At 66.0% G+C, this 55,651-nt stretch carries 59 protein-coding genes and 1 pseudogene (1 of these 60 cut by a window edge); 35 read left to right on the plus strand and 25 right to left on the minus strand.

Annotated elements, in window-relative coordinates:
• The 8 genes from N825_RS05115 to N825_RS05150 all read left to right on the plus strand — a co-directional run.
• Positions 1-418 (plus strand): SDR family NAD(P)-dependent oxidoreductase (locus tag N825_RS05115; RefSeq protein ID WP_037447971.1); only part of this gene is annotated, 418 nt, incomplete at its 5' end.
• Positions 419-859: 441 nt separating this feature from the next.
• The gene (locus N825_RS05120) at positions 860-1,255 is read left to right on the plus strand and encodes a type II toxin-antitoxin system VapC family toxin (RefSeq protein WP_037447975.1); all 396 of its coding nucleotides are present in this window, start codon (positions 860-862) and stop codon (positions 1,253-1,255) included.
• 458 nt (positions 1,256-1,713) lie between these two features.
• A complete protein-coding gene (locus N825_RS05125) occupies positions 1,714-2,421 on the plus strand; it encodes an alpha/beta fold hydrolase (protein WP_037448543.1) in 708 nt (235 codons plus the stop codon).
• A gap of 188 nt (positions 2,422-2,609) precedes the next feature.
• The gene (locus N825_RS36215) at positions 2,610-3,587 is read left to right on the plus strand and encodes a DUF3298 domain-containing protein (protein WP_198038187.1); all 978 of its coding nucleotides are present in this window, start codon (positions 2,610-2,612) and stop codon (positions 3,585-3,587) included.
• Between the two features lie 158 nt (positions 3,588-3,745).
• Positions 3,746-4,828, plus strand: coding sequence for an ABC transporter substrate-binding protein (locus N825_RS05135; protein ID WP_198038188.1), 1,083 nt, complete (start codon positions 3,746-3,748; stop codon positions 4,826-4,828).
• Positions 4,829-4,902: 74 nt separating this feature from the next.
• Positions 4,903-5,772, plus strand: coding sequence for a branched-chain amino acid ABC transporter permease (locus N825_RS05140; RefSeq protein ID WP_245613014.1), 870 nt, complete (start codon positions 4,903-4,905; stop codon positions 5,770-5,772).
• Positions 5,769-7,559 (plus strand): branched-chain amino acid ABC transporter ATP-binding protein/permease, encoded by a 1,791-nt coding sequence (locus N825_RS05145; protein WP_037447982.1) that lies wholly within the window; start codon positions 5,769-5,771, stop codon positions 7,557-7,559. The genes N825_RS05140 and N825_RS05145 overlap by 4 nt, the downstream gene beginning before the upstream one ends.
• A complete protein-coding gene (locus N825_RS05150; protein WP_037447985.1) occupies positions 7,546-8,277 on the plus strand; it encodes an ABC transporter ATP-binding protein in 732 nt (243 codons plus the stop codon). Before N825_RS05145 ends, N825_RS05150 begins: the two co-directional genes overlap by 14 nt.
• An 18-nt stretch (positions 8,278-8,295) precedes the next feature.
• On the opposite strand, the gene N825_RS05155 is transcribed toward N825_RS05150, so the two are convergent.
• From N825_RS05155 to N825_RS05190, 8 genes are all read right to left on the minus strand, one after another.
• The gene (locus N825_RS05155) at positions 8,296-8,943 is read right to left on the minus strand and encodes a hypothetical protein (RefSeq protein WP_037447988.1); all 648 of its coding nucleotides are present in this window, start codon (positions 8,941-8,943) and stop codon (positions 8,296-8,298) included.
• An 86-nt stretch (positions 8,944-9,029) separates the two neighbouring features.
• On the minus strand, positions 9,030-11,354 hold the full coding sequence (locus N825_RS05160) for a xanthine dehydrogenase family protein molybdopterin-binding subunit (protein WP_037447991.1): 2,325 nt from the start codon (positions 11,352-11,354) through the stop codon (positions 9,030-9,032).
• A gap of 4 nt (positions 11,355-11,358) precedes the next feature.
• A complete protein-coding gene (locus N825_RS05165) occupies positions 11,359-11,811 on the minus strand; it encodes a (2Fe-2S)-binding protein (protein ID WP_037447993.1) in 453 nt (150 codons plus the stop codon).
• Between the two features lie 47 nt (positions 11,812-11,858).
• Entirely contained in the window at positions 11,859-12,251 is a 393-nt protein-coding gene (locus N825_RS05170; RefSeq protein WP_157618991.1) for a hypothetical protein, read from the minus strand.
• Positions 12,248-12,913, minus strand: a complete 666-nt coding sequence (locus N825_RS05175) for a hypothetical protein (protein WP_157618992.1) — start codon at positions 12,911-12,913, stop codon at positions 12,248-12,250. Before N825_RS05175 ends, N825_RS05170 begins: the two co-directional genes overlap by 4 nt.
• Positions 12,895-13,368, minus strand: coding sequence for a c-type cytochrome (locus N825_RS05180; RefSeq protein ID WP_037448549.1), 474 nt, complete (start codon positions 13,366-13,368; stop codon positions 12,895-12,897). The genes N825_RS05175 and N825_RS05180 overlap by 19 nt, the downstream gene beginning before the upstream one ends.
• A gap of 72 nt (positions 13,369-13,440) precedes the next feature.
• Complete coding sequence (locus N825_RS05185; protein WP_037447998.1) at positions 13,441-15,237, minus strand: PQQ-dependent dehydrogenase, methanol/ethanol family; 1,797 nt, start codon at positions 15,235-15,237, stop codon at positions 13,441-13,443.
• 662 nt (positions 15,238-15,899) lie between these two features.
• Positions 15,900-16,757 carry an AraC family transcriptional regulator gene (locus N825_RS05190; protein WP_051511573.1) on the minus strand — a complete coding sequence of 286 codons (858 nt, stop codon included), beginning with the start codon at positions 16,755-16,757 and terminating at the stop codon, positions 15,900-15,902.
• A 108-nt stretch (positions 16,758-16,865) separates the two neighbouring features.
• Here N825_RS05190 and N825_RS05195 point away from each other — a divergent pair, with 108 nt between their 5' ends.
• Positions 16,866-18,140: an MFS transporter gene (locus N825_RS05195; protein WP_051511574.1), complete on the plus strand. Its 1,275-nt coding sequence runs from the start codon at positions 16,866-16,868 to the stop codon at positions 18,138-18,140.
• Between the two features lie 41 nt (positions 18,141-18,181).
• Here N825_RS05195 and N825_RS05200 read toward each other — a convergent pair whose 3' ends face one another.
• From N825_RS05200 to N825_RS05205, 3 genes are all read right to left on the minus strand, one after another.
• Positions 18,182-19,258, minus strand: a complete 1,077-nt coding sequence (locus tag N825_RS05200; RefSeq protein WP_037448001.1) for an endonuclease/exonuclease/phosphatase family protein — start codon at positions 19,256-19,258, stop codon at positions 18,182-18,184.
• A gap of 41 nt (positions 19,259-19,299) precedes the next feature.
• Positions 19,300-19,386 (minus strand): small membrane protein YohP, encoded by an 87-nt coding sequence (locus N825_RS41165; RefSeq protein ID WP_157619015.1) that lies wholly within the window; start codon positions 19,384-19,386, stop codon positions 19,300-19,302.
• Positions 19,387-19,460: 74 nt separating this feature from the next.
• Positions 19,461-19,649: a CsbD family protein gene (locus tag N825_RS05205; RefSeq protein ID WP_037448004.1), complete on the minus strand. Its 189-nt coding sequence runs from the start codon at positions 19,647-19,649 to the stop codon at positions 19,461-19,463.
• 231 nt (positions 19,650-19,880) lie between these two features.
• Between N825_RS05205 and N825_RS05210 the strand changes: the two genes are divergently transcribed.
• From N825_RS05210 to N825_RS38695, 4 genes are all read left to right on the plus strand, one after another.
• A complete protein-coding gene (locus N825_RS05210; RefSeq protein WP_051511640.1) occupies positions 19,881-20,402 on the plus strand; it encodes an RNA polymerase sigma factor in 522 nt (173 codons plus the stop codon).
• Positions 20,402-21,250, plus strand: a complete 849-nt coding sequence (locus tag N825_RS05215) for an anti-sigma factor family protein (protein ID WP_037448007.1) — start codon at positions 20,402-20,404, stop codon at positions 21,248-21,250. The genes N825_RS05210 and N825_RS05215 overlap by 1 nt, the downstream gene beginning before the upstream one ends.
• A gap of 136 nt (positions 21,251-21,386) precedes the next feature.
• Positions 21,387-21,836 carry a PRC-barrel domain-containing protein gene (locus N825_RS05220; protein WP_051511575.1) on the plus strand — a complete coding sequence of 150 codons (450 nt, stop codon included), beginning with the start codon at positions 21,387-21,389 and terminating at the stop codon, positions 21,834-21,836.
• 58 nt (positions 21,837-21,894) lie between these two features.
• Positions 21,895-22,050 carry a hypothetical protein gene (locus tag N825_RS38695; RefSeq protein WP_157618993.1) on the plus strand — a complete coding sequence of 52 codons (156 nt, stop codon included), beginning with the start codon at positions 21,895-21,897 and terminating at the stop codon, positions 22,048-22,050.
• Between the two features lie 186 nt (positions 22,051-22,236).
• Here N825_RS38695 and N825_RS05225 read toward each other — a convergent pair whose 3' ends face one another.
• Both N825_RS05225 and N825_RS05230 read right to left on the minus strand, forming a co-directional pair.
• Positions 22,237-23,103 carry an SDR family oxidoreductase gene (locus N825_RS05225; protein ID WP_037448564.1) on the minus strand — a complete coding sequence of 289 codons (867 nt, stop codon included), beginning with the start codon at positions 23,101-23,103 and terminating at the stop codon, positions 22,237-22,239.
• 184 nt (positions 23,104-23,287) lie between these two features.
• Positions 23,288-24,331 carry a LacI family DNA-binding transcriptional regulator gene (locus N825_RS05230; protein WP_037448010.1) on the minus strand — a complete coding sequence of 348 codons (1,044 nt, stop codon included), beginning with the start codon at positions 24,329-24,331 and terminating at the stop codon, positions 23,288-23,290.
• 443 nt (positions 24,332-24,774) lie between these two features.
• On the opposite strand from N825_RS05230, the gene N825_RS05235 reads away from it, so the two are divergent.
• Genes N825_RS05235 through N825_RS05260 form a run of 6 tightly spaced genes read left to right on the plus strand, consistent with a single transcriptional unit; the run spans position 24,775 to position 31,751 of the window.
• Positions 24,775-26,523 (plus strand): acetolactate synthase catalytic subunit, encoded by a 1,749-nt coding sequence (locus tag N825_RS05235; RefSeq protein WP_037448012.1) that lies wholly within the window; start codon positions 24,775-24,777, stop codon positions 26,521-26,523.
• Positions 26,524-26,554: 31 nt separating this feature from the next.
• Positions 26,555-27,562 carry a dihydroxyacetone kinase subunit DhaK gene (locus N825_RS05240; RefSeq protein WP_037448014.1) on the plus strand — a complete coding sequence of 336 codons (1,008 nt, stop codon included), beginning with the start codon at positions 26,555-26,557 and terminating at the stop codon, positions 27,560-27,562.
• On the plus strand, positions 27,559-28,185 hold the full coding sequence (locus N825_RS05245) for a DAK2 domain-containing protein (protein WP_037448017.1): 627 nt from the start codon (positions 27,559-27,561) through the stop codon (positions 28,183-28,185). The genes N825_RS05240 and N825_RS05245 overlap by 4 nt, the downstream gene beginning before the upstream one ends.
• Before the next feature lie 24 nt (positions 28,186-28,209).
• A complete protein-coding gene (locus tag N825_RS05250) occupies positions 28,210-29,148 on the plus strand; it encodes a MaoC family dehydratase (protein ID WP_037448019.1) in 939 nt (312 codons plus the stop codon).
• Between the two features lie 42 nt (positions 29,149-29,190).
• Positions 29,191-30,507, plus strand: coding sequence for an MFS transporter (locus N825_RS05255; protein WP_037448021.1), 1,317 nt, complete (start codon positions 29,191-29,193; stop codon positions 30,505-30,507).
• Between the two features lie 53 nt (positions 30,508-30,560).
• The gene (locus N825_RS05260) at positions 30,561-31,751 is read left to right on the plus strand and encodes a CaiB/BaiF CoA transferase family protein (RefSeq protein WP_037448024.1); all 1,191 of its coding nucleotides are present in this window, start codon (positions 30,561-30,563) and stop codon (positions 31,749-31,751) included.
• 277 nt (positions 31,752-32,028) lie between these two features.
• Here N825_RS05260 and N825_RS37725 read toward each other — a convergent pair whose 3' ends face one another.
• Entirely contained in the window at positions 32,029-32,301 is a 273-nt protein-coding gene (locus tag N825_RS37725; protein ID WP_084164369.1) for a type II toxin-antitoxin system CcdA family antitoxin, read from the minus strand.
• A 180-nt stretch (positions 32,302-32,481) separates the two neighbouring features.
• Between N825_RS37725 and N825_RS05265 the strand changes: the two genes are divergently transcribed.
• A complete protein-coding gene (locus N825_RS05265) occupies positions 32,482-32,718 on the plus strand; it encodes an AbrB/MazE/SpoVT family DNA-binding domain-containing protein (protein WP_037448567.1) in 237 nt (78 codons plus the stop codon).
• Between the two features lie 6 nt (positions 32,719-32,724).
• The gene (locus N825_RS05270; RefSeq protein ID WP_037448026.1) at positions 32,725-33,141 is read left to right on the plus strand and encodes a type II toxin-antitoxin system VapC family toxin; all 417 of its coding nucleotides are present in this window, start codon (positions 32,725-32,727) and stop codon (positions 33,139-33,141) included.
• Between the two features lie 66 nt (positions 33,142-33,207).
• Here N825_RS05270 and N825_RS05275 read toward each other — a convergent pair whose 3' ends face one another.
• Together N825_RS05275 and N825_RS05280 are read right to left on the minus strand one after the other, a co-directional pair.
• Positions 33,208-33,939: a CPBP family intramembrane glutamic endopeptidase gene (locus N825_RS05275; protein ID WP_037448028.1), complete on the minus strand. Its 732-nt coding sequence runs from the start codon at positions 33,937-33,939 to the stop codon at positions 33,208-33,210.
• A 43-nt stretch (positions 33,940-33,982) separates the two neighbouring features.
• Entirely contained in the window at positions 33,983-34,381 is a 399-nt protein-coding gene (locus N825_RS05280) for a DNA breaking-rejoining protein (RefSeq protein ID WP_037448570.1), read from the minus strand.
• Between the two features lie 329 nt (positions 34,382-34,710).
• Between N825_RS05280 and paoA the strand changes: the two genes are divergently transcribed.
• The 4 genes from paoA to N825_RS05300 all read left to right on the plus strand — a co-directional run bounded on the left by paoA (position 34,711) and on the right by N825_RS05300 (position 39,439).
• The gene (paoA, locus tag N825_RS05285) at positions 34,711-35,427 is read left to right on the plus strand and encodes an aldehyde dehydrogenase iron-sulfur subunit PaoA (RefSeq protein WP_084164372.1); all 717 of its coding nucleotides are present in this window, start codon (positions 34,711-34,713) and stop codon (positions 35,425-35,427) included.
• Positions 35,424-36,374, plus strand: coding sequence for an FAD binding domain-containing protein (locus N825_RS05290; RefSeq protein WP_037448031.1), 951 nt, complete (start codon positions 35,424-35,426; stop codon positions 36,372-36,374). Before paoA ends, N825_RS05290 begins: the two co-directional genes overlap by 4 nt.
• Before the next feature lie 4 nt (positions 36,375-36,378).
• Entirely contained in the window at positions 36,379-38,574 is a 2,196-nt protein-coding gene (gene paoC / locus N825_RS05295) for an aldehyde oxidoreductase molybdenum-binding subunit PaoC (protein WP_037448035.1), read from the plus strand.
• A gap of 91 nt (positions 38,575-38,665) precedes the next feature.
• Positions 38,666-39,439, plus strand: a complete 774-nt coding sequence (locus N825_RS05300) for a carboxymuconolactone decarboxylase family protein (protein ID WP_051511577.1) — start codon at positions 38,666-38,668, stop codon at positions 39,437-39,439.
• A 23-nt stretch (positions 39,440-39,462) separates the two neighbouring features.
• Here the strand turns inward: N825_RS05300 and N825_RS36220 are convergent, their stop codons facing one another.
• Genes N825_RS36220 through N825_RS05325 form a run of 5 tightly spaced genes read right to left on the minus strand, consistent with a single transcriptional unit; the run spans position 39,463 to position 44,841 of the window.
• Entirely contained in the window at positions 39,463-40,299 is an 837-nt protein-coding gene (locus N825_RS36220) for a hypothetical protein (protein WP_051511578.1), read from the minus strand.
• The gene (locus N825_RS05310) at positions 40,296-41,195 is read right to left on the minus strand and encodes a CoA transferase subunit A (RefSeq protein ID WP_051511579.1); all 900 of its coding nucleotides are present in this window, start codon (positions 41,193-41,195) and stop codon (positions 40,296-40,298) included. The genes N825_RS36220 and N825_RS05310 overlap by 4 nt, the downstream gene beginning before the upstream one ends.
• Before the next feature lie 58 nt (positions 41,196-41,253).
• Complete coding sequence (locus tag N825_RS05315; RefSeq protein ID WP_051511580.1) at positions 41,254-42,267, minus strand: substrate-binding domain-containing protein; 1,014 nt, start codon at positions 42,265-42,267, stop codon at positions 41,254-41,256.
• Between the two features lie 46 nt (positions 42,268-42,313).
• On the minus strand, positions 42,314-43,330 hold the full coding sequence (locus tag N825_RS05320) for an ABC transporter permease (RefSeq protein ID WP_051511581.1): 1,017 nt from the start codon (positions 43,328-43,330) through the stop codon (positions 42,314-42,316).
• On the minus strand, positions 43,327-44,841 hold the full coding sequence (locus tag N825_RS05325) for a sugar ABC transporter ATP-binding protein (RefSeq protein ID WP_037448037.1): 1,515 nt from the start codon (positions 44,839-44,841) through the stop codon (positions 43,327-43,329). The genes N825_RS05320 and N825_RS05325 overlap by 4 nt, the downstream gene beginning before the upstream one ends.
• Before the next feature lie 149 nt (positions 44,842-44,990).
• On the opposite strand from N825_RS05325, the gene N825_RS05330 reads away from it, so the two are divergent.
• From N825_RS05330 to N825_RS05350, 5 genes are all read left to right on the plus strand, one after another.
• Positions 44,991-46,097, plus strand: coding sequence for a LacI family DNA-binding transcriptional regulator (locus N825_RS05330; RefSeq protein ID WP_198038189.1), 1,107 nt, complete (start codon positions 44,991-44,993; stop codon positions 46,095-46,097).
• Between the two features lie 12 nt (positions 46,098-46,109).
• On the plus strand, positions 46,110-46,997 hold the full coding sequence (locus N825_RS05335) for a CoA transferase subunit A (RefSeq protein ID WP_051511584.1): 888 nt from the start codon (positions 46,110-46,112) through the stop codon (positions 46,995-46,997).
• Between the two features lie 10 nt (positions 46,998-47,007).
• Positions 47,008-47,820, plus strand: a complete 813-nt coding sequence (locus tag N825_RS05340) for a CoA-transferase subunit beta (protein WP_037448038.1) — start codon at positions 47,008-47,010, stop codon at positions 47,818-47,820.
• A gap of 9 nt (positions 47,821-47,829) precedes the next feature.
• On the plus strand, positions 47,830-49,035 hold the full coding sequence (locus N825_RS05345; protein WP_037448041.1) for a CaiB/BaiF CoA transferase family protein: 1,206 nt from the start codon (positions 47,830-47,832) through the stop codon (positions 49,033-49,035).
• A 247-nt stretch (positions 49,036-49,282) separates the two neighbouring features.
• Entirely contained in the window at positions 49,283-49,759 is a 477-nt protein-coding gene (locus N825_RS05350) for a cupin domain-containing protein (protein WP_084164376.1), read from the plus strand.
• A gap of 36 nt (positions 49,760-49,795) precedes the next feature.
• Here N825_RS05350 and N825_RS05355 read toward each other — a convergent pair whose 3' ends face one another.
• Positions 49,796-50,764, minus strand: coding sequence for a 5'-methylthioadenosine/S-adenosylhomocysteine nucleosidase (locus N825_RS05355; RefSeq protein ID WP_084164378.1), 969 nt, complete (start codon positions 50,762-50,764; stop codon positions 49,796-49,798).
• A gap of 182 nt (positions 50,765-50,946) precedes the next feature.
• On the opposite strand from N825_RS05355, the gene N825_RS05360 reads away from it, so the two are divergent.
• Entirely contained in the window at positions 50,947-51,444 is a 498-nt protein-coding gene (locus N825_RS05360) for a DoxX family protein (protein WP_245613015.1), read from the plus strand.
• Between the two features lie 54 nt (positions 51,445-51,498).
• Here N825_RS05360 and N825_RS05365 read toward each other — a convergent pair whose 3' ends face one another.
• The 3 genes and pseudogenes from N825_RS05365 to N825_RS05375 form a co-directional block, all read right to left on the minus strand.
• On the minus strand, positions 51,499-52,284 hold the full coding sequence (locus tag N825_RS05365; RefSeq protein WP_037448044.1) for a terminase small subunit: 786 nt from the start codon (positions 52,282-52,284) through the stop codon (positions 51,499-51,501).
• Positions 52,281-52,685 (minus strand): hypothetical protein, encoded by a 405-nt coding sequence (locus tag N825_RS38700; RefSeq protein WP_157618995.1) that lies wholly within the window; start codon positions 52,683-52,685, stop codon positions 52,281-52,283. The genes N825_RS05365 and N825_RS38700 overlap by 4 nt, the downstream gene beginning before the upstream one ends.
• A 400-nt stretch (positions 52,686-53,085) precedes the next feature.
• A pseudogene (locus tag N825_RS05375) lies at positions 53,086-53,256 on the minus strand (transposase); the annotation flags it as partial.
• 78 nt (positions 53,257-53,334) lie between these two features.
• Here N825_RS05375 and N825_RS05380 point away from each other — a divergent pair.
• From N825_RS05380 to N825_RS05400, 4 genes are all read left to right on the plus strand, one after another.
• Positions 53,335-53,568, plus strand: a complete 234-nt coding sequence (locus N825_RS05380) for an antitoxin (RefSeq protein ID WP_037448621.1) — start codon at positions 53,335-53,337, stop codon at positions 53,566-53,568.
• Positions 53,565-53,975 carry a type II toxin-antitoxin system VapC family toxin gene (locus tag N825_RS05385; protein WP_245613016.1) on the plus strand — a complete coding sequence of 137 codons (411 nt, stop codon included), beginning with the start codon at positions 53,565-53,567 and terminating at the stop codon, positions 53,973-53,975. Before N825_RS05380 ends, N825_RS05385 begins: the two co-directional genes overlap by 4 nt.
• A gap of 138 nt (positions 53,976-54,113) precedes the next feature.
• The gene (locus N825_RS05390) at positions 54,114-54,728 is read left to right on the plus strand and encodes an alpha-ketoglutarate-dependent dioxygenase AlkB (protein ID WP_037448050.1); all 615 of its coding nucleotides are present in this window, start codon (positions 54,114-54,116) and stop codon (positions 54,726-54,728) included.
• 543 nt (positions 54,729-55,271) lie between these two features.
• On the plus strand, positions 55,272-55,651 hold the beginning of the coding sequence (locus N825_RS05400) for a 2-keto-3-deoxygluconate permease (RefSeq protein WP_037448626.1). The gene runs 649 nt beyond the window's last position; only the first 380 of its 1,029 coding nucleotides appear in the window; the start codon lies at positions 55,272-55,274; the stop codon falls past the right edge of the window.

Raw genomic sequence — 55,651 nt, forward strand, 5'->3', positions numbered from 1 at the left:
CATCACCATGCCGGGGATCAGCTTCTACTGCGGCAGCAAGTTCGCCCTGGAAGGAGTTTCCGAAGCGCTCGGCAAGGAGGTGGCAGGCTTTGGTATCCGTGTCACCGCGCTGGCGCCCGGCCAGTTCCGCACCGACTGGGCGGGCCGCTCGATGGAACGCACGCCCCGCAGCATCCCCGATTACGACGCGGTGATGGATCCCATACGCGCCGCACGGCAAGCCAAGAGCGGCAATCAACCGGGCGATCCGGCCAAAGCGGCGAAAGCGCTTTTGGAATTGGTCGAGGCGGACAACCCGCCGGTGCGGCTGTTCCTCGGCGAGGATGCGTTGGCATTGGTGGATGCCAAGTTGGAAGCTATGAGAGCGGAATTGACCGCCTGGGACACGCTCTCGCGCTCCACAAGCTTCGCGGTGTGAACTCGGCATTCAGATCCACCACCGGGAAGGTCGACTTGATCCGGCGGTGGCTTGGGGCGATTTTGGCGTGGGGCTTCCATTCACCACCGAGGCAGGAGGAGCGATTCCGCCTTTCCGGGAAAGCGGTGGCCGTGCGCCTGAAAACCGGGGACAGACCACCATTTTCGCGCGGACTCGCTCCCGCAGCTTCCGTGCTCAAGGCTCAAGCAGTCCGCGAACAAGCGGCCGCCCGATTATTGCCGGGTTGACTTCGACATGGCGGTAGCTGGCCGCCACGGAGGCATTCCGACCATCCGTCGGCAAACCAGCGGCCAAACTCGTTCCCCTGACCGCGCGGCCCACTGGCCCCCGCATCGGTATCGCGAAGAGCCGTTTCACGGTGCCCGATGACATCGACGCCGACAACGAAGCCATCGAGAAGCTCTCCGGCGGCACTGCCGGATGAGGTTGCCGTTGGATACCCATGTCGCACTCTGGGCCATCACCGACAGTCCAAGCTTATCGGCCGGAGCACGGGAGATGATCGTCGATCCCGCCAACACCATAGCCGTCAGCGCGACGAGTATTTGGGAAATCTCGATCAAACACGCGCTCGCTCGCGGCAAACCCAATGACATGCCCATTTCCGGCGCCGAAGCCGCGGAGTACTTCCGATCAGCGGGCGACATCCTCCCGAGCATTTCCCCTGAACACGCCACCGCCATGGAGGCCCTTCCCCCTCCGCACGCCGATCCCTTCGACCGCATCCTTGTAGCCCAAGCCTTCGCCCAATCGCCGCGCCCGATCACCCACGAGTCCATGGTCGCGGCATATGGTGCCTCCATCCTCCGCAGCTGACGTTGGATCCACTTCCAGGGGGGAGCCGTAATGGCTCATGCCAAGGAAGCGGGTGCTTCGGCTGTTGCCCCGCCGGGTAGGGCGCAACAGCGTGTTGTTGAGACGACGCTGGTCGCGCCGAGGCGTCGTGGGGGCTTAGATGACGGTGGTTGATCCACTGGCGGCGCCAAGATAATGGTGGTCTGTCCCCGGTTCTCTATCCCCCGTTCCCGAGGGACGGGCGGCGTCCGGCTCGACCCGCTGACGGGTGCTACGACTTGTGGCGCGGTTGTTTGGATACCCCAAACCGCGCCTCGATCCCCTTACCGCTGGCGTCGATAAATGCGCGAACCGCCTCGTCAACCAACGCCACATGAACCGACAAACCCTCCGGTTATTGGACAAGACGCTCCGGTCGCCATGCCCTATCGGACTTCGGGGTCGATCCGATTTCCCGATTGTCATTCAGGAGCATGAGCATGACGAATTCATCCCCGACTGGAGCCACCGTCGCCCTGGTGCATGGCGCGTGGGCCGACGCGTCGAGCTGGCGGAGGGTCATTCCCTATCTTCAGAAGCGGGGAGTGCCCGTCGTCGCGGTCCAAAACCCGACGACCTCGCTGGCCGCCGATGTCGACGCCACCCACCGCGCCCTCGGCACGATCGCCGGGCCGGTCGTGCTGGCCGGGCATAGCTGGGGCGGTACGGTGATCACGGAGGCGGGCAATGATCCGAAGGTGAAAGCGCTGGTCTACGTCGCCGCCTTCGCTCCGGATGTGGGCCAATCGACCGGCGATCAGGTCGCGGCCCATCTGGCGCCCCCCGGCCTGGGGGAGGTCAGGGACGATGGAACCGGCAACCTCATGATGGGCGTCGATGGCTGGGTCGACAGTGTCGCGCAGGACCTCCCGAGAGAGGAGGCGCTTGTCCTGGCGGCCACCCAAACGCCGCTGGGGGCCGGCACGTTCGGTGATAGGATCGCCAGGGCCGCCTGGGTGGATCGGCCGAATTGGTACATCGTCTCAACCGAGGATAGGGCGGTGAGCGTCGAACTTCAGCGGGATTTGGCGGGTAGGCTGAAGGCGCGGACGACCGAACTGAAGGCCAGTCACATGTCGCTGTTGTCCCAGCCAGAAGCCGTCGCGGCTGTCATCCTCGATGCCGTCGCGGAGGTTGCTGGAAGATAGGTTTCCGGAAGGTGCCCGGCTGGTGGATCAAAAAGACTTGGGGCGACGCTGAGAGTCGACGTGTATGATGTTGGAGTTCGACAGGGATTTCGTCAGTCCTGGCGGTTTTCCTGGTTGATTTTCAAGAGCGGCCGGGCCAATACATGAAGATTCTATTTACCATTTCTGCTGTACTCGGCTTTTTTTCAGTGGCGACTAGCGCCAACGCCGCCAGTTTCGATTGCGCCAAGGCTTCCCTGCCGGTGGAGCGATTGATCTGCGGCGATGGCGCGCTGTCGCGCTTGGACGAGGCCATGGCGGCGGAATACTCCCGTGCCCGTGCGGCGGTGTCGGAGGACGGGCGCAGGCAGCTTCGGGATAACCAGCGGAGCTGGTTGAAATACGTCTCCGCGACCTGCGTCGGGTCGAAGGAGGCGCTTCAATGCCTGCGCGACGCCTATCAGGATCGTCGGGACGGGCTGGGCAAGGTTCCAGTGAAAATGGGGCCTTTCACCTTCATCCCGGTCGAGAGCTTCGGCTTCGAGAAGGCTGCCGTCGATGACGACGGGGGGATGGTGACCGGCTGGACCATTGATCTTCGGCGCTATCCGCGCATCGATGCTCCCGCCACGCGCGAGGCGGCGGCCTGGAACGCCGCCGTCGCGGCCAGGAGCGACGCCACCGCGCAAGCGCCCCGCTTGAGCGATGATGACGCCGCGGATGAGAGCGGGATCGATGCGCAGGAGAGCTTCGATATCCACTCGGCCTCATCCGACCTGATCAGCATGTCGAGCGAGGGTTATGTCTATCCCCACGGCGCCGCCCATGGCACGGAAGGCGCCCAGACCTCCAACCATCTGCTGTCCATGGGACGCGAACTGGAGCCAGCCGACCTTTTCAATCCCAGGTCGGGATGGCGGGGCTTTTTGGCCGACCGCTGTTTCGCCGGGCTGTCCGCCCAAGCCGAGGCGGATGGCTGGACGTTGGACACTCCGGAGCCCGCGGCCCTGGTGGCCACCGCCAGCGATCCGAAGAACTGGGAGATCACCGGCGCGGCCCTGACGATCCGGTTCTCGGTCTATGAGGTGGGGCCGTACTCGGCCAGCATGCCCAAGGTCGCCATCCCGTGGGCGGACCTGAAGCCCTACCTCGCCGCGTCACCCGTGTTGCCGATTCCGCCCAGGTGACGTTATTCACGCCGCCGCAAGTCAGCCGCGTTAATCATGCTTGTCAGCCCGCCTAAGCTGTCTCAAACTCCAAGTTAACGAAGAAAAACTTACGCTTGGGGGAAACGATGGCGAAGCATGGATTGGCCGCACTGATGTTGTGCGGCGCACTAACACTTGTGGCGTCGCAAGGAATCGCCGCCGAAACCCTGAAGATCGGCATGGTGGCGCCGCTGACCGGCCCGGCGGCGGAATCGGGACGCTTCCAGGTCAATGGCGCCAAGCTGGCGGCGGACGAGGTCAACAAGGCGGGCGGCGTGCTCGGCAAGCAGCTCGAACTGGTGATCGAGGACGACCAGACTACCAACCCCGGCGCGGTCCTGGCCTTCAGCAAGCTGGCGGGCGACAGCGATATCCCGGCGTTCATCGGCTCGATCCGCTCGACCCAGGTCCACGCCATGGCGCCCGACGTGATCAAGACCGGCAAGCCGATGATGATCGGCGGCACCGATCCCAAGCTGACCCACATGGGCAATCCCTGGCTGTTCCGGTTCAGGCCCAACGACACCTATTCCGCCCGGGTCATCGCCGAATACGGCGTCAATGTCCTGAACCGCAAGAAATGGGCGATCGTCCATTCGACCGACGCCTTCGGCACCGCCGGGAAGAACGCGCTGGCCGAGCAGTTGAAGGCGCTGGGCGCCGAGGTCATGATCACACAGGGCTACACCAACAATTCGCAGGATTTCACGCCGGTGGCGCTGGCGGTCAAGCAGGCCGGGGCCGAGGTGCTGTCCAGCTACGTCACGTTCGAGACCGACCAGGGCATCCTGGCCAAACAGATGCGCCAGCTTGGCGTCGACCTCCCGTGGATCGGCTCCACCACCATCGCCACCACGTCGGCGTTGCGGCTGGCCGGCGCCGCGCTGAACGGCACCTATGGCGTCACCGACTACACCGAGAAGGCCAGCCCGGCGTCGGAGGCCTTCGCCCAGAAATATATGGCGGCCTATGGCACCAAGGCCGACGTGTTCGCCGCCTGGCCGTTCGACGCGGTGACCGTGCTGGCGAAGGCGATCAACAACGCCGGCGGCACCGATCCGGAGAAGATCCGCGCCGCGATCATGGATATCAGCGGCTTGGCCGGGGCGGAGGGCACCTACGACTTCGACCAGAACGGCGACGGGCTGCACGGCTACAACATCGTCCACAACGATAACGGCACCATCGTGTTCGAGCGGCGCATCGACTTCAAGGACTGAGCGTCGGCCCCATAAATCCAGATCAAATCAAGATTGGCGCCTGAGATACGGCCGCTGAAAGGACGCTCATGTCCATGATTCCGCAACTGCTCTTCACGGGGCTTGGTATCGGCAGCATCTACGCGCTGGTGGCGCTGGGCTTCGTGCTGATCTACCGCGCCACCAACGTCGTCAACTTCGCCCAAGGCGACTTCTCGATGATCGGGGCGTTCATCATGGTGGTGCTCGCGATCGACTTGGGCGTCCCCTACTGGATCGCCGTCATCGTGGCGGTGGTCACGATGGCGGCGTTCGGCATCCTGTTCAATTACGGGGTCTATTATCCGCTGCGGCACCGGACCTTCCTGCCGGTGGTGATCAGCACGATCGGCGCGTCGATCCTGCTGCAGAACGGAGTGCTGGCGGCCTACGGGCCGCATCCGCAGAGCCTGCCTCCCATGCTGCCGTTCCCCGGCTTCACGGTCGGCGGCGTCTTCCTGGATAGCCAGTACCTGTTGATCCTGGTGGTGACCTTCGCCCTGGTGGCCTTGCAGTACCTGTTCTTCGAGCGGACGATGCTGGGCAAGAAGCTCCAGGCGACCTCGCAGGACAAGGAGATGGCGTCGCTGCTCGGCATCCCGGTGGCGCTGATGATCGGGATCACCTTCGCCTATAGCGCGGTGCTGGGCGGGGTGGCCGGAATCCTGGTGGCGCCCCTGCTGTTCGTCTCGATCAACATGGGGTCGACCATCGCGCTGAAGGCGTTCGCGGCCAGCATCATCGGCGGCTTCGGCGACGTGACCGGGGCGATCGTCGGCGGGCTGGCGCTGGGCGTCGTCGAGACGTTCGGCGCCGCCTACATCTCGGTGCCGTACAAGGACGGGTTCGCCTTCCTGGTGCTGTTCCTGTTCCTGATGGTCCGGCCGCAGGGCGTGTTCGGCGAGAAGGTGGCGGAGAAGGCATGACCACCAACGCGACACTTTCCCATCCCGCCCCCGCGACCAGCCGCGGCGCCATCGCGGGCGGCATCGTGCTGGCCGTCATCGCCGTGGCGCTGGCCGCCCTGCCGCAGATCATGCCGCTGTCGGGCTATGTGCTGAACATGCTGATGCAGGCCGTGACCTACACGGTCGCGGTCCTGGGACTGACCGTGGTGCTGGGCTATACCGGCCAGCTCTCGCTGGCGCAGGCCGCCTTCTTCGGCATCGGCGCCTATGCCGTGGCGCTGGGCACGGTCGATTACGGGCTGGGGTTCTGGCTGTCCATGGCGCTGGGTCTGGTGGCCTCGGCCGCGGCGGGGGCCGTGCTGGGGCTGACCTCGCTGAGGATCGGCGGGCACTATCTGGCGATGGTCACGATCGCCTTCCAGCAGATCGTGACGCTGGTGCTGGTCAACTCGATCGAGTTCACCCACGGGCCGGACGGCGTGTCCGGCATCGCGCGGCCGAACCTGCCCGGCGTGTCGCTGACCAACGGGCGGGCGTACCTGACCTTCTGCATCGTCGTGCTCTACGCCGTGGCTCTGGGGGTCTGGTATCTGCGGCGGACCCGGCTGGGCCGCGCCATGCAGGCGGTGCGCGACAACGAGCTGGCGGCCGGCGTGGTCGGAGTCCACACCTATCGGACCAAGGTCGTCGCCTTCACCATAAGCGCCGTGCTGGGCGGTCTGGGTGGCGCGCTGTTCGCATCGGGGTTCTCGTATATCAGCCCGGACCAGTTCAGCTTCGCGGAATCCGTGGTGTTCCTGACCATGGCGCTGATCGGCGGCGTCCAGTCCGCCTTCGGCACCGCGCTGGGCACCGGGCTGCTGATCCTGCTGCCGGAATGGCTGCGCTTTCTGAAGGAAATCTATCTGGCGATCTACGGGCTCTCGGTGATCCTGATCATGGTGTTCATGCCGGAGGGGATCTGGGGCCTGCTGGAGCGGATCGCCCGAGGCGGCGGGGCGAAGCCGGCGGCGGCGCTGGTGACGCCGCGTCCGTTCCGGCTGGAGATCGCGTCGGATGGACCGGCCGAGTTCCTGGAGACGCGCGGGCTGGCGAAGCATTTCGGCGGGCTCCGCGCGGTCGACGGGGTCGACTTGACGGTCAGGCGGGGTACCGTCCACGCCCTGATCGGCCCCAACGGTTCGGGCAAGACGACGCTGCTGAACGTGCTGAGCGGGCTGTACAAGCCGACGGCGGGCAGCGTCACGCTGGCCGGGCGCGACATCACACGCCTGGCGCCGCACGAGCGGTGCGCCGCCGGGGTCGGCCGGACGTTCCAGAACATCCGGCTGTTCCGGTCGCTGTCGATCCTGGACAACGTGCTGGTCGGGGCGCAGCGGCCGGGAGCGCCGGCGCGCGGCGAAGCGCAGCTGCGGGAACGCGCCTACGAGGCGCTGGGGTTCGTCGGGCTGGCGGACAAGGCGTCGGAACTGGTCGGCAGCCTGCCCTATGGGCACCAGCGGCTGGTCGAGATCGCCCGCGCGCTGGCCGGGCAACCGGCGCTGCTGCTGCTGGACGAGCCAGCCGCCGGGCTGAACCCGACGGAGAAACAGGATCTGGTCGGGCTGCTGCGCCGGCTGAAGGGCCATGGGCTGACCATCTTCCTGATCGACCACGACATGGCGATGGTCGAGCGGATCGCCGACCACATCACCGTGCTCAACTTCGGCAAGCGCATCGCCGAGGGCTCGCCGCGCGACGTGCTGCGCCAACCGGCCGTGATCGCGGCCTATCTCGGAGAGGTCCCGACCCATGGCGCTGCTTGAACTCGACGGCGTCACCGCCGGCTACACGGCGGTCGACGCGCTGAACGGGATTTCCCTGCGGGTCGAGGACGGCGAGATCGTGACCCTGCTGGGCGCCAATGGCGCAGGCAAGACGACGACGCTGCGGACCATCTCCGGCCTGATGAAACCGCGATCGGGGTCGATCCGGTTCATGGGACAAGAGATCGCCGGCGCCTCGGCCAACGCCATCGTGCGGCTGGGGCTGTCCCACGTGCCGGAGGGGCGGCGGATCTTTCCCGGCCTGACCGTGCGGGAGAACATCCTGCTGGGCAGTTCCAACCGGGGACGGGTGCCGCGGGCGGAACTGGACCGCGACCTGGAGGCGGCGTTCGGGATCTTTCCCGATATCCTCAAGTTCGCGGACTCACCGGGCTGGACGCTGTCGGGCGGTCAGCAGCAGATGGTCGCGGTGGCGCGTGGGCTCATGGCGCGGCCGAAGCTGCTGATGCTGGACGAGCCGTCGCTGGGCTTGGCGCCGATCATCGTGCAGCAGGTCTTCCGCACCATCGCCGACATCCGGGCGCGGGGCACCACCGTGCTGCTGGTCGAGCAGAACGCCCACATGGCGCTGTCGATCGCGGATCGCGGCTATGTGCTGGAGACGGGGCGGCTGATCGTGGAGGGGCCACCGGCGACGCTGCTGGACAACGAGGAAGTCCGGGCGGCCTATCTTGGCGGGCGGGTCACGGCGGAGTAGCGCTCCGCCGCGTTTCCGTCATTGCAGTTGGGGGTCGAAGCCGTCGGCGCCGACCGCGACCATGTCGGTCGAGAGGGAACCGTCGTCGGCCTTGTCCGCCGAGGGCACGAAGATGTGGTCGCCCTTCTTCAGCGTCTTCCGATCAGCCGGGGCGGCGGCCATCACGGAGGCGCTGGACGGGATGATCACCGTGGCGCCGCCTTGAGGGTATTTCAGCCCGATGACGCGGCCGTCGGGTCCGTTCTCGATGCTCTGGACCGTGCCGTTCCGCATCTTGCTGTCGGAGGACATGTCCCAGGTCAGATAGTCGTCGCTGACGCCCGACGAGCCCTTGGGGTAGATCACGACCACCTTGGCCTTGATCATCTCCTCCTTCTCCGACGTCCCGGCGGCGCCGATGAAGCTGTCGGACGCCACCGCCTCGGCGTTGGACTTGGTCAGGCTGAGGATCCGGGCGTCGGAGGCCAGCGTCAGGCGCGTCTCGCCGTCGCGGGTCTTGACGGTCAGGTGGTTCGCCTCGATCCCGGAAATCTCGCCCTGGACGGTGACCGGCTGGTCCGCCTTGGTGGTCATGGTCGTGGTTTGCGCCGCCGCGGTTCCGGCGGCGACCGCGAGGGTGAGCCCGACGGCGATGCGGGAGGAGGCCAAGCCCAGACGTTTCGACATGATCTATCCTTTAGTGGTGTCCCATAGCCGGTGTCCCGCGGGAGGCCGTTACCGGCTCCCGCGGGGCTCCGGGGTCATGATCCGGGTCAAGCCGGGCGCAGGTCCTGGCGGCCGATCGGCAGGGTCCGGATGCGCTTGCCGGTCGCGGCGAAGATCGCGTTGCACAGCGCCGGCGCGAAGGGTGGCACCCCCGGTTCGCCCACGCCGCTGGCCGGCACGTCGTAGCCGTGCGGGATGATGTGGGTGCGGACGTTGAGGGGTGACGTGTCCATGTGCGCCACCTCGAAGGTGTCGTAGTTGCCTTGGACCGCCCTGCCCTTCTCGAAGGTGATCTGGCTGAACATGGTGGAACTCATGCCCATCACCGCGGCGCCCTCGATCTGCGACTGGATGCGTTCGTGGTTGACCGCGAAGCCGCAATCGATCGCCGTGTCGACCCGCGGGATCGTCAGGTTGCCCTGATCGTCGATCGCCACCTCCAGCGCCGTCGCCACATAGGTCAGGAAGCTGCGGTGTACCGCTATGCCCAGACCATGGCCCTTCGGCATCTCGCGGCCCCAGCCGATCGCCTCGGCCGCCACCTTGAGGACGTTGGACAGGCGGCCGGTGTCGATCGGGTATGTCTCGTAGGGATCGCCGTAGTTCCAGAAGGCGTCGATCACGCCCGACTTGGTGATGTCGATCTTGCGGGCCGGACCGATCAGTTCCAGCAGGTAGTCCTTGGGGTCGCGCCCCAGCTCGTGCGCGATCTCCGCCACGAAGGATTGGACCGCGAAGGCGTGGGGGATGTTGGAGACGGAGCGGAACCAGCCGATCCGGGTATGCGCCTCCGCCTCGCCGTTCTCGCAGCGGATGTTGGGGATCGCGAACGGCATGTCCACCACGCCCATCGCGAGTTCCAGCGGGTGCTCGTGCTTGGGATCGGGCATGAAGGTCGACAGCAGGCTGGGTGCCACCGTGCGGTGCAGCCAGCCCGTGACCTTTCCGTCCTTGTCCAGCGCCGCCTCCAGCCGGTTGAAGCAGACCGTGTGGTAGAAGCTGTGCTGGATGTCGTCCTCGCGGGTCCAGGTCACCTTGACCGGGACCCCGCCCAGCGCCTTGGAGACGATGACCGCCTCCTGCGCGTAGTCGGACTGGGACTTGCGGCCGAAACCGCCGCCAAGCAGGGTCACGTGGACGGTGACCTTCTCGATCGGCAGATCCAGCATCTTAGCCAGATCCTCGCGGCAGCCGTAGGGATACTGGAGCGGCGCCCAGACCTCGCACGCGCCATTGACCATCTCGGCGGTGGCGACCATGGGTTCCATGGGCGCGCAGGCGAGGTGCGGGACGTAATACTCGGCCGATACCTTGCGGGCGGCGCTGGCGAAGGCCTTTTCCGGGTCGCCCTCGTTGCGGACGACCTTGGCGGCGGTCCGCCCGGTCTCCTCCATCTTCGCCTTGTAGGCGGCGCTGTCGTAGGAGGCGTTCGGGCCATCCTCCCACTCGATCTTGAGCGCCTCGCGGCCCCTGATGGCGGCGTGGGTGTTGCTGGCGACGACGGCGATGCCGCCGAGCGGCATGTACTTGATCCGGGACTCCTGGGTCGGGATCTCGACGATCCGCTCCACGCCCGGCACCTTGAGGGTTTCCGACGGGTCGAACGACTTGACCCGGCCGCCGACGACCGGCGGCCTCGCCACCACGGCGAACTTCATGCCGGGGCGCGTCACGTCCTGGCCATAGACCGCCTTGCCCGTGGTGATGTCGTGCAGATCCGTGATCTGGACGATCCCCTTGCCCATGTAGCGGAAGTCGGCGTCCTTCTTGAGGGTGAGCTGTTCGACCGGCGGGACCGGCACGTCCATGGCGGCCTTGGCGAGGTCGCCATAACCCAGCTTGCGGCCGGACGATTGGTGGACGACCTCGTGGTTGCGGGCCTGGACCTCACCGACCGGAACGCTCCATTGCTTGGCGGCGGCCGTTTCCAGCATCTGGCGCATGGCGGCGCCGCACTGGCGCATCGGCTGGATGAAATGCCGCATGCTGCGCGAGCCATCGGTGTCCTGATTGCCATAGCGCGGCTCGTCGGCGGGAGCCTGGGTGATCCGGACCCTGGACCAGTCGGCCTCCATCTCGTCGGCCACGACCATGGGCATGCTGGTGCGGATGCCGGTGCCCATCTCGGAGCGGTGGGTCACGATCGTGACCGTTCCCGAGGGGTCGATGGTGATGAAGACATGGGGGTCGTTGACGGTGCCGTGCGGCATCTCGCCGGCGCCCGTGGCGTAGCCGACCGCCGCCCGCGCCTCGCGCAGCGGGATGAACTGGAGGGCCACCACGAGGCCGACCGCCGTGCCGGCACCCTTGAGGAAGCCCCGGCGGCTGACGTTCTGGATGATCACCCGCTGGCCCGTGAATTGGTGTGTCATGGCGTCAGGCTCCCGTGCTGGCGGCTTTGACGGCGGCGTGGATCCGCTGGTAGCAGCCGCACCGGCAGATGTTGCCGGACATCGCTTCCGTGATCTGCCGGTCGTCGGGATTGCGGGTCGAGGCCACGAAGGCCGCCGCCTGCATGATCTGGCCGGCTTGGCAGAAGCCGCACTGCGGCACGTTGGCGTCGCGCCAAGCCTTCTGGACGGGATGGTCGCCCGCCGGGTCGAGCCCCTCGATCGTCGTCACGGGATCGCTGACGTCGCCGACATAGGTGACGCAGGACCGGACGGCCTCGCCGCCGACATGGACGGTGCAGGCGCCGCAAGCCGCGATGCCGCAGCCGAACTTGGTGCCGGTCAACCCGATCACGTCGCGGATGACCCAGAGCAGCGGCGTGTCCGGCGGAACATCCACCTGATGCCGCTGTCCGTTCACGGTGAGGGTAAGCGCCATGGAGCCTCTCCTTTGATCAAATCGTCAGGCCGAACGAAAAACGCCGGTTATTTCTTCGCCATCACGTTCGCGAACACTTCGATCGTCAGGGGAAACGACGCTCCCTTGACGTCCACGACCCGGAACTGTCCAGCCTTGACGCGCGGCGTGACCTGTCCGTGATGGATATCGGTCGCCACAGTCTTGCCGTCGGCCTCGACCGAGAAGGCCACCGCGTCCGCTCCGCCGCCCGCGACCTTCCAGACCAGCTCGACCGTGCGCGGAGGATATGTCAGTTCGAATGTCGGACTCGAGGCTGGGGCCTCTATCGCGACGGTCTGGATCAGCGTTTCCGCGATCTGGGGATTGTTGTGGGCCAGCGCCGCATCGCCCGACAGGAGCAGGACGGCGGCGGCGGCACCGAACAGCCAGCCGCGGCCGGTCATGACGGCCCCGGTCATGATGGTGACGCCCGCGTCACCTCGACGCTGACCGAGTCCTCGTACCGCTTGCCTTCCTGGCCGGCTCCGCGGAACAGCTTCGTCCACATCTTGAGATTACGGCCATCCGCCGACTTGTCGCATTCCTGCTTGACGAACATGCCGCCGATTTCGGTCTCGCCCGGCTCGCGCGGCAGGTCGACACAGGTCCAGCCGTCGCGTCCGTAGTGCTCGCGCACCTTGATCGACAGCAGGTAGGCCTTCTTGCGCAGGTACGGACTGGCCTCGTCGTCGGTCACGATGCGGAGGCCGTCGATCACGCCCTCTTCGGTCACCGCCATGGTCAGGATGACGGGATGTCCGGCGATCTTGGTGCCTTCCCAACGGTCGGCGAGTTGGACCAGTCGGTCGTCCTCCTGGAACTCGAACCGGATCTCGCGCAGGCCCTGGGCGTTGGCCGGGCAGGTCTTGTAGTCGGACCAGCCCTGGAGGGCGGGAGCGCCTTCGTTCGCGCAGGCGAAGCCGCCGAGGCCGGCCGCCGATTTCTCGTCGAGCGCCAGACCGACCCTGACCTGCCGGACGTCGCTGTGGCCCGGGCTGGTGGGTTGCGCCAGGACCGGCGCCGCCGCGAGGACGCCCGCCGCCAGCAGCAACGAGCATCCGGTCATTTGTAGCTTTGACATTGCTTCGCTCCCTCTCCCCAGAACGCGACGCAGTCGGCGCGGTCCGGCTTACCCTTGCCCTTGATGTTGGCGGTGACGTAATCGGCGACGCTGGCGATCTCCTCCGGCGTCAGGAACTCCGCCGCCTGCGACGGCGCGCCGTCGCCGCTGGGCTTCTCGTCCATCCCAAAGCATTTGACGGTCGACCAGGCGTGCTTGTCGTGGAACGGCATGCGGGTCCCCGGCCTGCCGCACTGGATCACCTCGATCAGTTGGTCACGGTCCATTTGGGTGCCGCGGAGCGACAGGGCGGCGCCACCGTAACCGCCGCCCCCACCGCCATGCCACTTGTGGCAGCCGACGCAATTGGCCCGCTCGTAGATCGCCTTGCCGTCCTCCGCGCCCAAGGCGGCACCGCCCAGGACGGGCAGCGCCAACAAGGCCGCGGATAGTGTTTTCAGAATCAGGCTTCCCATGCTCTCGTCATCATCCCGCTGGTTGGTTCGTGAGGAACCGGGCGGCGTTCCGGAGCGCCGCCCGGTGGTTTCTCAGAGGGCGAAGACGTAGAGCATGCTGCTGGGCTGGACCTTCTCCAGGCCCTTGGTCCCGTCGACGAACCACTTGGGCCAGGCACCGCCGAGACCGACCAGGATCGCGACATACTGCTTTCCGTCGACCGAGTAGGTCATGGGCGGCGCGTTGACGCCGGAGCCCGTGTTGAAGGTCCACAAGGGTTCGAGCGACTTGGCGTCCAGACCATAGATCTCGCCTGACGGATGCCCCGTGAAGACGACGCCGCCGGCCGTGGCGAGCATGCCGCCGAGCAGCGGATAATGCGTCTTGAACTTGCCCGCGATCTTGCCGGTCGTGACGTTGATGGCGGTGACGCTGCCGGTGATCTGGACGTGCTGACGAGGACCGCCGCCGGTGAACCATTCGCGAGGCTTGTAGCTCTCGCCAGGCACCATCTCCTCGTTGATCATTTGGTTGCAGCTCTCGATCACCGGTATGTACCAGAGCTTGAGCTGCGGGTTGTAGGCGGTCGGTGGCCAGTTCTTGCCGCCCATGTTGCCGGGGCAGGACGTGCCGACCGAATCCTCGCGGCTGGGCGCCGTTCCCTCGGCGTATTTTTGGACCTGGGCGTTGGGGTCGTAGTTGACCGGCTTGCCGGTCTCCTCGTCCAGGCCCGGTGTCCAGGTCAGCTTGTCGACGAACTGCGTGCCCCAGACGAAGTCGCCGGTCTCGCGGTCGAGGGCGTAGCCGAAGCCGTTGCGGTTGGCGTGGAGCGACAGCTTGAGCGCCTTGCCGCGAACGGTCTCGTCGACCAGCACGTGTTCCGCCACGGCATCGTAGTCGTATGGATCGTTGGGCGTGTACTGATAGTGCCACTTGATCTGGCCGGTGGCGGGGTCCAGCGCCACGGCGCTGTTGGTGTAGAGGTTGTCGCCCGGACGGTACTGGTTGTCCCAGTCCGGTCCCGGATTGCCAACGCCCCAGTAGATCGCGTCGAGGTTGGGATCGTAGGTTCCGGTAACCCAGGTGGAGCCGCCGCCGGTCTTCCAGGCCTCGTAATCGTCTTTCCAGGTATCGTGGCCAGGTTCGCCGGGAGCGGGAATGGTGAAGCGGCGCCAGACCTCCTTGCCGTCGTTGAGGTTGGTGGCGGCGATCCAGCCGCGGATGCCGTATTCGGCGCCGCCGACGCCGGTGATCGCCATGTCCTTGACGATGAGCGGCGCTCCCGTGATGGTCTCGGCGACGGCGGGGTCGGCCACCTTGCGTTCCCAAGCGATCTCGCCGGTTTCCTTGTTGGTGGCGATCAGGCGGCCGTCCAGGGTATGGGAGATCACCTTGTCACGCCACAAGGCCACGCCGCGGTTGTTGACGCCGCAGCAGGCGACGGCGCCCGACCATTCCTTGTCGGTCTTGGGATCCATCCGCCACATCAGCTTGCCGGATCCGCCATGGACGTCGAGCTTGTAGACGCTGCCCCACCCATCGGTGACGTACATCATGCCGTCCTCGACGATGGGGGTGCCCTCCAGCCCGCCATGGGGCCAGATGCCACCCTTCTCGATGCCGCCCAGGGCGAAAGTCCAGGCGACCTTCATGTTCTTGACGTTGCTGGTGTTTATTTCGTCCAGCCTTGAGAAGCGCTGGCCGCTGTAGGACTCGTGATGATGAAGCCAATTCTGCGGTTCGGCTTCCGACGCCTTCAGAAGGCGTTCCTGCGTGACGTCGCCAGCCAACGCCGTGCCCGGAACGAGGGCCGTTCCCAGCGACAGGGTCATGGCGAGGGTCATCGCCGCCGGCGCCACGCGCCAAGCGGCCTGATAAGGCTTTTTCATGTTTCCTCCCCTATTGGGCTGCGATGCCCAATTTTTTGGTGGCGCGTTTTTGGGTCGTGTTTTCTAGACTTGGAATGGGCGCCGACCAGCGTCGGCGTGGGTCGAACCACCCGCGTCTTGGCTTAACCGAGGGATTTTCTTATCAACGTCGAGGATGCGGGCCGTGGACCATCACGGCCGCGGCGATGGCGGTCCGATCGAGTGGATCAGGGAACAGCGGTGCCGATCCCGGGTAAGATACCCGATGGGAACCCGGCGACGGTTTTGAACGATCTCACTCGCGCCAACCCCTGGCGTCAGGCGATCTAAAGAATTGAACCGGGGGCATGCCACCCCTGACCAAACCACACCATGAGCTGCCACCGTCCCCTCCAGAAGTATGGATCTGACCTCGGGCGCAGGACAACCGTTGCAGGATGAGGCGAAAAGCGCTTTCTCAATCGTTGCGCATTCTCGACGTGCCGCATTTCGATTGTTTACGAAAGGAAACTAAACATGCTTCCTGGATTGGTTTCAAGAGGAGATTGTGGTCCGATTTTTTGAAATTCGCAATGTTGCGGCGCACTCAATACTTTCCATCTCGCAAAGTTGAGGTAGTTTTGTTGTAATCGTTCCCTTTCTTGAAATGACTGTCTGGAGAAGCGGGTTGGTGGCCGCCGTTGTCACTCGGCACCTTCGGATACTGGCGGTGGGGTTTCACGCAGGTAGCGGCTTGGCGGCGCCCCCAGGCCGCGTTTGAACATGGTGGTGAAGGCGGAAACGCTCTCGTAGCCGAGATCGAGCGCCACGCTGGTCACCGGTTCGCCAGCCGCGAGCCGCGGCAAGGCCGCGAAAAGGCAAGCCTGCTGCCGCCATGCCAGGAAGCTGAGGCCGGTTTCGCGGCGGAAGGCGCGGGTGAAGGCGCGGCGGCTCATGGCGAGGGACGACGCCCAGGCGTCGATTGTCTCGTGCGGCGACGGAACCGCGAGGAAACGCCGGCAGAGCGCCGCCAGACGCGGATCGGCCGGGAGCGGCAGCCCGAGCGGTCGTTCGGACAGGCAGGGGATCTCCTCGATGATCAGCGCCATGATCAGCCCGGCCCGGCTGTTGGGTTCGTAACGGGCCGGAAGTTTGACCGCCTCGCCGATCAGGCCGCGCATCAGGTCCGTCAGACCCAGGACGCGGATCTCATGGGGCCGGATCTCGCGCGGGAGGCCCACGATCGCTTCCGGCTTGACGTAGATCGAGCGCATGCTGACGCGCCCGTGCATGGCGACCGCGTGTTCGACGCCGGACGGGATCCATAGGGCGTGATTGGGTGGGACCATCCAGCGGCCCTGGTCGGTCGTGACGGTGACGATGCCCGTCAACGCGTGGAGAAGCTGCGCCCGGGTGTGGCGGTGGCGCGGGACGACGTGCTCGGTCGCGTACTCCCTGGCGAGCGGCACGATCGTGCCTTCCGTGCGCTCCAGCCAGTCTACGCGCGCCAAGTCGGATTGGCCGGGCTCGTCCTGGATGTTTCCGCTACGGTCGCCGCGCATGGGGTGGCCCACTCGAAAAGGATTTAGGCCTTATCACGAAAGCAGGTCAAACGGCAAATCGCTATCTTGGGCCGCATGGGACCATGATCCCGACAGAAGGAGCTTCCCTTGTCCAGTACGACAGCGCCAGCCGATGCGTTGGCCGCGAACAATACCGCTTTCACCATCATCGCCGCGATCAGCTTCTGTCATCTGCTGAATGACATGATGCAGTCGATGCTGTCGGCGCTCTATCCAATATTCAAGGCGAACTATGGGCTCGATTTCGGCCAGATCGGGCTCCTGACGCTGATGTTCCAGGTCACCGCGTCACTGCTTCAGCCGCTGGTGGGATTCCAGACCGATAAGAAGCCGCGCCCCTACTCGCTGGCTGTTGGCATGGGCTTCACCCTGGTTGGGCTGGTCCTGCTCGCCTTCGCCCATCACTTCTGGCTCCTGCTGGTCGCGGCGGGGTTGGTCGGCATGGGCTCGTCGGTGTTCCATCCGGAATCCTCCCGCGTGGCGCGGATGGCTTCGGGAGGGAGACACGGACTGGCCCAGTCGCTGTTCCAGGTCGGCGGCAACTTCGGCTCGGCGCTCGGTCCCTTGCTGGCCGCCTTCATCGTGGTTCCGCGTGGACAGTCGAGCGTCGCGTGGTTCTCGCTGGCGGCGCTGCTCGCCATGATCGTGCTGTGGAAGGTTGGCGGCTGGTACGGCAGGAACCTGGCGAACCACGCCAAGCGCGCCGGCAAGCACGCCACCGCGTCGCTGCCCCGGTCCAAGATCGTCACGGCGCTGGTCGTACTCGGCGTGCTGGTGTTCTCGAAATATGTCTACATGGCCAGCCTGTCGAGCTTCTACACGTTCTACCTGATCGAGAAGTTCAACGTCTCGGTCCAGGACTCCCAAATACTGCTGTTCGTCTTCCTGGGCGCGGTCGCTGTCGGGACGATCGCCGGCGGGCCGATCGGCGACCGGTTCGGGCGGAAATACGTGATTTGGGGCTCGATCCTCGGCGTGCTGCCGTTCACGCTGGCGTTGCCTTATGTCAACCTGTTCTGGACCGCGGTCCTGACGGTGGTGATTGGCCTGGTGCTGGCGTCGGCCTTCTCGGCGATCATCGTGTTCGCGCAGGAACTGGTGCCGGGCCGGGTCGGCACCATCGCCGGGCTATTCTTCGGCTTCGCCTTCGGCATCGGTGGCCTGGGCGCCGCGGTGCTTGGCATGGTCGCCGACGCCAAGGGCATCGACTATGTCTATCAGGTCTGCTCGTTCCTGCCGTTGCTGGGCATCCTGACGGTGTTCCTGCCGAACCTCGAAGGCCCCATGGGGGCGGCGCGGCGGCAAACCATCACGCCGAACCCAGTGTCAAACCCGGTGCCACTGGCTTCGGGTCGGCCGTGAGCGGCCCCGAAGCCAGTCCAGGTAATACCTGACGCCGTCCCTCATTCGGGCTCGTTCGCCTCCTCCCGACCCTCCCTGATCGCCCGCTTGGCGTCCCGGAGATCGTCGGGGTCCGGCGCCGGTTCGGTATGGACGGCGGCGGCGCCGGGCTGGTGGCACAGGGACACGTAGACGGGAAAATGATCCGACCCGATGTCGGGCAGCACCTTCAGGTCGAGCAGGACGAACTCCTCCTCGAAGAAGATATGGTCAAGGGGCCAGCGCAGCAGCGGCCAATCGGCGTTGAAGGTCGGGTAGAGGCCGCGGCCGATGCGCGGGTCAAGCAGGCCGCTGATCTCCTGGAACCGCCGTGTCGTGCGCGACCAGGCGACGTCATTCAAATCACCGGCGACGACAGCCGGCAGAGGATCCTCATGGACCTGACGGGCGACCAGCAGGAGTTCGGCGTCGCGCTCGTCCGTGTCGTCGAGCGGCGGCGGCATGGGATGGACGCCGTGGAAGTCGATCTCCTCGCCCGATCGCAGCCGCACGCGCGTCACGATGGATGGCACGTAGTCCTCGAGCAGGAACCGAACCCGAGGATTGACAAGAGGCAGCCGTGAGAACAGGTGCATCCCATAGCTGTCATCCTGGGGATGGGCCACGACATGGGGATAATCCGGCCGGAGCTTGTTGAGCCGCGAATCCCACCAATGGTTGGTTTCGAGCAGGAGGACCATGTCGGGCCCGAGTGTCCGCACCAAGCCGAGCACGGATTCGGCGTCCTCATTGCCCATCAGAACATTGGCGACCAGGATGCGAAGGCGCGACGCGTCATCGCAGGATTCCGCCTGGATCGCCTCCACCCCATGCAAGGGGGTGTAGGGATGCACACGCCAAGCCTGATAGGCCGCCGCGAGTCCAAGCGCCGCCAAGAAGATGGCGTTGAAGGGCTTGCGGATCGGAAAGGTGGCGACCATCCCGGCACCGACCACGAGCAGCAGGACCGTGACCTGGGCGCGAGGGAAATCCCAGATGCGGACCCACCACTCGTTGCCGCGAATGAAGGGAAGCGCCGTGGCGAGCAACAGGAGCAGGCCGGCCAGGATCAGCGTTGCCCCAAAAAGCCGCTTCAGCATGATCCCATGTCCGTCGGGAAGGTCCTTCTACGCGAAACGCGTCAGAAAATAAGGGCGAGAATGCCGACCACGACCAGCAGGCCGATCAGAAAGATCACACCCACCGTACCACCCAGAAACTTTAGCATTCTCGATCTCCATTGTTTGCGGCGTTCGGCACACGACCCTGGGACCGTGTGCCGCTTTTTCGTCGAAGTGGGAATTACTTTTCGGTCTTGTCCTTGCCGGTCAGGGCGTCCTTGATGCCGCCGATGGCGTTCTGGATCTTGCCCTCGCCTTTGTCGGCCTTGCCCTCGGACTGGAGCTTGCCGTCACCGGTCAGGTTGCCGGCTCCCTCCTTGATATCGCCCTTCATCTTCTTCATCGAGCCTTCGGTCCGATCGTCGCTCATTGTCCGCTCCTTGCTGGATGAAAATCTTGGCGAGCGGGATATGGACAGCGGCGGCCCGTGATCGGTTCCAATAAAAATTCAGGCCCAAGCCAGAACACGATGCCGACACTCTTCGCGGAATTCAGCGGAATGCGCCCGCGTTTAATTTGGAACCGTTTCGCGGAACCGGGTGTCTGTCCCTTCAAGATCCACTGGCCCCGCCAGATGGTGGAGCGTGGACAAGGGGAAGTCATGGATGAGACGGAATGGCTGATCGCACGGGAGGCACCGGGTTTACGGCGCTACGCGCGGGCTCTGGTCAGGGACCGCGACCGCGCCGACGATCTGGTGCAGGAGTGCTTGGAGCGCGCCCTGCGCAAGCGGCATCTCTGGCAGCGCACCGGAAGCATCCGGGGCTGGTTGCTGAGAATTCTGTACAACGTCCATATCAACTTGGCCAAGCGTCACCGGAACGCGCCGCAGACCACCTCGATCGAGGACATCAGCATCGCCCAGCCGGCTCGCCAGTTCGGGCACCTGCAACTTCAGGAGATGGCGCGCGCCCTTGACGAACTCCCCGACCTCCAGCGCGAGACGCTGCTGCTGGTCGTTCTCGAAGGGCTGAGTTACGAGGAGGCCGCCTGTGTGCTCGATGTCCCGGTGGGGACGGTCCGGTCCCGCCTGTCCCGCGCCCGCGAGGCCCTGCAGTCCCTGAACCTCGCCGAGGTGCGCCCCGTCGCCTTGAGACCCGTCGCCTTGAGAAGGGTGAAGTGATGGATGATCACGATGACATCAACGATCTCGACCTGCATGGATACGTAGACGATCGCCTCGACCCCCCGCGCCGTCGGGCGGTCGAGGCATACCTGGACCAGCATCCCGACAAGGCGGAGTGGGTCCGGCGATGCAGGCTTCAGAGCGAGGCGATGCGGGCGCTCTACGGCCCTGTCGCCGAGGAGCCCCTGCCCGGTCGGCTGGCTTCGGTGTTCAAACCGCGACGGCCGGCGCGATTTCCAGGGCTGGTCAGACGAATGGCGCCGCTGGCGGCAACTCTTCTGCTGGGATGCGGACTAGGGTGGTCGGCGGGCGAGTTCCTACCGCGAGCCGATGCGACGACCCCGGTCCTGCGCGAAAGCGTGTCGCTCGCCCATGCCGAAGCGGCACGGGCGATCGTGGCGGACCACATCGCACCCTCCTCGGAGCTGGTGCGGCGGCCGATCAACTGGGTCGAGCAGGCGAGCATGGTCGACCTGCAGGTTCCGGATCTCAGTCGATACCAGTTCAGCCTGGTGGGCAGCCAGGTCACCGCGACGACCAACCGGTCGCAGGCCGCCCAGCTCTCCTACCGGGACGATCGGGGACGGCGGCTGACCTTGCAGATCCAGCCCCGCATTCCCGAGCCGGATCCCGAGATCGTGACCGAGAAACGCAATGATGTTCGCGTCGCCTACTGGGCCGACGGTCCCCTGATGTACGTGATCGCGAGCGATCTGCCGCGCGAGGAGACCTTGGCGGTCGCACGTGGCCTGAACCGGTCCATCCGAAAGATGCCGCCGCCTGAAACCGAAGAGGAGTTCGGCCTCGCCGAGCGGGTACGGTCGTTCTTTCAGATACGCGGATAGACGGAAAGGCGTGGCCCGACACGCCCCGACATTTCATTAGGCCATATTTGGCTCGTGCGGCCAATACAAGGAGCCATCGCCCCGGTGCCGCACGCGACGAAAAAGATCAATCCCATGATCGCTCGAAGGAGGAACCATGCGAACGAACCTGATGCTGACGACCGCGCTCGCCCTCACCGTGGCGGCGCCGCTAATCGCCCTGGCGCGGGATGACGACAGGGCGGGATCGCAAGGCGCGCCGATCCCGGTCGAACGCACCCAGGCGGAGGCCGAAGTCGATACCACCGACGCCGTGCTGGCGGATGACCTGATCGGCCGCACCGTGATCGGCGCCGACGGCGAGTCACTGGGGGAAATCAACGATATCCTGCTCAGCCGATCCGGTGAGATCGAGCGCGTGGTGGTGGGCGGCGGCGGTGTCCTGGGGATCGGGGAGCGGCAGGTGGCCATCCCCTGGTCGGACACCGAAGCCTCGCCCGACCAAGACCGGGTCAGGGTCACCATGACCGCGGAAGATTTCCAGGCCGCACCGGACTACGAGCGTGCGGACGGCGACTCCGGGCTCGTGGGTGCCAACCAGGAGTAGTCTCCCTGAACGGGTGGTGGTTCCGAAGCGAAATCGATGACATGAAAAGGAGAAAGATATGTTCGGTGTGTTCGGTAAAGGTCTCGGCTTCATCTTCCTGGTCGGCCTGACGACCGTCGGTGTGCTGGGCGTGGTTTTCCCACGTGGTGCCAAGAAGGTCGCCGAGGTCGCCTATGACCTGGAGGATGATCAGCAACCCCGGCGCAGGGGCTAGAAGCGCGCGGAGTGGGTTGGGTTCGCCAAGGATGGGCCTTTCATCCGGTCTGTCCATGATGAAGGCCGCATGTTCGTGTCGGTCAACAACCACGATCGGGCACGCCGACCGCCGCTCGCGAACCGTCGCGAACGGCGTCGATGTCCCGGCGGTGGATTGACACCGGCCACCGATACCGGCGTGACGCTAGAGCATCGGCCGGCCGCCGGTCACCGGGATCAGGGCGCCGGTGATGTAGCTGGCGTCGTCGGAGGCCAGCAGGACATAGGCGCCGGCCAGTTCGGCCGGCTGGCCGGCGCGGCCCATCGGGGTGTTGGAGCCGAAGCTCGCGACCTTCTCCTCGTCCATGGTCGAGGGAATCAGGGGCGTCCAGATCGGTCCCGGCGCCACGGCGTTGACCCGGATGCCCTTCTCCGCGACCAAGCCCGCCAAGCCCGCCGTGAAGTTCGCGATGGCGCCCTTGGTGGTGGCGTAGGCCAGCAGCGTTGGCGACGGGTTCTTGTGGTTGATCGACGAGGTGTTGATGATGGAGCTACCCGGCTTCATGTTCCGGATGGCGGCCTTGGACAGGTAGAACTGGCTGTGGATATTGGTGCGGAAGGTGACATCCCACTCCTCGGCGCTGATGTCCTCAATGCTGGAGAAGCTGGCTTGGTGGGCGGCGTTGTTGACCAGGATGTCCAGCTTGCCGAACCGCTCCATCGCCTGCTTGACCAGATCCTCGCAGTGCCGCTCCTCCTTGATGTCTCCCGCCACCACGACGGCCTTGCGGCCGGCCTCCTCGACCCAGCGGGCCGTCTCGCGGGCGTCGTCGTGTTCGTTGTAGTAGGAGATCAGCACGTCCGCTCCTTCGCGCGCGAAGGCGATGGCGACGGCGCGCCCGATGCCGCTATCGCCACCGGTGATGATGGCGGCGCGGCCCTCCAACTTGCCACTGCCCTTGTAGCTCTTCTCGCCGTGGTCGGGCGTCGGGGTCATCTTGGCGGTCGAGCCTGGCATGTCCTGCTGCTGCTTGGGCTGCGGCTGCTTCGGGGCGTCGTTTTTCGGGTCCATGGCCATGTCGGTCTCCAAATCAGGGGTTTGGGGACGCAACAGGCCGGGTGAGGGTCGGTTCCGCGCCGATCCCATCAACTAGAGGTCTGGGTTTTGTTTCCCGGTTGATCCACGTCTGACCTGACGCGCAAGGCGGGAGATGACTTCGAGAAACGTTTCTAGCCGGACGGCGCGGGAGATGGCTTCAGGCGCGGAGGCGCGGCGCCTCGGGGAGCGCCGGGGCCGCCGTCGAGCCGCGAACCACCAGGCGGGTCGGAAAGATCAGCTCCTGCGGTGTCCGGTCGGGCTGGCGTATCCGCTCGATCAGGAGATCGGCGGCGGCGGCGCCCATGGCGCGTTTCTGCAGGTGGATGGTCGTCAGGTTGATCGCCCGGAAGCTGGCCAGTGCTATGTCGTCGAGACCGACCACCGACAACTGCCCGGGAATCGACAATCCGGACTCCAGCGCCGCCTCCATCACGCCGAGCGCGTTGATGTCGCTGCTGCCCATGATGGCGGTCGGCGGCCGGCGCAGGCGCAGGAAGTGCCGTCCGGCGGCGACACCGGTCTCGAACCCGTAGTCGCCCTTGAAGACGAGCTCGTCGTCGACCTTGAGCCGAAGACGCTTGGCCTCCGCCAGAAAGGTCTCCAAGCGCTCGCCCGCCGTGCTGCTGTCGGAGGGACCGCGCACGAAGCCGATGCGCCGGTGCTTCAAGGCATGCAGGTGGTTGATCGCCTCGCTGACGCCGATGACGTTGTCGGAACCGACATAATCATCCGGAAACAAGGGGTTCCGGCGCTGGATCAGCACGAAGGGCGTGGATGCGTCGAGCAAGGCGCGGACGGCCGGGGACGAGACGTGCTGGGAGATCAGCACCATGCCATCGACCTGCCGGTCCAGCAGGGTCCGCATGTGCAGCAACTGCCTCTCCTCGTCGCCGTCCGTGTTGGAGAGCAGCAGCGTGCATTTCTCCCGGATGGCCACGTCCTCGACCCCGCGGACGAAGTCCGGCGAAGAGGGGTTGGCGACATCGGCCACCAGGACGCCGATCGTGAAGCTGCGCTGCATGCGCAAGGCGCGCGCCACGGTAGAGGCCCTGTAGCCCAGCCGCGTGGCGGCCTCCAGGACGGTGGCCCTGGTCTCCTCGCTGACATGGTTCTTGCCGGCCAAGGCGTTCGACACCGTCGACAAAGCCAGCCCCGTCGCCCGCGACACGTCGAGTATGGTGACACGTTTGCGTTCGGTCATTGGCTTGTTCTCCGCTGGTCTCGTTCCGATCGCCTTTCCATCGCGGGGACAGCCCCGGGTACGGTGTGGGCGCTTGTAAGATTCATGAGTTGACGTATCCGCGATCCGATGCCTATCCTGCCATACCAGAAACGTTTTTGGAAAATCGTTTTCCGACCACGGCGAAGATATCCAAGCCCGCCGAACAGAGTGGGCGCCGTAATGGTTCGGAGCGAAAAAGGTGGAGGGAGGAGAGTTTGACCGGGTCATCCAATTCATCAGCCCCGCGTGACGCCATCAACGTCATGAGGAGGCGGAAAGCTCCCCGCGCGCGGCACCGGGTCTGTCAGCGGCTCCCCGCCGGCGGAATCTGACCCAGGCGCCGCCCTCCCCCTTCGTCGGCCATCCCCGTTTCACGACAAAACCAAACGCGCGGCACCGTGCCCGCGCGACGGAGAACACCCATGCCAACAATCGACAGTTCCTCGTCAGATAGCCAAGGCAACCGGCGCAATCTGACCGGCGCCCATGTCTTCGCCCAGGCGCTGAAGCGTCACGGCGTCGAGGTCATCTTCGGCCAGAGCATCCCGTCCGCCCTGTTCCTGGTGGCGCCCGAGTACGGCATCCGCCAGATCGGCTACCGCACCGAGAACGCCGGTGCCGCCATGGCCGACGCCTACGCCCGCGTCTCCCACAAGGTCCCGGTCGTCACCGCGCAGAACGGACCGGCGGCGACGTTGCTGGTGCCGGGACTGGCCGAGGCGCTGAAGGCCTCGATCCCGATCGTCGCCATCGTCCAGGACGTCCACCGGGAGCAGACCGACAAGAACGCCTTCCAGGAACTGGACCATCTGGAACTGTTCAAGGGCAGCGCCAAGTGGATCAAGCGGGTCAGCGAAGCCAGCCGGATCGACGACTACATCGACATGGCGTTCACCGCCGCCGCGTCGGGCCGTCCCGGTCCCGCCGTGCTGATCGCCCCGATCGACCTGTTCAGCGAGGTGCCGAAGGGAGAAGGCAGCGCCCGGATCGCGTCGCTCGGGACGTTCCCGCTGGACCGCACCGTCGCCAACCCGGATCGGATCGCCGAGGCGGCGGACCTGCTGGCGAACGCCAAGGCGCCGCTGGTGATCGCCGGCGGCGGCATCCACATCTCCGACGCGGCCGACGAGTTGGCGGCGCTCCAGGAATTGGCGTCGCTGCCGGTCGCGACCACGGCGATGGGCAAGGGCTCGACCGACGAGGGGCACCCGCTGTCGATGGGTGTCGTCGGCTATTTCATGGGCACGCGGGGCCGCGCCCGGCACCTGCGCCCGATGGTCGAGGACGCCGACGTCATCCTGCTGATCGGCAACCGAACCAACCAGAACGGCACCGACAGCTGGTCGCTCTATCCGAAGTCGGCGCGCTACATCCACCTCGACGTCGATGGCGGCGAGGTCGGCCGGAACTACGAGGCGCTGCGGCTGGTCGGCGACGCCAAGCTGACGCTCCGCGCCTTGTCCGAGGCGCTCGGCGCCCGCGACCTGACGGCGCGGCGCAATGCCCGCCCGGCGGTCGAGCGCCAGATCTCCGCCGGCCGCGAGGCCTCGGAGGCCGACATGCGGCGGACGCTGAAGCTGGACGCGACACCCGTGCGGCCGGAGCGGCTGATGCTCGACCTCGACAGCGTGCTGACGCCCGAGACCATCACGGTGGCCGACGCCAGCTATTCCTCGATCTGGGTCGCCAACTACCTGCGCTCCCGCAAGCCGGGGATGCGCTTCGTGACGCCGCGCGGCTTGGCGGGGCTGGGCTGGGGCCTGCCCTACGCGCTGGGCGCCAAGGTGGCACGGCCAGACGCACCGGTCTTCTGCCTGGTCGGCGACGGCGGTTTCGCGCATGTCTGGTCGGAACTGGAGACCGCGCGGCGCATGGGGCTGAATGTCGTGGTGACGGTGCTGAACAACCAGATCCTCGGCTACCAGAAGCACGCGGAGAAGGTGCTGTTCGGCCAGTACAGCGACGTCTGCGACTTCCAGGCGGTCGATCACGCGGCGATCGCGCGGGCCTGCGGCTGCGAGGGTGTCCGGATCGAGACGCCGGACGCCTTCCTGCCGGCGCTCCGTCAAGCGCTGGCCGCCAACCGCACCACCGTGCTGGACGTCATCACCGACCAGCGGGCCTATCCGCCCGTCACCGCCTTCGAGGCCAACGAACGCCTGTCCTACTGAGCGGGCCGGACGCGAATAGCGGATTGAAATCATGAAGAAACTGCTGAACGACCCCTCCGACTACGTCGACGAGAGCTTGGCTGGCCTGGAGCTGGCGCACCCCGACATCTACCGGCGCGCCGCTGCGTCGCCGCGCGTCGTGACGCGGGCGAAACCGATCCGGCCGGGCAAGGTCGGCGTGGTGTCCGGCGGCGGCAGCGGCCACCTGCCCACCTTCACCGGCTTCGTCGGCCAAGGGCTGCTGGATGCCTGCTCGATCGGCAATGTCTTCGCCGGTCCCAGCGTCGACGACTGCGTCGAGGCCATGAGGGAGGCCAATGGCGGTGCCGGCGTGCTGCGCCTCTACGGCAACTACGGCGGCGACCGGATGAACTTCGACATGGCCGGCGAGATGCTGGAGATGGAGGGCATCGAGACCACGACCGTCCTGGCCGCCGACGACATCGCCAGCGCCGGGCCGGACGAGTGGCGGAAGCGGCGCGGCGTCGCCGGGCTGATCCTGGCCTACAAGACCACCGGCGCCAAGGCCGAGCAGGACGGCGCAACCCTCGCCGAGGTGACGGAGGTCGCCCGCAAGACGACCGAGGCTACCGCCACCATCGGTGTCGGCCTGACCTCGTGCATCGTGCCGGAAGCGGGCAAGCCGACCTTCGCGATCGGCGCGGACGAGATCGAGATGGGTATCGGCATCCATGGCGAACCGGGCATCTGGCGCGGCCCGCTGCGTCCGGCCGACGCCTTGGCCGGCGAGATGGTCGAGCGGCTGCTCGCCGATACCGCCATGGCTGGCGGCGAGCGGGTCGCGGTGCTGGTCAACTCGCTGGGCGCCACGCCGCTGGAGGAGCTTTACATCCTCCACCGCGTCGTCGCGTCGGAGCTGAAGGCCAAGGGCATCACCATCGGCTTCGTCCGCGTCGGGCGCTACGCCACGTCGATGGAGATGGCGGGAGCCTCGATCTCGTTCCTGCGGCTCGATCGCGAGTTGGAAGGCCTGCTGCGCGCCCCCGCCACCTGCCCGTTCTGGAGCAACGAGCCATGACCCTCGACGCCCCCCCGGTCACGGCCAACCTCGTCAAGGCCGTCCTGGAGCGCTGCGCCGATCGGCTGGAGGCGGCGGCCGAGGAGCTGAACGAGCTCGACGGGCGGCTGGGCGACGGCGATCTGGGCGCCACGCTCCAGAAATGCGCGCGCAATGTCCGCGCGGCGCTGCCGACGATGACCGACGACCTGGGCCAAGTCTTCAAGACTTCCGCCATGGCCTGCACCAAGGCGTCCGGCTCCAGCTTCGGCACGCTGCTGGCCGTCGCCTTCCTGACCGTTGCCAAGGCCACCCAGGGCAGGACGGAGATGGCTTGGACGGAGCTGTCGCCGCTGCTGGCCAGCGTCCTCGAAGCCCTGTCGGCGCGGGGCGGCGCGTCATTGGGCGACAAGACGGTGCTCGACACGCTGGACGCCACCGGCAAGTCGATCGAGGGCGTCGACGACCCGGCCGACCAGCACCGGCTGGCGACCGAGGCGGTCGAGGCGACCATCACCGAGTTCCGCGGCAAGCCGAACAAGATCGGGCGCGCCCGGATGTTCGCCGAGCGGTCCATCGGCATGGACGATCCGGGGATGATCGCGTTCCGCCATCTGGTCGCGGCGGCCGGAACCGGAAACTAAGGAAAAAAGGGAGGAGATCGACACATGGCCCGCATCAATCCAGCACTGCGCGAACCGACCTATGACAACGTCCAGGTCGGCGAGCTGATCGGCCCGCTGACCGTGGCCGCCGACGAGCATTATCTGAACCGCGCCCGCTTCGCTCTGGAAGACCATTCCGACGAATACAACAAGGGCCCGGAATCGCTAGTCCCCGCCCCCATGGTCGGTCGCGATCTGGTCGCCCTGTTCTGCGAGGTCTACGACCCCAGCCGGACGGTCGGCCTGCACCAGAAGGAGGAGATCTGGTTCCACGGCGAGATCCCGCTGGGAACCACGATGGAATACACCGGCCGCTACACCGAGAAGTACGAGCGGCGCGGCAAGGGCTACACGGTGTTCGACTGCGAGGCGCGCGAGGCCGGGACAGGCCGCCTGCTGGTGCGCCAGATCAGCACCGAGATCATGCGGATCCCGGAAGGCATCAAGCTGGGAACCGGCTCGGCGCCGGTGACGGAGGGCGCCCAGCGGATCGAGCCGCGCTGGCCTACGGACCGCGAGCCGGTCGCCAAACTGTCGTCCGACACCGAGGTCGGCACGCCGATCGAGCCGCTGAGCCACACCGCGCGGCAAGACCAGATGTCGGTTTTCTCGGGCGAGAGCCAGCAATGGTACAACATCCACACCGACATCGAGGTCGCCCTGAAGGCCGGGTTCCGCGATACCCTGGCGCAGGGAATGATGGAGACATGCTGGGCGGCGCAAATGCTGCGGGCCGCTATCGGCCCAAGCTGGCATCACTCCGGCTGGATCAAGATGGTCTATCTGAAGCCGGTCTTCCGGGGTGACACGATCACCTGCCGGGCCGTCGTCAGCGGCAAGGAAACGGTCGATGGCAAGACCAAACTCACCTTCGAACTGTGGGCCGAGAACCAGGACGGGCAGATGACCGCCGCCGGTTGGGCCAGCGGTCGGCTTGGTTGATCCAAACGAAAAAAGCCTGAACAGGCCGAGGAGACGGGAAAAATGCATACCGAAGCGGTGGCGGACGCCCCCACCAGCATTGACGTCGATCGCAAGACGGTCACCAGGGTGGCCTGGGCCAGCTTCGTCGGCACCTTCATCGAGTTCTACGATTACTTCATCTATGGCGCCGCGGCGGCGTTGATCTTCCCGAAGCTGTTTTTCTCCGGCCTGCCGCCGGTCACTGCCTCGATCGTGTCATTCGCGACCTTGGGCGTCACCTTCATCACCCGCCCGCTCGGCGCCGTGATCTTCGGCCACTATGGCGACACCATCGGCCGCAAGACGATGCTGGTGCTGTCGCTGATGATCATGGGTGTCGCGACCTTCCTGATCGGGCTGCTGCCCACCTACGAGATGATCGGCGTCTGGGCGCCCATCCTGCTCGTCACCATCCGGCTGCTCCAAGGCGTCGCGGTGGGCGGCGAATGGGGCGGCGCCACCACCATGATCATCGAATACGCGCCGGCGAACCGGCGCGGCTTCTACGGCACCTTCGTGCAGTTGGGCAATGTCTTTGGCCTGCTGACCTCGACGGCGGCGTTCGCCGTCGCCTCGTCGCTGGACGAAGCCAGTTTCATGAGCTGGGGCTGGCGCATCCCGTTCCTGGTCAGCATCGTGCTGCTGGCGGTCGGCATGTTCATCCGCCTGCGCATCCCCGAGCCGCCGGCCTTCCAGCGCCTGAAGGAGAAGCGGAAGGACACGACGATGCCGCTGGTCACGGTGTTCCGCAACCACCCCAAGGAGATCTTCGCCGCGGCGGGAATGCGGTTCAGCGAGAACGTGCTGGGTTATCTGATCATCAGCTGGATCCTGTCCTACGCCACGACCACGCTGGGCATCTCGCGGCAGGTGGCGCTGGAGGGCGTCATGCTGGCTGCGGCCTCGGGCATCATCTCCTTCCCGCTCTATGGCCTGCTATCGGATTACATCGGCCGCCGCGCCGTGTTCCTGTTCGGCGCGCTGGCCGCCTGCGCCTACGCCTTCCCGTTCTTCTGGCTGCTCGACACGGGCTCTCCGGAGCTTATGAAAGTGGCGTTGGTGATCGGCTATGGCGTCATCCTGGCGTCGATGTACGCGATCGAGCCGTCCTACTTCTCGGAGATGTTCGCGACCAATGTGCGCTACACCGGCGTGTCGTTGGGCTATCAGCTGGCGTCGATCGTCGGCGGCTTCACGCCCATGATGGCGGCGGGCCTGCTGGCTTGGTCGGGTGGGGCCTCCTGGCCGATCTCCCTGCTGCTGCTGGCGGCGTCGGCGATCACGGCGCTCTGCGTGATCCTGGTCGGCGAGACCTCCCAACGGACCATCGTCGAGTGACGGCGGTTCCACACCTTCCGAACATCCCCTAGCCCAATTCGAATGAGAACAGCATGCCCGGCCCACTCGCAGGTTTGAAAGTCCTGGATCTCTCCCGCTTCATCGCCGGCCCACATTGCGCGATGCAGTTGGGCGATCTGGGAGCCGACGTCGTCAAGGTCGAGCGTCAAAAGGGCGGCGACGATGTCCGCGCCCTGGAGCCGCGGATCGAGGACGAGAGCATCTACTTCATGGTGTTCAACCGCAACAAGCGGAGCCTGACGCTGGACTTCCGCGACGCCCAAGGTCGGGCGCTGCTGAAGGAGCTGATCCGTCACGCCGACATCCTGGTCGAGAATTTCCGGCCGGGAACCATGGAGGCGATGGGGTGCGGCTGGGACGAGCTCCACGCGCTGAACCCGCGCCTGATCATGGCCCGGATCTCGGGCTATGGGCAGGGTAACTCGATGTCGGAGAACCCCTGCTTCGACGGCATCGCCCAGGCGCGCTCGGGCCTGATGGAGATGACGGGAACGCCGGAAGGCCCGCCGACCATGGTCGGGAGCTTCGTGGTCGACTACACCACGGGGCTCTACGCCACGACCGGTATCCTGGCGGCGCTGGAACGGCGCCACCAGACGGGAGAGGGCCAGATGATCGATGTCAGCCTGATGGGTAGCGCCGTCTCGCTGCTGATGACCGCCATCCCGGAAGCCGAGTTGCTGGGCCGCACCATGACCAGGGTCGGCAACCGCGACCGTTATTCGGCGCCCGGCCAGACCTTCCAGGCGGGTGATGGCCGCTGGGTCCATGTGATCGCCGGAAACGCCGCCTACTTCCCCAAGTTCGCCCGGATGATCCAGCGGCCCGAACTGCTGGAGGACCCCCGCTTCGACACCCACGCGGCCCGGATGCGGAACCACGAGGCGGTCGAGGCGATCGTGGCGGAATGGATCTCCCACTTGACCGCCGACGAGGCGGTCGAGCGGCTGGCCCGCGCCGACCTGCCGGTCGCCAAGATCGCGACGATCGACGAGGTGGTCGAAAGCCCCTACATGCGCGAGGCCGGCCACATCGTCGACGTGCCCCACGCCAAGTTCCCCCGCCTGCCGATGCAGGGCCTGCCGGTCCGGATGAGCGAAAGCCCGACCGAAATCCGGCTGGGTGCCCCGGTGCTGGGTGCCGATAGCGAGGCCGTGCTGCGGGACTGGCTGGGTATGACCCCGGCGGAGGTCGAAACGATGCTGGCGGAACGGGTGGTGTGAGGGTTCGCGTCAGAATTAGTGAAAGATCCCGCACTGGCCACTCCGTCGAACTGGATGATCAGAACGTTTTGGCGCCAGCAATACCAGAGACACTAAACAATACTCAGTTCTTAACAAACACCGCACGGTAGATCGAATGCCACCTAGCTATGAATACCCAAAATAACGGCATTCTAACTGTAGGTCGGGTAGAGCGCAGCGGCACCCGACACCAACTCGCCTGCTTGTCGGGTGCCGCTGCGCTCTACCCGACCTACAAGAACAACTGTTCAACCAATCATCGTTTAGTGTCGTTGGTATAAGGCCGATGCTTGGCCAGCGGGAGACCTCGAGCCTCGACATAAGCGTTGGAGGACTCAAGAGCCTCACGGTTCTCCTCGAACCAGTGATCGTCGCCGGGCTTGTCGATCCGCTCACCCAAAGCAGGCTCGCGGCCTCGCCGAGGGGTGACGCCAAGCGCCTTCACCTGTTCCGGCGGTTTCCCGTCCAGTTCCACTCTGGTCGCCCGCCTCGGATTGAAGGTAGCGAACCGCTGACGTCCATCAGGCATCGTTCCTCCAATGAAACCGCACATCCATCATACACGTCACGGTGGGCGGGTGCGAGTGACCGCCCCATTCCCGCACGCGTCAAATTGGCTGGATCATCATCGCCCTGACCCACCGCTTGCGTGACGCTGCCCAAGGCTATAGGTAATACCAAGACCACCAAGGGTATTACCGAGGCGATCATGGCCACGACAGTCACGACAAAGGGACAAGTCACCATTCCCAAACCGATCCGCGACAGGTTGGGAATCGGTCCCGGCAGCGCGGTCGAGTTCGAGATCGCACGGGATGGCCGCGTCGTCCTGGCGAGGGCGGATGGGACGGCGCCGCCGAAAAGCCGGTTCGAGCGCCTGCGGGGAAGAGCCACCGCGGGCCTGACCACGGACCAGATCATGGCGCTGACCCGCGGTGAGGATTGAACCCCCGTGACACTGATCGACACCAATGTCCTCCTTGATCTCGCCACGGACGACCCGGTTTGGGCGGACTGGTCCATCCGGCAACTGGATACAGCCGCCGTCACGGGGCCGCTAGTCATCAATGACATCGTCTACGCCGAACTGTCGGTGGGGTTCGAGCGGATCGAGCAACTGGACGAACTGCTCGATGACGCCGGGGTGACCTTGAACGAGATCCCGCGCGAAGCCCTGTTCCTGGCCGGCAAGGCGTTCCGCCGCTACCGGTCGGCGGGAGGTGCCCGTAGCGGCGTCCTCCCGGATTTCTTCATCGGCGCCCATGCCGCAGTCCTTGGTCTGCCGCTGCTGACACGCGACGCCAAACGGGACCGGACATATTTCCCATCGGTGATCATGGTGACCCCGGACTCCGACTCACCAGGATGAGCTTGGGCGTGCCGAGCCCATCCGCGCCCGTCACCTTGGGGCGCGAGCGGAATGCCAGCCCGACCGTCACCGCGTCCCGATCGGGACGTGGCTCGCGGCGAAGGCGAAGGTGAACTCGGACCAGTCGTTGATGATATGCGCGCCTGTCGAGACCCAGAGGTTGCGGGTCCAGATATAGGACAGGGTGAGGATGACACGGGCGGTTCCGATGACGCCGAGGCACTGGGCCCAATGCCAGTCGTAGGTCGGCAGGTGCGCCGCGGCGAAGAGAAACGAGGAGCCCAAGAGGGCGACGGCGATCCCGGCGGTCCGGCTCAGCCCCAGGTGTGAGGTGGCGAGCCACAGGAGCGCCAGGAAAGGCAGGATCGACAGAAGTTCCTCGCCCAGCAGCTGGGGGAGCGTCGGGATGAGCCGCAGGACGAACGCGGTGCCGGACATCGCGCCCATGCCGGCGACGACAGGATTGGACGCCACCGAACCAAGCAGGTAGACCGTCACGCCCGCCGCCAGCGAGGCGATGATGGCGAGGATGCCGAACAGGAACATCTGCCCGACCTGTTTGAGGCCGACCGGACCGAACAGCGCCGTCCAGTGCCGCTTGGTCAGGTGGGCCAGCGCCAGCAGCGGGATCGCGGCGAACAGGGATGCCGGGACCAGCGTGGCCGGGAAGGTCTCGGCCGGGATGGTGATCAAGGCGGTGAAGGCCACGGCCACGCTGAGCATGAGGAGGACCCAGCCTCGACCCGTTATGGGAACCGGGTGGCCGTCGCAATAGGGGAAGTCGGCGCGGGCGGTCATCGTTCCTCCGATATTCCTCGAATTTCGGGGGGCCGTCGCGGCCTCATTCGACGTGGATGGTCAGCTCGTATTTGGCCGTCTCTCCGCGCCGCGCGGCGTTTCGCATCAGGTAGACGTCGATGACGTAATCCCCGCTCGCCGGCACCGCGAGGGAAGCGCCGTTGCCCTCGGTGGAGCCAATGAAAAGCGCCTCGTTGGCGTTCGGGGCCGTGATGTTGAAGTAGTTGCTGGCGTTGCTGGTATCGAGCTGGACGCTCATCTTCTGCCCGGCGCGGACCCTCAACGAGTAGCGCACGCTGTGATCGCCCTTGATCGAGTCCCGTATGGTGGTGCCGGAGGTTCCCGGCGCGAAACGCACTGTTTCCTGTCGGACATCCTGTGCGAAGGCCACCGAAGGCATCGCCATGGCGGCGGCGATGATGAGGGTTCCGATGATCCGCATGATCGTTTCCCATGTCGCGAGGCCGGGCACGGTAAGCCGCGCGTGGGTTGTTGTCTACGATCTTTAGTCGAGTGGGCCTTGGTCCAGTGATCGGTGCCGCTCCAGCGCGTCGGCACCGCCATTCATGAATGGCGGATATAGGCTCATGCGGAATTGGGCCACTGGTCGCGGCTGTGCGGAGCCCCATCTGCTGAAGCACGGCATCGTCGCTCCAGCGGCGTCTCCCCATTCGAGCAACTCCCGGCACCGCGTTCACGCATCCGGCCGAACCCGATCACGATCCCATTCGGCCACGGCGTGACTTCAAGCGGCACGGAACGGAGGACGACATGCAGACCCCCGACACACCAAGCCCCGACGCGTCCGGCGGCACCGCCGAAAACGCGGATGCGGTCAGCCTGGATGACCTGAGTTTATCCCGGCGGGACCTGATGGTGGGAGCGGCCGCCTCGGCGGCGGTCACCGCCGTTCCCTCCTTCGCCAGCGCGCAAGCCGCCGCCAGTGCCCCAAGAGCCGTCAACACGATGGCGCCGGTTTCCTCCAGGGTTTCTTTCACCGTCAACGGACAGGTCCACGCCTTGGATCTGGATCTGCGGACCACGCTGCTCGACGCGCTGCGCGAGCACCTGCGGCTGACCGGCACCAAGAAGGGCTGCGACCACGGCCAGTGCGGCGCCTGCACCGTGGTGGTCGAGGGCCGCCGGATCAATTCGTGCCTGACCCTGGCGGTGATGCACGAGGGCGACAGCATCACGACGATCGAGGGGCTTGGCACGCCGGACGACCAGCACGCGATGCAGGCCGCGTTCGTCAAGCACGACGGCTATCAGTGCGGCTACTGTACTCCTGGGCAGATCTGTTCGGCCGTATCGGTCCTGGACGAGATCAAGGCCGGCATCCCGAGCCATGTCAGCGCCGATCTGACCGCCGCACCCCAGGTGACGGCGGACGAGATCCGCGAACGCATGAGCGGCAACATCTGCCGCTGTGGCGCCTATTCCAACATTCTCGACGCTATCACCGAGGTTGCCGGGAGGCAGGCATGAGATCCTTCACCTACGAGCGCGCATCCTCGCCAGCCGAGGCGGCGGCCGCGGCGGCGCGGACATCGGGAGCCAAGTTCATCGCGGGCGGCACCAACCTGCTCGATTTGATGAAGCTTGAGATCGAGACCCCGACCCATTTGATCGACGTGAACGGGCTGGCCCTGGACAGGATAGAGGCGACGCCGGACGGCGGCTTGCGGGTCGGCGCCCTGGCGCGCAACACCGATCTTGCCGCCGATGGACGCGTGCGGCGCGACTATGCCTTGCTGGCGCGGGCTCTGCTGGCCGGCGCCTCCGGGCAATTGCGCAACAAGGCGACAACGGCGGGCAACCTGCTCCAGCGCACCCGCTGCCCGTATTTCTATGACACCAACCAGCCGTGCAACAAGCGCGAGCCGGGCAGCGGCTGCTCGGCGATCGGCGGCTTCACCCGCCAGTTGGCGGTGATTGGGACGAGCGGGGCCTGCATCGCCACCCATCCGAGCGACATGGCGGTCGCTATGCGGGCGCTGGACGCCACGGTCGAGACGGTCTCCCCCGAGGGCGCCACGCGGGCGATCCCGATCGCGGAGTTCCACCGGCTGCCGGGCGACACGCCCCATGTCGAAACGACGCTGGCGCCGGGCGAGCTGATCACCGCCGTGACCCTGCCCCGGCCGGTCGGCGGCACGCATGTCTACCGCAAGGTGCGCGACCGGGCGTCGTATGCCTTCGCCCTGGTCTCGGTCGCCGCCATCGTCCAGCGCGACGGCAGCGGGCGTGTGGCGCTGGGAGGCGTGGCGCACAAGCCCTGGCGGGTCGAGGCTGCGGAGGCCGACATGCCGCGCGGCGCCAAGGCGGTGACCGCCGGGCTGCTGGCCGGCGCCCAGCCGACGCATGAGAACGCGTTCAAGTTGCCGCTGGTCGAGCGCACGCTCGCCGCGGTGCTGACCGAAGCGAGGAGTTGAGGCTATGAAGTTCGATACCCCCGCGACCACAAACCCGATCGACCAGTTGAAGGTGGTCGGCAAGCCGGTCGACCGGATCGACGGGCCGCTGAAGACGACGGGAACGGCGCCTTACGCTTATGAGCGGCATGACGTGGTTCCGAACCAAGCCTATGGCCATGTGATCGGCTCCGCCATCGCCAAGGGGCGGATCGCCTCGATCGACCTGACAGACGCCCGGCGCGTTCCCGGCGTGCTCGCCATCGTCACCGCCGACAACGCGGGCAAGCTGGGCAAGGGCGACTACAACACCGCGACGCTGCTGGGCGGGCCTGAGGTCGAACATTACCATCAGGCCATCGCCCTGGTCGTGGCGGAGAGCTTCGAGCAGGCGCGCGCGGCGGCTGGGCTGGTCCGGGTCGATTACGTTCGGGCGGAAGGCGTGTTCGACCTGGCGGCGATCAAGGACGGGATGGAACCGTCGGAAGCCGCCGGGGCCGATAGCGAGGTCGGCGACTTCGCCGGAGCCTTCGCCTCGGCGCCGGTCCAGTTGGACGCGACCTACACGACGCCCGACCAGACCCACGCGATGATGGAGCCGCCGGCTTCGATCGCGGCGTGGCGCGGCGACCGGCTGATCGTTTGGACCTCGAACCAGATGATCGACTGGACCGTGGGCGATCTCGCCAAGACGCTCGGGATTCCCAAGGATCGGGTCACGCTGGCCTCGCCGTTCATCGGCGGCGGCTTCGGCGGCAAGCTGTTCCTGCGGGCCGATACCGTGCTTGCGGCCTTGGGCGCCCGCGCGGCTGGGCGGCCGGTCAAGGTGGCGCTGACGAGGCCGATGGTCGCCAACAACACGACCCACCGGCCGGCGACGATCCAGCGCATCCGGATCGGTGCCACTCCGGATGGCAGGATCACGGCGATCGGCCATGAGAGCTGGTCAGGCAATCTGGAGGGCGGCAAGCCGGAGAACGCGATCCAGCAGACGCGCCTGCTCTACGCCGGGGCCAACCGGCTGACCGGCAAGCGGCTGGGCGTGCTCGACCTGCCCGAGGGCAACGCCATGCGGGCGCCGGGAGAGACGCCGGGCCTGATGGCGCTGGAGATCGCCATGGACGAGATGGCGCATAAGCTGGGTATCGACCCGGTCGAGTTCCGCATCCTCAACGACACCCAGGTCGATCCAGAGAAGGCCAATAGACCGTTCTCCCAACGTCAGTTGGTGGAGTGCCTTCGGCTGGGTGCCGACAAGTTCGGCTGGAACAAGCGCGACCGGCGGACGGGCCAAACGCGTGATGGCCGCTGGCTGGTCGGCCAGGGAGTCGCGGCGGCGTTCCGCAATAACCAAGTGACGGAATCGGCGGCGCGCGTCCGGCTCGACAACCAGGGCATCGTGACGGTCGAGACGGATATGACCGACATCGGCACCGGCAGCTACACCATCATCGCGCAGACGGCGGCGGAGATGATAGGGGTGACGCTCGACAAGGTGGTGGTGCGGCTAGGCGACTCCAACTTCCCGGTCTCGGCCGGATCCGGTGGCCAATGGGGCGCCAACTGCTCCACCGCCGGCGTCTACGCGGCTTGCGTCAAGCTGCGCGAGGCGGTGGCGCGAAACGCCGGCCTGAACCCGGTCGAGGCGGCGTTCTCGGACGGTCGTGTCAGCGCGGCTGGCCGCTCCGTCACCCTGGCGGAGGCGGCGGATGGTGCCGGCATCGTCGCCGAGGATGTCATCGAGTTCGGCGATCTGGCCAAGAAGTACCAGCAGTCGACCTTTGGCGCGCATTACGTGGAGGTCGGCGTCGATGTGGCGACGGCGGAGATCCGCGTGCGCCGGATGCTGGCGGTCTGCGCTGCGGGGCGCATCCTCAACCCGAAGTCGGCGCGCAGCCAAGTGATCGGGGCAATGACCATGGGTGTCGGCGCGGCGCTGATGGAGGATCTGGTGGTCGACAAGCGCCACGGCTTCTTCATCAATCACGACCTCGCCAGCTACGAGGTGCCGGTCCACGCCGACATCCCGAGCCAGGAGGTGATCTTCCTGGACGAGACCGATCCGATCTCCTCTCCGATGAAGGCCAAGGGTGTCGGCGAGCTTGGGCTGTGCGGCGTCGGGGCCGCCGTCGCCAACGCGATCCACAACGCGACCGGGGTGCGGGTCCGCGACTATCCGGTGACGCTCGACAAGTTGCTCGCGGGCATGCCCGAGGTTTGATTCGGTTTCCCTGGTGAAAAGGGTGTTTTCAGGATGAGGAAACTCGCGGTTTCCGTTCTCATGTCGTCGCTGCCCGCCTCGGGTTAAGACCTTGGTCGCCGGGATCGTCGAGGCTCAGGAGCGGCGGCCCGCCGGCCGGGTGGCGCCGCCGCAGGTCTACGCCGTGGCGCCGTCCCTCGGGGACTTGACGGACGAGGTGCTGTTCGGCGATGTCTGGCTGCGGCGGGAGTTGGCTCCCCGCGACCGCAGCGTCGTCACGGCCTCGGCGCTGATCGCCATGGGGCGCACAGCCCAGGTGGGCGGGCATGTCGGGCGGGCGCTCGACAATGGCGTGACGTCGGAGGAGATCGGCGGGATCATCACCCGTCTCGCCTTCCATTCCGGCTGGCCGAACACCATCTCCGCCGTCATGGCGACCAGGGAGGTGTTCGACGCACGCGGCATCGGCGACGTCGCCGCCAACGCCGGGGAGCCGCTGGCGTTGGACGCGGCGCGGGAGGCCGCGCGGGCGGCGATGGTGGACAGTTCGATCAGGCCGATCACCCCGACACTGGCCGACAAGTCCCAGCATATCGTCATGCCCGGACTTGATCCGGACATCTCCTCTCAGGAGGTTCATGGGCGGACCATAGGCTTGGGACTGAATTCACCATGTCAGTTTCAGCCGACAGATACGCGGATAAAGTCCGGGATGACGGATGTAGAGGTGGCGGAGTTAAGTCTGCGAATACGAAGTGAGGAATCACCAGACCACCACGGTGACGACGAACGCGGTTTCCCTGCCAGCTGGGGAACCGTTAACTATCGGGATACCGTGTTCAGCTCCGGCCACACCTGCGATTTCACACCTCACCCGTCGGGTTGATGTGCCGAGGAGCCGGGATCGCTTCAGCGGCGCCCCAGCAGGACGCCCTTCGGATCGACGTGATTGCGCAGGAGGTCGAGTTCCTCCGCCGTCGGCATCGGCGTGGTCTCGGCTTGGGCGAAGGTGAGGCCGAAGTCGTGGTTTTCGTTGATGTCGGACAGCGACGCGCCGTGATGGATCGACTTCAGGCGGATCGAGCCGACCCGCTTGTCGAAGTCGAAGATGCATTTGGGCGTCACCACCCATTCCGGACCGCCATGAGTCAGCCCCAGCTTGGCGCGGCCCTCCATGCCGCCGGGATAGCCCACGCCGGAGACGTAATCGACGCGGCGGACGAAGTTGCGGCGGGCGTGGTGGGGCATCATCACGTATTCGCGGCCGAACAGGGTCATGTGCTCGGGCAGCAGGATGGGGCCGACCAGGCGGACCTTCGGCTTGCGGTAGTCGCCGACGCAGACGGTGTTGACGTTGCCCACGGCGTCGACCTGGACGCCGGAGCTGAAGCCGAAATCGATGTCGCCGCGCTTGATCGCCCATTGGCCGGGATAGCTGATCATCTGCGCCTCGCAGGGGAGGTCGCGGAGCACGGCGTCGAATTCGGAATCCGGCATCACGTCGAGCGAGCGGAGGTCCGGATTGTGCGACCATCCCGCCAGCAGGATCGTCAGGTCGGGCGCGTGCATGGCCTGGGCCAGCGACATGGCCGCCAGCGGCATCGAGGTGCCGTAGAGGGCGGCTGCCCCGCCGGTCACCAGACCGGTGAAGCCGACCTCGCCATTCTTGAACGAGCGCGCCAGATTGACGGTGATGATCTCGGCGATGGAAGGAGCGTCCGTCGGGCTTTTTGAATGATCGCTCATAGCCGGTCGATCTCCGTCAGGCTGGTGAGTTGCTTGATGCCGACCAGGGCGAGATAGGCCATGTGGTCCGCCGGGCCGTGGACGTAGCGGTCGATATAGCGCTGGAAGCCGTCGGCGCTGGCCGAGGCGGCGATGTATTCGGCGAAATGCGCGTCGTCCGCCCGATAGCGCCCCAGAACCGAACAGGGGTGCGCTCCCCAGGGGGCCTCGACCACCAGCGTGGTCTTGTACGAGGGGATCTGGACTTGGGCGGCGTGGCGGCGGATCTCGGCGTCGGACACGATGGTTTCCGCCGTCACGATGACGGTGTCGCAACCCCGCGCCATGATCACGTCGAGGCTTTGCGGCAGCAGGTGGCGCTGGGGCAGGATGACGTTGCCGTGCCTGTCGGCGGCGACGGCGTGGATCACCACGACATCCGGGTCGGCCGGCGGGACCGCGTGCATCGCCCTGCCCGTCAGCGGACAGGTGAACGGCTTGATGTCCTTGTTGTGGGTCAGGACATCGGTGCCGCCCAGGTAATCGCACGGCCAGAAGCTCAGGTTCTCCTGACTGGCGCGGAAACGGTCGAAGCTGAGGATTTCGGAATAGTCGACGACCTCCAGGGTTCCGCGCTCAATGGCGCGGCGGAAGTTCGGGGCGAGCCCGAACTTCTCCAACCCGACATACGAGGTCTCGACCTTGGCGAGGCAGCCGGCCCCGGCGAGGAGGTCGACCTCGTTGCCGTTGACCGTGCCGACCACCGTCAGGTCCTTCCGCCCGGCCCGGATCAACTCGCGGACAACCGCCATGGGATGCTGGTAGATGGCGAAACCGCCGATCGCGAGGCGTGTTCCGTCCGGGATCAGGGCGACCGCGTCGGCGATCGTTCCGATCTTGGATGTTCTGTCTGTCACGGGAGTGATCCGATGCTCGGATTGCAGGTAATATCGCGGGGGTGGGAGGCCGGCCTTCTCAGAGGCTGAGGCGCGACGGCAGGATGCGGCGCTTGCCCTCCTTCGGGTCGTACCACTCCAGCACGTTCTCCTTGGTGATCATCGGCGATTCGAAGGCGATCTTCTTGGGGATCGGCTTCTTCTGGAGCACGCGGATGGCGGCCTCGACGCCCTCGACGCCGAACGGCAGGTATTCCCACACGGCGTCCAGCGTGCCGGTGTGGATCGCCTCCAGGGCCTCGGGCGTCAGCCCGTCGAAGCCGGTGAAGAACATGTCCTTCTCGCGGCCGAACTCGCCGGCGGCCTTGACGGCGCCCAAGGCCATGTCGTCGTTGTGGCAGTAGACCGCGTCGATCTTGGGGTTGGCCTGGAGGGCGTCCTCCATGCCTCGGATCGCCTGGGTGCGGTCATAGTTGGCGACGACATGGGAGACGACCTTGATGCCGGGGGCGGCGTCGATCACCTCGCGCCAGCCGCTGCCGCGCTGCTGGTTGATCAGCGAGCCGGGCTTGCCCTCGATCTGGACGACATTGCCCTCGCCGTTCAGCTTCTTGACGTAGTACTGGCCGGCCTGCCGGGCGGTGCCGATCATGTCTGTCGACAGCAGGACATCGAAGTCGGCGCCCTCGGGCAGGGGCGAGCTGAGCACGACGATGGGAACACCGGCGCGGTTGATCTCCTGCACCGCCGGGCGGATCGCCTCGGCGTAGTAGGTCGAGATGATGATCACGTCGACATTGCGGACCAGCAAATCCTCGATGTCGCGAAGCTGCTTGGTCGGCTGGTCGTTGGCGTCGTAGACGATCGTGTTCATGCCGTATTTCTTGGCGGTCTCAACGACGCCCGCCTGCATCTGCTTGATCCATTCGGTGTTCGAGAACGACATGGTGAAGCCGATGGTCTTGCCCTCGACCCCCGTCTCGCCCCAGGCGGTGCGGCCGATGAACGGCAGGCCGGCGGCACCGGCGATCCCGGCGGCTCCAACCTTCAGGAAGTCGCGGCGGCGGGGCAGCCAAATCTCGTCTTTTGACATTTCAGGGTTTCCTCCGGTTTGACCGTTTATTAGCTTGTTGGGATTTTTATTTGCGTTTCCGCCATTCGCTGACGACCACGGCCAGGACGATGATCACGCCCTTGAGCAGCATCTGCGAGTAGGGGGAGATGTTGAGCAGGTTGAGGACGTTCGACAGGAAGGCCAGGATCAACACGCCCAGCACAGTGCCGTGGACGCTGCCGACGCCGCCGTCGAAGGTGGTGCCGCCGATTAGGGTCGCGGCGATGGCGTCCAGCTCGAACAGGGTGCCGCCGTTCGGCTCGCCCACCGTCAGGCGGCTCGCCATGATCACGCCGGCGAAGGCCGCCAGCACGCCGCTGATGCAGTAGACGCGGATCTTGTTGCGGTCCACGTTGATGCCGGACAGGCGGGCCGCCTCCTCGTTGGCGCCCACCGCGAAGATCTCGCGGCCGAATACGGTGTAGCGCAGCACCAAGGCGCACAGGGCCCAGATCAGCACGAAGACGACGACCGGCACCGGAACTGGTCCGATATAGGCGGAACCGAGCCAGGTGAAGGCGTCGGTCGGCTTGTCGACCACGATGTTGCTGCCGTTGGTGTAGACGAACACCAGGCCGCGCGCGAAGATCATCATGCCCAGCGTGGCGATGAATGGCTGCAGGCGCAGCTTGGTGATCATCAACCCGTTGGCGAGCCCCAGGACGAGGCCGGAAACCAGGCCGATGCTGGCGGCGATCCCGATACCGTAGTCGGCGAAGGACGCGGTCAGCGCCGCCGACAGCCCGACCAGCGAACCGACCGACAGGTCGATGCCGCGGTTCAGGATGACGTAGGTCATGCCGATCGCGACGATGCCGACCATGGTGGCGCCGCGCAGCACGTTGAAGATGTTGCGGGTCGACAGGAAGTACGGCGACAGCAGCGACGCCACGACCAGGATGACGATCAGCGCCAGCACGTTGCTGTACTGGACCAGGAATCGCGTCCAGTTGATCGAGCTGGCGCCCGTTTGGGCGCCCATCTTGGAAGAAGGCGCCAGATCAGGTCCGGACGACTTGGCCGGCTGGATGTGTTGGGTCATGGGTAGGCCCCTTGGGCGGGAGTGTTGCTCGGAAGGGCGAGCGCCAGGACGCTCTCCTCGGTCGCGGCGTCGCCCGCGACCTCGCCGCTCAACCGGCCCCGTTCCATGACGAGAACGCGGTCGCTCATGCCGAGGACTTCCGGCAGCTCCGATGAAATCAGGATGACGGCTTTGCCGTCGCGGGCGAGCTGGTCGACCAGCCGGTAGATCTCGCTCTTGGCGCCGACGTCGATGCCGCGGGTCGGCTCGTCGAAGATGATCAGCTCGACGCCTTTGACGATCCAGCGCGCCAGGATGCATTTCTGCTGGTTGCCGCCGCTGAGCAGCTGGATCGGCTGTTCGGCGCTGGGCGTGCGGATGTTGAGCGCGCCGATGTAGTCCTTGGCGATGGCGTTCCGCGCCCGTTCGCGGATCATGCCGCCCGACGAGAACTTCTCGGGTGCCGCGCAGGTGATGTTCTCCTTGACCGCCAGCGGCATGAACAGCCCGTCACGGCGGTCCTCGGCGATGTAGGCGATGCCGAGCGCTATGGCGTCGGCCGGGTGGCGGATGCGGGCGGGCTTGCCGTGGACCTTGACGGCGCCGCGTTGGACCGGATCGGCGCCGTAGATGCCGCGCGCCAGCTCGGTCCGGCCGGCGCCGACCAGACCGGCGATGCCGACCACCTCGCCCCGGCGGACCATGAACGAGACATCGCGGAAACCGCGCCCGGTCAAGCCCTCGACCTCCAGGATCGGCTCGCCCGGCACCCTGCCCTTGGCGGGAAAGCGGTTGCCGAGATCGCGGCCGACCATCTGGGTGACGAGTTCGGCCTTGTTGGTGTGGGCGACGGTCGCCTCGGCGACCTTGCGGCCGTCCTTGAGCACGGCGACGCGCTGGGCGATCTGGAAGATCTCATCCAGATGGTGCGAGATGTAGATGAAGCTGACACCCGACGCCTGGAGGTCCCTGACGATGCCGAACAGCACGTCGACCTCGACGGGTGTCAGGCTGGCGGTCGGCTCGTCCAGCACGATCAGGCGCGAGTTGAAGGCCAGCGCCTTGGCGATCTGGAGCAGCTGCCGCTCGGCGATGGACAGGTGTTCGGCGGTGGTCTTCGGCTCCAGCCGGAGACCGACGCGGCGCAGCAGTTCGCGGGTGATCGCGTGCGCTTTCCCCCAGTCCACGGTGCCGAGGCGCGTCTTAGGCAAATGACCAATTAAAACGTTTTCGGAAATGCTCAAAGGCAGGCACAGCTTGGGTTCCTGGTGAACCATGCTGACACCGCGCTCCAGCGCCGCGTGGGGCGTCGGGAACGAAACCGTCTCGCCGTTGAGGATGATCTCGCCGGAATCGGGCTGGTAAATGCCGTTCAGGATCTTCATCAGGGTCGATTTGCCGGCGCCGTTCTCACCGATCAGCGCAACAACCTCACCCTCCCCGACCGTCACATCGACCGAATCGAGGGCTCTGACACCTGGAAAGCTTTTGGAAATTTCTTTGAGCCGAAGCAGGGGTATAGGTCCGCCCATCCGCTCTCCTCCTCATTTGTCTCTCCGGCTTGAGCCGTGAGTTTTTTCTTGTGTTCTCCTATTAAAACGTTTTTACTTCGGCCTGCAAGCATTTTTTGGTGCCAACAATGCCGAATAAAAACGACGGCTCGGAAGCACGGGTGGACTCCATGCCAACCAACACCAACGCCGGCTCGACCGCGAACGGCGCCGCCCGGCCGACCATCCTGGATCTGGCGGCGGCGTGCGGCGTATCGCCCGCCACCGTGTCGAACGCGCTGGCGGACAAGCCGAACGTCAAGGCGTCGACCCGGGAGATGGTCCGCCGCAAGGCCGCCGAGATGGGCTATCACGCCTCGGCCACCGCGCGCGGGTTGCGGCTGGGGCGGAGCTGGTCGATCGGGCTGGTGGTCGGCGACATCGCCAACCCCTTCGTGCCGGAGGTCGTGCGCGGCGTCGAGGACGTGGTCTGGCGGGCGCGGAAGAACCTGATCCTGTGCAACACCGATTTCCAGGCCGACAAGAAGACCGCCTATGTCCGTTCGCTGCTGGACAAGAACATCGAGGGGCTGATCGTCCTGTCGCAGGTCCTGAGCCCGTCCGACATGCGGCTGGTCGAGGCGGCGGACGTGCCGCTGGTGACGGTCAATCGGGGAACTCCCGGCTACACCTCCGACTATGTCGGCATCGACAATCACGCCGGCGTCCGCATGGCGATGGACTATCTGGTCGGGCTGGGACACCGCAGGATCGGCTTCATCAAGGGCTTGCCCTCCTCCAACTCGGCCCTGGACCGCTTCGCCGCCTACACCGAGGCGGTCGAGCGCCATGGCCTGGACAGCGATCCCTCGCTGGTCATGCCCGGCGATTACGACATGGAGAGCGGCGACAGCGGCGCCCGGGCGATCATGGCGTCCGCGATCCCGCCGACCGCCATCGTCGCGGCCAACGACCAGATGGCCCTTGGGGCGCTGGGCGCGCTGCACGAGTTGGGCCTGAGGGTACCCGACGACGTCTCCGTCGTCGGTTTCGACAACATCCAGCTGGCGGCCCATCCGCTGCTGAACCTGACGACCATCAACCACCCCAAGCGCGAGACGGGCGACGCCGCGGCGCGTCTGCTGCTGCAGCGGATCCTGGGGAAGATGGTCGATCCCCCCCGCTCGGTGGTCCTGAAGCCGTCGCTGATCGTGCGCGGCTCGTCCGGACCGCCCAAGCCGGCGCCCGCGCCGAAACGCAAGAAATCCGCGACAGCGAAGAACAAATCCGACCAGTGAGAGTGAGCGACCGTGAAAGAAAAACTGAAGAACCTGGAGGAAGCCCTGGCCCCGATCTCGTCGGGAAACACCCTGACGATCGGCGGAAGCCTGCTCCGCAGACAGCCGAACGCCGCCGTGCGGTCCCTGATCCGGCGCGGCGTCACCGACCTGACGGTGCTGACCTGGGCCGCCACCACGGCCACCGACATGCTGGCCGCCGCCGGCGCCCTGCGGCGGTACGAGGGCATCTACACCGGCATGTTCAGCTATGGCCTGGCGCCCAACTTCCGGCGCGCGGTCGAACAAGGCGCCATCGAGGTCCGCGACTTCTCCGAGACCGCCATGGTGGCTCGATTCCGCGCGACCACCCAGGGGCTGGAGTTCATGCCGATCAAGACCCTGCTGGGCTCGGACATCGCGCGCCACAATCCCGAGCAGATCCGCCCGTTCCCCTGCCCCTATACCGGCGAACCGCTCCAGGCGGTCGCGGCGGCCAAGTCCGACTTCACCATCATCCACGGCTATGTCGGCGACAAGTACGGCAACGTCCAATGGCCGATCGTCCGCGACAGCGACGACATCGACCAGATGATGGCGAGCGCCGCCAAGCGGCTGATCGTGACGGTCGAGAAGATCATCCCGCATGAGGAGATCATGAAGCGGCCGACGCTGACCTACATCCCCGGCAATTGGGTGGAGGCGATCGTCGAGGTTCCGTACGGCGCCCATCCCGTGTCGTGCGACGGCCACTACGACGAGGACGACGCGCACCTGACGGATTATCTGGCGCGCAGCAAGACGGCGGAGGGCGCCAACGCCTATCTCGACGAATACGCGCGGCGGCCCGCCGGGCACGACGACTACATCGCCATGGTCGGCGGCTTGTCGGCCCTGCGCACTCTCGACGTCCAGCCCTGAGAGCCTTGTCATGCCAGAAAATAAAATCGATTTTACGACCAACGAGCTGGTGACCGCCCTCATCTCCCGCGAGATCCGCGACGGCGATCTCGCCTTCGTCGGTGTCGGCACCAATGGCCGCGCCTTCACCCTGGCGGTCGGCATCCCCCTGACGGCGGTGCGGCTGGCCCAGATGACGCACGCCCCGGCGGCGTCGGTCTATTGGGGCAACCTGCTGGAGCCGGATCTGTCCAGCATGCCGGCCGATCTGAGGCAGGACAGCTTCACCCGCTGGCAAGCCGCCGCGTGCCCGTCCGACACCGGCGTCAAATGCGACATGCTGGCCAGGCGCGCCTTCGACGTCTGCTTCGACAGCGGGGCGCAGGTCGACCGCTTCGGCAACCTGAACATCACCGCGATCGGCGACTACCGGAAGCCCAAGGTGCGGCTGGTCGGCTGCCTGGCCCAGCCGGAGCACTTCGCCTTCGTGCCGCGCCCGATCGTGGTGGTCGACCTGGACCGCCGCGTCTTCGTCGAGAAGGTCGATTTCATCACCAGCGTCGGCCACCTGCGGGGCGGCACGTCGCGGCGCGACGTCGGCCTGTCGGAAGGCGGTCCGCACATCGTGGTGACGGACAAGGCGATCTTCGACTTCGCGCCCGACACCAAGGCGATGCGGCTGCGCTCGCTCCATCCCGGCGTCGGGTTGGAGGAAGTCTTCGACAACATGGGGTTCCGGCCGGTGGTGCCAGACGAGGTTCCGACCACCCCCTCCCCCAATGCCCGCGAGTTGGAATTGATCCGTCAGGTGATCGATCCGAACCGCGTCCTGCTGCGCGTTTGAGGTTGCGACATGGCTGATCCAGTGAGGAAGGGCCCCCTGCACGGGCTCAAGGTGCTCGACCTGTCGCGTTTCATCGCCGGCCCCCAATGCGGCATGACGCTGGGCGACCTGGGCGCCGACGTGGTCAAGGTCGAGCGGCCCCGCTTCGGCGACGACACCAGGACCCTGGCGCCGCAGGTCGCGGGCGAGAGCCTTTATTTCATGGTGTTCAACCGCAACAAGCGCGGCATCACCCTGAACTTCCGCGACCCGAAGGCCCAGGAGACGCTGCGCGAGTTGGTCAAGCAGGCCGACATCCTGATCGAGAACTTCCGGCCCGGCACCATGGAGAAGATGGGCTGCGGCTGGGACGACCTGCGCCGGATCAACCCGAGGCTGATCATGGCCCGCATCTCCGGCTATGGCCAGACCGGACCGATGGCGGGCGAACCCTGCTTCGACGTGATCGCCCAGGCCAGTTCCGGGCTGATGGAGATCACCGGCGATCCCGACGGTCCGCCGACCACCGCCGGCACCTTCGTGGTCGACTACTCCACGGCGCTCTACGCCACCATCGGCATCCTGGCGGCCTTGGAACACCGCAACCGGACGGGAGAGGGCCAGTTGGTCGACGCCAGCCTGATGGGCAGCGCCACCTCGCTGCTGGTGACGGCGATCCCGGAACAGCTGCTGCTGGGTCAGTCGATGACCCGAATGGGCAACCGCGACCGCTACTCCGCCCCGGCGCAGACCTTCCAGGCCGCCGACGGCGCGTGGCTCCACATGGTGGCCGGCAACGACGCCCATTTCCCGCGTCTGACCCGCATCATGAACCGGCCGGAGCTGCTGGAGGACCCGCGTTTCGCCAACCACGCCGCGCGCATGGCCCACATCCCCGAGATCGAGGCGATCGTGTCGGAGTGGATCGCCGGCAAGCCGGCGGACGAGGTCGTCGCCTTGCTGCGCCAAGCCGAATTGCCGGTGGCCAAGATCGCGACCTTGCCGGACGTGGTCGCCAACCCGTACATGCGGGAGTCGGGACATATCGTCGATGTCGAGCACGCGACCGCCGGCACGGTGCCGATGCAGGGACTGCCGGTCCGGCTGAACGTCACCCCCAGCACGATCCGGCGCGCGGCCCCGACCCTGGGCGAGCACACCGCCGAGGTGCTGGAGCAGTGGCTCGGCATGACGGCCGGCGATGTCGAGACGCTGCGGCGCTCCGGCACCCTGTGATCCCGTCTCCGTCCTCCAAGCCCTAAAACGATTCAGCCAGTCGCCGCGCGCTGACCGCGGCAGGAGTCCTCCTCTTTCGCTCGACCTCAAGGACGCCTCGCTGTTCCGCCAGCGGGCCCGGATCGACGGGCGCTGGAACAATTCCGACCAGGGCGGCGTGGGGTGACGGAGGCGAGGTGACAAGCGCCGGAGTGACACGGGGCCGGGAACGCGGTAGGCTGGCGGGCAGTTCACGAGGGGGTGCCTCATGTCCACGCCACTGTCCACGCCAGCCGAGACCGAGCCAGCGAAGGCCGAGCCAGCGAAGGCCGAGCCGGGGCGCGATGGCGTCAAGGGTTCCGTGGTCACCGTCCGTCCCGATCGGGAGATCCTGACGCGGCAGGGGTTACCGAACTTCCTGGGCATCTCGGGCGCCACGGCGGGGTCCACGGGCCTGTGCATGAACATCGTCGTCATACCGCCCGGCGGCCAAGCCGAGGCGCATTACCACGACGGCTACGAGACGGCGATCTTCCTGCTCGAAGGCACCGTGGAGACGCTGTACGGCGACGGGCTGCGCCAGTCCGTCGTCAACACCGCCGGGGAATTCCTGTTCATCCCGCCCTTCGTGCCGCATCAGCCGAGGAACCTGAGCGCCACCGAACCCGCCCGCGCGATCGTCGCCCGGAACGATCCCAACGAGCGGGAGAGCGTGGTGATGTACGACCCGGAGCGGGACGCGTAGCCATCCGGCGCGTGCCCCACCGTCACGGCCCCACCCTCAGGGCATCGCCTTGAGGAACGCCTTGACCAGGGCGGCGGAGTTGTCGGACGCCAGTTGGAAGAAGGTGACCATCTCGTTCTCGCCGTCGCCGCCCCCGGCCAGATCGGACAGGCTGCGGAAGGCGACGAAGGGCGTGCCGTTGACGTGGGCGACATGGGCCACGGCGGCGCTTTCCATGTCGAGGACAGACGCTTTGAACGCCTCGCCGACATATTCCCGGAACGCCTTGTTGTCGACGAAGGCCTGACCCGAGACGCCGTTGCCGCCGACCACGACCTTGGGCTGGCGGTTGAGGCATTTGCCGTCTGCCGTGCAGCGCGCCAGCACCGTGGTGGCGGCGGCGGTCCTGGCGATGTCGAGCAACCGGGCGTCGGCCTGGAACCAGACCTTCTCCTCGGGCTTGCCCCCCGCCTTGGCGATCTGGACCGGCTGGGGAAAGATCATGCCATGGTTGGTGCCGCGCTCGGCGAAGGGCGGCAGTTGATAGCCGCCCGGCACCTCGCGGGCGAAGACGGCTTCCAGGTATTGGCTCCACGCCGCCGGCACGATGACGTCGCCGATCCTCAGCTCGGGATCGACACCGCCGGCGATGCCGGAGAACACGATCCGGTCGATGGTGAAGCGGTCGAGCGCCATCTGGGTCGTCATCGCGGCGTTGACCATGCTGACGCCGCTGAGGAACAGGACGACCGGCTTCCGCTCGATCGTGCCGGTCATGAAGACGGTGCCGTTGACGACATGCTCCTCGCGGCCCTCCAGGCTGGCGCGCAAGGCGAGCCATTCCGGCTGGAACGCCGAGATGATGGCGGAGCGGTGGACGGTGTCGAGGGGGCCGGTGGCGGCGGCCGCCGGGGCCGCCTGCCCGATCAGGACCAGCGCCATCGCCACCAGTCCGGCCAGTCGGGCGAGCGCCGCGGGGAACCGGCCCGGCGCGCGGGGGGCCGGTGGGGTGTCTTGGAACTGCATGCCGGATGGCTCCCGATTAGACTTCAAGGTTGAAAATGGTAAATGAGGCACGCCAGCCCCTCAAGTCCGGATCGCCGGGGCGCGGTTCGCCTTGTTGACGATGCGGCTCCACTCTGTTGGAGTGTCCGGCATCTTCATCCGGGGTTTGAATCGGGTGGGTCAAACAAGACGTGGGGGCGGGTATGGCGAGATATGACGAGACGATGTCGGCGTTGCCGAGGGCCGAGGTCGAACTGACCGGCGACAGGATGACGGCCGGCTGGCAGGACGGGTTGCTGCTGATCGGGCGCGTGGCGATCGGCGCCATCTTCGTGATGAGCGGGTTTGGAAAGCTGATGAACCTGTCGGGCTTCACCGCCGGCATGGAGGCCGCGGGCGTGCCCGCCGCGTCGTTCACAGCACCGCTGGGTGCGGCCATCGAGTTCTTCGGCGGGCTCGCGATCATCCTGGGCGCCTGGACTTGGCTGGCGGCCCTGCTGGTCGCCCTCTTCACCGTGGTCGCCACGGCCATCGCGCACCGGTACTGGGCGGTGCCGGCCGAGCAGATGGCGGCGCAGCAGACGCAGTTCATGAAGAACCTCGCGATCATCGGCGGGTTGCTGGCCTTCGCGGCGGCGGGCCCCGGCCGCATCAGCATCGACGGTTTCCGGTGGCGCCGGGAGAACAGCCGGTACCTGTAGGGGTTCGGCGGGACGCTTCGGGAAGGTTGGGGCGCTTGGGGCCGGGGCCGCGCCCTAGCGGGAGGCGGCGATGGGCTGGAATCCCGCAGGCTCCAGAAGCGCCGTGAAGTCGGCGATGATCTTCTCGATTTCACGGGAAAGGTCATCTTGGGTCATCCGCCAGTCCGGCTTGGACTTGGCGGATGGCTTCGGGGCCGCGGTTTGGGCTTCCGCTTGGGCCGGAACTTCGGCGGGGGCTGGAGCCGGTGCCCCTGTAAAAACCCCGGGAAGGTCATCAAAGGTCATCAAACCGGGGTCGGGGTCATCCTGCGCATCCTGCGCGGCGGCGAGTTTAACGGCGGCGAGCTTGGCGGTCGCGGCGACATAGTCGGGGCGGAAGCGGATGGGATCAAAGTCCTCGTCCGGATCACCGGGGAGGTTCTCCAAGTCGGCGTCGGGGTGTGGCTGGGTGTCGTGCGCGCCGGAATAATGCTGGGCGATCCGTTTGTCCTGGATGACGCCGCGCAGCTTCAGGCGGAATTCGATGGCGCGGAGAGCCAAGGCCGGGCGCTTGCTCTGGAAAGCGTCCTCGATGACCCAGCCGACCTGCTCGTCCGCCTCGTCCAAATGGGCTTGGTGCTGGGCGCGGCGTTCGGCGCGGATTTCGTCAATGCGGAGGCGGATTTCTGGCTGGCTCATCAGGAAGGCCCCGCGCTGCTTGGCGCCATTGGCCGAGTACCCAGCCCGCCTCGCCGCCTCCGCCGCGCCGACATTGAACGACATCGCCTCGCAGAAGTCTTCCTGGCGCGTGGTCAGCACCGGGCGGGTGGAGGCCGTTTCGGCGGCGGCTGGGGTCTTCATGGCGGGTGCCTTCCGGGAAATAGGACTGACAATGGAAAAATATCCCATTCTAACGGCGGAGGCAAGATCAAGAACGATATCCCCAGGCCGGTCAGGGCGAGCGATCCGGCGATCATGTCGTGGTGGGACATCACCAGCGTGCCAAGGGCCAAGCCGTCGATCGAGAGGGCGACGTTCAGCACCGGGAGGGCGGGATAGAGGGCGGGATAGAGGCCGGTCAGGCTGTAGGGCAGACCGATCAGCGGCAGGAACACGCCCCAGATCACCAGGAGCTTGCCCAGCGTGCGCCGGTGCGGCGGCGGTTGGAGGTGGGCGTGTGGGGGCGCCGGTGGGTATGGGTACGGGGATGTCGCGGGTGATGCTGGTGCCGCGAAGGGGCAGCGGTACTGGATTTCGCACATGGATGATGATCCGCGTCTCGGAGGAAGCGACACGACGAGGGGATGAGGCGGAAGAAAGGGGTCAGAGTGATTAAATTACTCTAATCCTCTCCCCACTCGCAACCCGGCCTTCGGCAGCCACCGCCTCGCCCATCCCCTTCAGGAAAGCCAGCCGGTCGTCATCGCCGAAGAACACCGCCTGCCGGTTGTTGCCCCCGCTACACGATGTGGTGCGTCTGGCGTGGCAGAATGAGGCGAGTGGAGCGCGGCGTGGCGGCAATCTCCGTGTTCAGGAGAGGACGATGGCAAGGAGCGGGAGGGTTGGTCAATAATTCACTCTGACCCCTTTTCCTCTACTGACCCCTTTTCCTCTATGAGAACTGTCCCTTATATTCGTGTCTCAGTCTAGGGGGGCATTATACTCCCGGGGCAGCATCTCCCACGGAATGCCGCTCCTCAACACGAACAGGATGCCGGTCAGCGCCGCCCGGTCATCGACCGGCGGCCGACCGCCTTTCGGACGGGGCGGACGTGACGGCAACAGCGGCGCCACCACCGCCCACAGCTCATCGCTGACAAGGGGTTTCGCCATGCCCCTCAGGTAGGCCCAAGCAACCCGTCCATCAAGGTTTTGTTAGGCGCTCTAAGCCTTGAGGGGCGAGCGATGCGGATGGGTTCGCGGCATGTGAGGCTGTTCCGATATGGTGGAAATCAAGCGGTTCGGATACCAGTGGAGTTCGAGCTCCCCGGCGATGAAGTCATCCTGCGCCGTGAAGGCGATAGGCTGGTGATCGAGCCAGTGGCCAAGCGCCGGCTTGCCGATCTACTCGCCACATGGGAACCGCTGGATGAGGACATTCCAGAATTCGTGGACGAACCCGTCGAACCCGAGGATGTGTTTTGACGGCCGCCATTCCACTCCACAGGCTCGAAACGAACATCATATCCGATCTCATCAAAAATCTACGAGGTAAGGTCGCTCAGCGTTTGCTGGCGGTTGGCGATGAGGCTATCCGCACCAGCATCATCGTCGCGGGAGAACCGCGATATGGATGTGCCAGGAAGGCATCGGCCAGACTGCTCCAGCGGGTTGACGATGTCCTCGACATCATACCGGTGCTGCCGTTCGATGTTCCGGCGGAAATCGCCTATGGCAGGATCAGATGTGACTTGGAATTGGACGGTCAACTTATTGGTGGAAACGATCCGCTGATCGCCGCCCCTGCGCGCGCGCTGGGGATGACACTGGTGACGGCCGGAATTCGGGAGTTCCGTTGGATCGCGGATTTGACGGTCGAGAATTGGCTGTAGGCCCATGATCTCCCGCGATGCCACTCTCTCCAGCGGGCTTCCCAACACACGGGCATGTCGATGCGAACTCTGATTGCTATGCCTTGACCAGACACTCGACACGCCGTCCCCGGATTTCCAGAGCCGGGATCGTCCGCCATGACGGGTGATCTGTTCGGGTTTGAGCCCGTTCCGGCTTGCCCGCCGGTCCCCGGCCTCGCCTATCTTGACGGCTGGACGGAGGGGGCCGCCGCAGTCGCGCTGCTGGGGAGGGTCGATGGCGGGAGTTGGTCGCACGATCTCAAACGGCGTGTTCGGCACTTCGGGTATCGTTATGACTATCGGGCACGATCGGTATCGGTTTCCGACCATCTCGGGCCGTTGCCCGATTGGCTGGCCGACTTGGGCCGGCGCTTGTTCAGGGAGGGCGTGTTCGATCAGCCTCCCGATCAGGTCATCATCAACGAGTATCCGCCGGGCCAGGGGATAGCTCCCCATGTCGATTGCATCCCCTGCTTTGGACCCAGCATAGCCATCATCAGCCTTGGCGGCGGCGTCGCGATGAGCTTTCGCCATACGGTGACCGACGAGTGCCATGAGATGATCCTCCGACCGGGGAGCCTCCTGTGCTTGTCCGGACCGGCTCGGTACGAGTGGACGCATGGGATTCCAGCGCGCAAGTCCGATATGGTTTCCGGGGTGAGGGTTCCGCGTTCCCGGCGGGTCTCGCTGACCTTCCGCACCATCATCCCCAGCGGGGCGTCGCCGGGATGAAGCGGGAAGTTTCGTCGGGGTCGCGCTTCGGATCGTGAACGGGTGATATGCGGAGTTCAGGTTGAGGCCGTCACGGTGGCCTTGGCGGGGAGATGACCGGATCAAGTCCGGTCATGACGAAAATAGAGTGGGAAAAACCCGCGATGCGCGTGTGCGACATCCTAGGTGGGCGCCCGTGGGGGCAAGTCCCGGATTTGGCGTATGGATGGGTGGGAGACCATGAGGTGGCACTTGCGGGGCCACATCCTTGGAAGAGCCGGGACTTGGCCCGGCACGTCCGTGAACTTGTACGCGACGGGGATCCCGCCGGTTTCGGAGAGGGTGGAGCCGTGCCTGGACGCGGTGCGGACACGCGCGATACCGCCTCGTGTGATGCCGATGGAGGTGGTCCTGGTGGGCACTGGGGAAATTTTGCGTATTTCGCGCAGGTGTCGTTGACATGATTGCTTCGAACGCGCAGTTTCAAGGCTATGCTCAGGTTCATTACGCGTGCTTCGCGTCATTGAAGACGTTATTTTGCGCGAAACACGCAGGGAGGAAATGATGAGGCAGATTCCGATCAAGCGGGCGATCGAGCGGGTGCCGGGAGGCATGATGGTCGTGCCGCTGCTGATTGGGGCGTTGATCGCGACGTTCTTCCCCGGCACGCCCAAGTTCTTCGGCTCGTTCACGGGCGCGCTGTTCAGCGGCGCCCTGACGATCCTGGCGGTTTTCTACGTCTGCATGGGCGCCAGCATCGACTTCAAGGCGACACCCTATATCCTGAAGAAGGGCGGCACGCTGTTCGCCGTCAAGATCGGGATCGCGATGCTGGTGGGTGTCATCTTCGGCCATTTCCTCGGCGAGGCGCCGATCCCCGGAGGGATCTTCGCGGGGCTGTCGACGCTGGCCGTGGTCGCCTCGCTGAACGACACCAATGGCGG

Source organism: Skermanella stibiiresistens SB22 (assembly GCF_000576635.1).
Classification (GTDB): domain Bacteria; phylum Pseudomonadota; class Alphaproteobacteria; order Azospirillales; family Azospirillaceae; genus Skermanella; species Skermanella stibiiresistens.

Coding starts and splice junctions, on each gene's coding strand:
- N825_RS05145 (WP_037447982.1), top strand. CDS start 5,769: ATGACCACCAACGCGACACTTTCCCATCCCGCCCCCGCGACCAGCCGC.
- N825_RS05220 (WP_051511575.1), top strand. CDS start 21,387: ATGCGAACGAACCTGATGCTGACGACCGCGCTCGCCCTCACCGTGGCG.
- N825_RS05340 (WP_037448038.1), top strand. CDS start 47,008: ATGCCAGAAAATAAAATCGATTTTACGACCAACGAGCTGGTGACCGCC.
- paoA (WP_084164372.1), top strand. CDS start 34,711: ATGCAGACCCCCGACACACCAAGCCCCGACGCGTCCGGCGGCACCGCC.
- N825_RS05330 (WP_198038189.1), top strand. CDS start 44,991: ATGCCAACCAACACCAACGCCGGCTCGACCGCGAACGGCGCCGCCCGG.
- N825_RS05360 (WP_245613015.1), top strand. CDS start 50,947: ATGGCGAGATATGACGAGACGATGTCGGCGTTGCCGAGGGCCGAGGTC.
- N825_RS38700 (WP_157618995.1), bottom strand. CDS start 52,685: ATGTGCGAAATCCAGTACCGCTGCCCCTTCGCGGCACCAGCATCACCC.
- N825_RS05155 (WP_037447988.1), bottom strand. CDS start 8,943: ATGTCGAAACGTCTGGGCTTGGCCTCCTCCCGCATCGCCGTCGGGCTC.
- N825_RS38695 (WP_157618993.1), top strand. CDS start 21,895: ATGTTCGGTGTGTTCGGTAAAGGTCTCGGCTTCATCTTCCTGGTCGGC.
- N825_RS05355 (WP_084164378.1), bottom strand. CDS start 50,764: ATGCAGTTCCAAGACACCCCACCGGCCCCCCGCGCGCCGGGCCGGTTC.
- N825_RS05120 (WP_037447975.1), top strand. CDS start 860: ATGAGGTTGCCGTTGGATACCCATGTCGCACTCTGGGCCATCACCGAC.
- N825_RS05140 (WP_245613014.1), top strand. CDS start 4,903: ATGATTCCGCAACTGCTCTTCACGGGGCTTGGTATCGGCAGCATCTAC.
- N825_RS05230 (WP_037448010.1), bottom strand. CDS start 24,331: ATGACCGAACGCAAACGTGTCACCATACTCGACGTGTCGCGGGCGACG.
- N825_RS05280 (WP_037448570.1), bottom strand. CDS start 34,381: ATGCGGATCATCGGAACCCTCATCATCGCCGCCGCCATGGCGATGCCT.
- N825_RS05350 (WP_084164376.1), top strand. CDS start 49,283: ATGTCCACGCCACTGTCCACGCCAGCCGAGACCGAGCCAGCGAAGGCC.
- N825_RS05225 (WP_037448564.1), bottom strand. CDS start 23,103: ATGGACCCGAAAAACGACGCCCCGAAGCAGCCGCAGCCCAAGCAGCAG.
- N825_RS05150 (WP_037447985.1), top strand. CDS start 7,546: ATGGCGCTGCTTGAACTCGACGGCGTCACCGCCGGCTACACGGCGGTC.
- N825_RS05180 (WP_037448549.1), bottom strand. CDS start 13,368: ATGGGAAGCCTGATTCTGAAAACACTATCCGCGGCCTTGTTGGCGCTG.
- N825_RS05185 (WP_037447998.1), bottom strand. CDS start 15,237: ATGAAAAAGCCTTATCAGGCCGCTTGGCGCGTGGCGCCGGCGGCGATG.
- N825_RS05390 (WP_037448050.1), top strand. CDS start 54,114: ATGACGGGTGATCTGTTCGGGTTTGAGCCCGTTCCGGCTTGCCCGCCG.
- N825_RS05190 (WP_051511573.1), bottom strand. CDS start 16,757: ATGCGCGGCGACCGTAGCGGAAACATCCAGGACGAGCCCGGCCAATCC.
- N825_RS05380 (WP_037448621.1), top strand. CDS start 53,335: ATGGGTTCGCGGCATGTGAGGCTGTTCCGATATGGTGGAAATCAAGCG.
- N825_RS05205 (WP_037448004.1), bottom strand. CDS start 19,649: ATGAGCGACGATCGGACCGAAGGCTCGATGAAGAAGATGAAGGGCGAT.
- N825_RS05240 (WP_037448014.1), top strand. CDS start 26,555: ATGAAGAAACTGCTGAACGACCCCTCCGACTACGTCGACGAGAGCTTG.
- N825_RS05260 (WP_037448024.1), top strand. CDS start 30,561: ATGCCCGGCCCACTCGCAGGTTTGAAAGTCCTGGATCTCTCCCGCTTC.
- N825_RS41165 (WP_157619015.1), bottom strand. CDS start 19,386: ATGCTAAAGTTTCTGGGTGGTACGGTGGGTGTGATCTTTCTGATCGGC.
- paoC (WP_037448035.1), top strand. CDS start 36,379: ATGAAGTTCGATACCCCCGCGACCACAAACCCGATCGACCAGTTGAAG.
- N825_RS05325 (WP_037448037.1), bottom strand. CDS start 44,841: ATGGGCGGACCTATACCCCTGCTTCGGCTCAAAGAAATTTCCAAAAGC.
- N825_RS05275 (WP_037448028.1), bottom strand. CDS start 33,939: ATGACCGCCCGCGCCGACTTCCCCTATTGCGACGGCCACCCGGTTCCC.
- N825_RS05320 (WP_051511581.1), bottom strand. CDS start 43,330: ATGACCCAACACATCCAGCCGGCCAAGTCGTCCGGACCTGATCTGGCG.
- N825_RS05255 (WP_037448021.1), top strand. CDS start 29,191: ATGCATACCGAAGCGGTGGCGGACGCCCCCACCAGCATTGACGTCGAT.
- N825_RS05315 (WP_051511580.1), bottom strand. CDS start 42,267: ATGTCAAAAGACGAGATTTGGCTGCCCCGCCGCCGCGACTTCCTGAAG.
- N825_RS05365 (WP_037448044.1), bottom strand. CDS start 52,284: ATGAAGACCCCAGCCGCCGCCGAAACGGCCTCCACCCGCCCGGTGCTG.
- N825_RS05175 (WP_157618992.1), bottom strand. CDS start 12,913: ATGTCAAAGCTACAAATGACCGGATGCTCGTTGCTGCTGGCGGCGGGC.
- N825_RS37725 (WP_084164369.1), bottom strand. CDS start 32,301: ATGCCTGATGGACGTCAGCGGTTCGCTACCTTCAATCCGAGGCGGGCG.
- N825_RS05215 (WP_037448007.1), top strand. CDS start 20,402: ATGGATGATCACGATGACATCAACGATCTCGACCTGCATGGATACGTA.
- N825_RS05170 (WP_157618991.1), bottom strand. CDS start 12,251: ATGACCGGGGCCGTCATGACCGGCCGCGGCTGGCTGTTCGGTGCCGCC.
- N825_RS05265 (WP_037448567.1), top strand. CDS start 32,482: ATGGCCACGACAGTCACGACAAAGGGACAAGTCACCATTCCCAAACCG.
- N825_RS05165 (WP_037447993.1), bottom strand. CDS start 11,811: ATGGCGCTTACCCTCACCGTGAACGGACAGCGGCATCAGGTGGATGTT.
- N825_RS05235 (WP_037448012.1), top strand. CDS start 24,775: ATGCCAACAATCGACAGTTCCTCGTCAGATAGCCAAGGCAACCGGCGC.
- N825_RS05125 (WP_037448543.1), top strand. CDS start 1,714: ATGACGAATTCATCCCCGACTGGAGCCACCGTCGCCCTGGTGCATGGC.
- N825_RS05345 (WP_037448041.1), top strand. CDS start 47,830: ATGGCTGATCCAGTGAGGAAGGGCCCCCTGCACGGGCTCAAGGTGCTC.
- N825_RS05160 (WP_037447991.1), bottom strand. CDS start 11,354: ATGACACACCAATTCACGGGCCAGCGGGTGATCATCCAGAACGTCAGC.
- N825_RS05250 (WP_037448019.1), top strand. CDS start 28,210: ATGGCCCGCATCAATCCAGCACTGCGCGAACCGACCTATGACAACGTC.
- N825_RS36220 (WP_051511578.1), bottom strand. CDS start 40,299: ATGAGCGATCATTCAAAAAGCCCGACGGACGCTCCTTCCATCGCCGAG.
- N825_RS05210 (WP_051511640.1), top strand. CDS start 19,881: ATGGATGAGACGGAATGGCTGATCGCACGGGAGGCACCGGGTTTACGG.
- N825_RS05200 (WP_037448001.1), bottom strand. CDS start 19,258: ATGCTGAAGCGGCTTTTTGGGGCAACGCTGATCCTGGCCGGCCTGCTC.
- N825_RS05290 (WP_037448031.1), top strand. CDS start 35,424: ATGAGATCCTTCACCTACGAGCGCGCATCCTCGCCAGCCGAGGCGGCG.
- N825_RS05245 (WP_037448017.1), top strand. CDS start 27,559: ATGACCCTCGACGCCCCCCCGGTCACGGCCAACCTCGTCAAGGCCGTC.